The sequence below is a fragment of the Pseudomonas sp. M5A4_2d genome (genome assembly GCF_053345295.1).
This window is the reverse complement of record NZ_JBKEZW010000019.1, coordinates 1-40,622: the sequence shown is the minus strand read 5'-3', so window position 1 is coordinate 40,622 and position 40,622 is coordinate 1. Positions and strand designations below refer to the sequence as shown.

The window sequence follows — 40,622 nt, the reverse complement described above, 5'->3', positions numbered from 1 at the left end:
GCCCAGGCGAGGCACCGAGTGGTGGGGCAAAGCGTTTTTTGGTTACTTTTTTAGGCGCTTTGTAAAAAAGTGACCCGCCGTAAGGGCGGAACCCTAAGCAGCCGTTACCGCAGCAACGGATATGTACCCCCACACAAATCACAAATCACAAATCACAAATCACAAATCACAAATCACAAATCACAAATTCTCATACCGATTCATATCCAACACCCCCGCCTCAACCGGCGTAGTCTCCAGAACATACCGCGACAAGTCGTGGAAATACTGCCAAAACAGCGGATGACTGCGCCGCACACCCCACCGATCAACAATCTTCTCAAACTGCTGAGCATCCCTGGCACTCTCCATCGCCAAAACAAACCCCGGCACCTCCTGCGCCGGAATGTTGAAAATGAAGTTCGGATAACTGCTCAGCACCCCTGGATAAATGGTCACAGTATCCAGCCCCGGCTGATAGCGATAAGCCTCACCCAGCAAAAACGCCACATTACTGTGCGCCCGGTTACGCAACATGCTGTAAACCACCCGCTTGCCGCTGGCGGTCTCGATCCGCAACATAGTGGCCTCAGGCAGTTGCTCAATCACCTTGAGCCCCGCCGCCGGCCTCGACGTGAGGCGACTGAGGGCCTGCTCCGCATCCCGCAACGCCGGATCAATCCCATCGCGCGAGCAATAGGCACCGGCACAACGGTTGAGCGGGTCCGGACTGGCGTTCAAATCGCCATAACGCGTCAATAACTGATTGGCAAAATCGCGCTTCGGGTCCTTCTTATCCAGATGCAACCCACTCGGCGTGTCATCGTCAATCGCCTCGTAGTCCAGCCAGAGCTTGAGTTTCCCGCTGTTCTGGTACCAATCGTCCATAAAGTCGTCGCGTGTATCGGCCGGCATCAGGCGCAGGAAGTTCTGCTCGGCACCATTGCGGATCAGGTCGAAGTAGAGCCGGGTCTGGGCCTGGTGCGAGACATTGCCGAACACGTCAAAGTTGACCACCAGTTGGTAGTAGGTGCGCTCCAGCAACGGGTAATCGAACAACCACATCGTCTGCGGGACTTCACCGATCAGGCCTTTATTGACCGAGGCACTGTCAAAGTGGCGGAAGATGCTCAACAGCGCATTGTCATTGCCGGCCCACAGGGTTGACCAGCTTGGTGCCGGCAGGTCGGCATAACTGTCCCGGCGCAGGGCTTCGTACTGGTTGCGCTTGTCGCGGTACTTGAGCCACAGGCTGAGCACACTGCCCACGTCATCATTCTGCCCCGGCATCGCCAGCAACGGCGTCGCCTGGCCGCGATAGCGGGCATCTGTGATGTACAGATCGTGATCCGGCGCCTGAAACAGCGCCCAGAAGTTGTCGCGGATCACGTCCGTCGCAATCTGCCCGCGGCACACCGGGCCACGAATAAAAGTGCGTACAAAATACTCGGCGTTGTCCAGCATGAACTGGTAACGCGCCTGTGCCGGGATCGCCTCGAAGGTCTCGAATGGGTTGGCACGGCGCCCGGGGCCGTAGCCCGGCGACGCGGTGACCTGCCAATCACCGCTGTAGAACAGGGATTTGACCCGTGCCATTTTCTGCGCACTGAGAGGATAGGTGATGTGGGTTTTATGCACGATCACCCCTTGTACCGGCCACAGGCGGTAGTACACCCGAGTGCCGGGGTCGTCGTTGGGGCGGCGGGTGTTGATCAGGTCAATCGGCTGGCCGCTGGGGGTACGTGAGCGTACCCACTGAAAGAAATGCCCGGGTTCGCCGCCCTCGAAATAAAGATGCGCAATAAACAGGTGTTCGTACAGCCAGCGCGCCACCAGGCTTTGGCGAGCGCCGGGGGCGTTGAGCAGGTTTTCCCATTGCAGCACCTGGGCGGCTTCCTGGGCACTCGGCGCCACGCCTTGCTCATCGATCGGCGCACCGGAGGCCAGCCAGCGTTGCAGGGTCTGGTATTGCTGGTCACTCAAGCCGGTGACGGCCAGCGGCATGCCCTCATTGGGGTGTGCGCCGGCGTAGGCGTCGAATTCACCTGGCGACGGGCACATGTTTTCGCGGTTCAGGCCCAGCACGATGTCTTCAGGCAATTTGCCATTGGGCTGCAAGGGCGCACGACGGTGGCCCAACTCCAACATGCGCGCCATCAGCGCGGCCTGGCTGCCCTGGGCATCAAGTACCGAGCTGAAGCCTTCGCGCTGCCAGGCGGCTTTACCGAAGGCGTCATAGAACAGCCGGACCGGCTTGGTTGCCTGGCTGCGCTCACCGTCGTAGACCGGCACTTTGGTCGCGCCCCGGGCCGCGCCTTCGCCGCTGCCCAGGTTCAACTGGCAGGCCGAGTCATAGCAGGCATGGCACGCCACGCACTTCTCGGTAAAAATCGGTTGAATGTCACGGGTGTAGGAAATCGCCGGGGCGGGATCTTGGGCCTGCGTAGTGGTGCCAATCAGCAAAAGTGCAAGGCTGACGATGATGCGATACGGCATGAGCCTTGTCCCGATATGAAGCCAAAATGATAAATCCCGGGAATTCTACCGACCTGCATCCTGCACCAACATGAACGATATTCATGCAAAACCTGGACATGCTCTAAATCGGCACAGGTTTGCTATGATTCGTCCCCTCCGAAATGCCTGACCAGAGTAGTCCCATGTCCGATCGTAGCGCTCGTCTGCAAGCCCTTCATCAAGCCCTCAAGGAACGTATCCTGATACTCGATGGCGGTATGGGCACGATGATCCAGAGCTACAAGCTTGAGGAACAGGATTATCGTGGCAAGCGCTTCGCCGACTGGCCGAGCGACGTCAAGGGCAACAACGACCTGCTGGTCATCACCCGTCCGGACGTGATCGGCGGCATCGAAAAAGCCTACCTGGATGCCGGCGCCGACATTCTGGAAACCAACACCTTCAACGCCACGCGCATTTCCATGGCCGATTACGGCATGGAAGCCCTGGCCTACGAATTAAACGTAGAAGGCGCACGCCTGGCGCGCAAGGTCGCCGACGCGAAGACCCTGGAAAACCCGGCCAAGCCGCGTTTCGTCGCTGGCGTGCTCGGCCCTACCAGCCGTACGTGCTCGCTGTCGCCTGATGTGAACAACCCCGGCTACCGTAACGTGACCTTTGATGAGCTGGTGGAAAACTACACCGAGGCGACCAAAGGTCTGATCGAGGGCGGCGCCGATCTGATCCTGATCGAAACCATCTTCGACACACTCAACGCCAAAGCCGCGATCTTCGCCGTGCAAGGCGTGTTCGAAGAACTGGGTATCGAGTTGCCGATCATGATTTCCGGCACCATCACCGACGCCTCCGGCCGTACCCTCTCGGGCCAGACCACCGAAGCGTTCTGGAACTCCGTCAGCCACGCCAAGCCGATTTCCGTAGGTCTGAACTGCGCCCTTGGGGCGAGTGAGCTGCGCCCGTACCTGGAAGAACTGTCGAACAAGGCCAGCACCCACGTGTCGGCGCACCCAAACGCCGGCCTGCCCAATGAGTTCGGCGAGTACGACGAGCTGCCGTCGGAAACCGCCAAGGTCATCGAAGAATTCGCCCAGAGCGGCTTCCTCAACATTGTAGGCGGCTGCTGCGGCACCACGCCGGGCCACATCGAAGCCATCGCCAAGGCCGTGGCCGGTTATGCGCCGCGCCCGATCCCGGACATTCCAAAGGCTTGCCGCCTGTCGGGCCTGGAGCCGTTCACCATTGATCGCAGCTCGTTGTTCGTCAACGTCGGCGAGCGCACCAACATTACCGGTTCCGCACGTTTTGCCCGCCTGATCCGTGAAGACAACTACACCGAAGCCCTGGAAGTCGCCCTGCAGCAGGTGGAAGCCGGCGCCCAGGTGATCGACATCAACATGGACGAAGGGATGCTCGATTCGAAGAAGGCCATGGTGACCTTCCTCAATCTGATTGCCGGCGAGCCGGACATCTCCCGTGTACCGATCATGATCGACTCCTCCAAGTGGGAAGTGATCGAGGCCGGCCTCAAGTGCATCCAGGGCAAGGGCATCGTCAACTCCATCAGCATGAAGGAAGGCGTGGAGCAGTTCATTCACCACGCCAAGCTGTGCAAACGCTACGGCGCCGCCGTGGTGGTGATGGCCTTTGACGAAGCCGGCCAGGCCGACACCGAAGCGCGCAAGAAAGAAATCTGCAAACGCTCCTACGACATTTTGGTCAATGACGTCGGCTTCCCGCCGGAAGACATCATCTTCGACCCGAACATCTTCGCGGTCGCCACCGGTATCGAAGAGCACAACAACTACGCCGTCGACTTCATTAACGCCTGCGCCTATATCCGCGATGAGCTGCCGTATGCGCTGACCTCGGGTGGCGTGTCCAACGTGTCGTTCTCGTTCCGCGGTAACAACCCGGTGCGTGAGGCGATCCACTCGGTGTTCCTGCTGTATGCGATCCGCAATGGCCTGACCATGGGTATCGTCAACGCCGGCCAGTTGGAGATCTACGACCAGATCCCGGCCGAGCTGCGCGATGCGGTCGAAGACGTGGTGCTCAACCGCACACCGGAAGGCACCGACGCCCTCCTCGCCATCGCCGACAAATACAAAGGTGACGGCAGCATAAAAGAAGCCGAGACCGAGGAATGGCGTGGCTGGCCGGTGAACCAGCGCCTGGAGCACGCGCTGGTCAAGGGCATCACCACGCATATCGTCGAAGACACCGAGGAATCCCGCCAATCGTTCGCGCGCCCGATCGAGGTGATCGAAGGCCCGTTGATGTCCGGCATGAACATCGTCGGCGACCTGTTTGGCGCCGGCAAAATGTTCCTGCCCCAGGTGGTTAAATCCGCCCGGGTGATGAAGCAGGCCGTGGCCCACTTGATCCCGTTCATCGAACTGGAGAAAGGCGACAAGCCGGAAGCCAAGGGCAAGATCCTGATGGCCACCGTAAAAGGTGACGTGCATGACATCGGCAAGAACATTGTTGGCGTGGTGCTGGGTTGCAACGGCTATGACATTGTCGACCTGGGCGTGATGGTCCCGGCCGAGAAGATCCTGCAGGTGGCCAAGGAACAGAAGTGCGACATCATTGGCCTGTCCGGCCTGATCACGCCGTCCCTAGATGAGATGGTGCATGTGGCCCGCGAGATGCAGCGCCAGGACTTCCACCTGCCGCTGATGATCGGTGGCGCGACCACGTCCAAGGCGCACACTGCGGTGAAGATCGAGCCCAAGTACAGCAACGACGCGGTGATCTATGTAACCGACGCCTCCCGTGCGGTGGGCGTGGCCACGCAGTTGCTGTCCAAGGAATTGAAGCCAGCCTTCGTCGAGAAAACCCGCCTGGAATACATCGACGTGCGCGAGCGCACCTCGAACCGCAGCGCCCGCACCGAGCGTCTGAGCTACCCGGCCGCGATCGCCAAGAAGCCGCAGTTCGACTGGAGCACCTATACCCCGGTGAAACCGACGTTTACTGGCGCCAAGGTGCTGGACAATATCGACCTCAAGGTGCTGGCCGAGTACATCGACTGGACGCCGTTCTTTATCTCCTGGGACCTGGCCGGCAAGTTCCCGCGCATCCTCGAAGACGAGGTGGTGGGTGAAGCGGCTACCGCGCTCTACGCCGATGCCCGGGAAATGCTGAAAAAGCTGATCGACGAAAAACTCATCAGCGCCCGCGCAGTGTTCGGCTTCTGGCCGACCAACCAGGTGCAGGACGATGACCTGGAAGTCTACGGTGACGACGGCCAGCCGATTGCCAGGTTGCATCACCTGCGCCAGCAAATCATCAAGACCGATGGCAAGCCAAACTTCTCCCTGGCCGACTTCGTCGCGCCAAAAGACAGCGGCGTGACCGACTACATCGGTGGCTTCATCACCACCGCGGGTATCGGCGCGGAAGAAGTGGCCAAGGCCTATCAGGACGCAGGCGACGATTACAACTCGATCATGGTCAAGGCCCTGGCCGACCGCCTGGCCGAGGCCTGCGCCGAGTGGCTGCACCAGCAAGTGCGTAAAGAACACTGGGGCTACGCCAAGGACGAACAGCTGGATAACGAGGCGCTGATCAAAGAGCAATACAGCGGCATCCGCCCTGCCCCGGGCTACCCGGCGTGCCCGGACCACACCGAGAAAGCCCAACTGTTCCAACTGCTCGACCCCGAGGCCCGCGAAATGCAGGCGGGCCGTAGCGGCGTGTTCCTGACCGAGCACTACGCGATGTTCCCGGCGGCGGCAGTCAGCGGCTGGTACTTCGCCCATCCGCAGGCGCAATACTTCGCCGTGGGCAAGGTCGACAAGGACCAGGTGCAAAGCTACACCGCGCGTAAGCAACAGGACTTGAGCGTCACCGAACGCTGGCTGGCGCCGAACCTGGGTTACGACAACTAAGACTCTCGGCCCTATTTGCGGTATCCCCCTACCGTACTCGCCACGACGAAATCCGATTTCCTGTAGCGGACCGATCATCGGTCCGCTGACCCGGCAGCCAACCCGCACCGGATTGAAACAGGAAACAGGATTTCGTCATGCCCGACCCAACCTACCCCGTGTTACCCACAGCCCTGGGCCAATTACCCGCCCAGGCTGTCCATGAGCGTTTCGCCACTCGCCCAGCTTTGTTTTCAGTGGTGTTCAACGCCCTGCGCGAGCGCATCCTGCAGCGCTACCCGACCCTGCAACTGGACCTGCTCTCGGTCAAGCTGGCCACCCCGGCCCCCGCTGGCGGTTATACCTACCCGCTGTTGATGAACATCGCTATCGCACATGTCTTGAACCCGCAGCTGCTTGACCTGCAGCCACGCCGTGAACTGCCGTTCTACCTGACGCAAAACGTGCCTACGGTGCTGAAGCCCGCAGCGCTGCCGCTGATCGACATGCAGGTCATCGCGCAACTCATCGACGCGTTACCCTCATCGCTCTACCTGTATTTCCAGCACACCCTGGCTGACTACTGGAGCGCCACCGACAGCCACGGCAGCAGTCGCTGGCAATGGCTGGGCGAATTTCTCAATGGTCAGATGACCGCGGTAGCAGCAGGCCCCTCAGGCCTGACCGAAATACAACGGGACATGCTGGCTGTCACCGCCGCCTGGCCCGGGCGCCTCGAGCGTCTGCCCCGCTCCAGGCCCACCACGTATGCCTATTTCATTGAAACCACTCTTTCCAGCGCCGGGAAAGCAGTACGCCTGCTCACGCCGGACCTGCTGCTGGTGCGCGACCAACAGGTGCTGCTGTGCAGCCTGGCGGGGGCTGTCGAGCCGTTTGACTCGATGGATGCCTTTGGCGAAACCTGGGGGGCCAGGATGCAGAACCAGTTCCAGTGCGACAGCATCACCTGGCGGCGCAATGAGCCTGAAGGCAACGTGTTCGAACAGCAGGCCGGGCTTATTCTCAATCAGCAACTTGAAGACCTGGCGAGTTTGTCATTTCAAGGCCAAAGCGAAGCAGCGCTTAACCAGGCCCTGAATAAACTCACGGACCCAGCCCTACTGTTTACCAAGGTCCCGGTACCTTCTGCTGCGCACCTGCAAAAGGTCGACCGCCAGCTGCCCGCGTGGCTCAAGCACGCCAGTGCCGATGACCGCTTTGCCTACCACCGCCATCTGCAGGACATGGCGCGAGTGATGAAACAGAATCAGGGCCGCTCTTTCAACGAAGGCATTGCAAACATCCACAGTTTCAGCCGCGACGCATTGCGCAAACAGATGCAAACCGACCATGAGGATTACGACCCCGACGAGCTGGTGTTGGATTTCGCCGTGGCCGCCGGCTACCCGGGCGGCGCCGGCATTATCGAGCATGTACGCATGTCGCTGACGGAGCTGGCGCTGAAGAACCTCGCCGGCAAGCCCAAAGGCACGCTGACACTCGCCGCCAAAAGTGCCGAGACACTGCCGGACTGGATGACCACAGACTACTTGCTGGGTAGCCAGGGGTTGATCCAGCGCGTCGACATTGGCACGGCCTATCCACAGAAGATCAAGGACCTGTTGCTCACCGACACGAGCGACGCGCGCCAACGGGAGACCCTGTTTACTCGCGAACTCAAGGTCCACCTGCCGATGCAGGCGCTGGAGTACCGGATCAGGCAGCAGTATGGCGTCACCACCACAGGCTATCGTTATGTGAAGGCGTTGATGGGCGACACCCCCGCCGACAGAATCGTCGACGGCCAGGAGATCGTCCTGCGCCCACTGGCCCTGTGCCGAAAAGCCGGAGCTACGCCCGACACCGTCAATAACATGTTTGTTATCGAGCCTCGGGACGCCAACATCGGCCCGCACCTGCTGTATCGACCGCTGTATACCGACAGCCTGTATCAATACCCCACACGCCAGGCGCTGCTGGATGCGCTTGCCACTCCCAGCGCGGTGCAGACGAGCGTGCTGACCTGGCTAAGCGACAAGGCGCGCCCGATCTACGATCACGGTGGGTTTAAAGAGCCGCACATCATTCGCTTCCTGGCCGGGGATGAATTCGCCCCGCCTCAACAGCCGGCCCCCGCGACGCTGGCAGTCGATGAGGGTGCCGATGAATGGCTTCAATCACAGGTCAACGGCGAGCTGCTTAACCACCTGTTCGGCAGCACGGCACGGGCGATGGTCGACCTGGCTGATCGCGAGTCGGTGTCCAACAGCGAAAGCCGCTGGGCTATCTTGATGGAAGGTGCCGGGTTGCTGTTCAACACCTTGTTGCTGCCATTGGTGCGCGGCCCGGCCATGTTGGCGGGCTGGTTCCTGGTACTGGTCAGCAGCCTGGAACAGGATTTAGTTGGCCTGGACAGCGATGACCCGACCACCCGCGAACTGGCGCTGATTGACCTGTTGCTCAATACCGCGATGGTGCTGTTGCATGCCGCCACACCCTCGGATAGCGCCCGACAGCCATTACCGGAACTCTCCCCGCAAGACAACGCTCTGCACCTGGCGTCCTGGCGCCGCACTGCGGGTTTGCCGCCTCCGGAGAGCACTGCACCGGTCCAACACGGCTCGGTCGCGCTACCGGGTGAGCCTCCGGCGACAGGCCACACCGCACTCGACTTCAGCCGCTCGATAGCCAGCCCCCAGAGCAGCGCGAAGTTGCTCAAGGCGCTGCTCGATGTTCACGTGCCGTGGCCCGAAAGCTTGCCACCCGCCGAGGCAAGCGGCCCGTTCAAGGGGCTGTACAGAATTGACAATACCTGGCACGCCAGCGTCGGCGGGCTGCTGTTTCAAGTCAGCGTGGTAGCCGGTTTCGGCGAGGTCTACCTGGTTGATCCGCAACACCCGCAGCGTCCTGGCTTCAAGTTGGGCAGCGACGGACAAGGGCATTGGCGACTGGAACGAAAGGCTCGGCTGGAAGGCGGTATGCCCAGGGAAAAGCTGGATAAATGGCAGCGACAGCATCGAGATCGGATAGCCGCACTGAAGAGAGACCTGGAAAGTCTCAATGCCGAAATGCTGCCATTGGCGATCACGTTTCTTCCGTTCAAAACAGCGCTGGACACGGCCAGGACCCAACTGGTCGAACATAAAAAAGCGTTGCGAGAGGATTGGATAAGGCTCGGCACCTCGACTGCGCTTCCAGAACTGCACGCCAGAATCACAGAGCGGCATGCCCAAAGACAACTCATGACCGCGCAAGCCAAATTGCATTGGGATATCGCATTCGACAACTACCGGCAAAACGCGGAGGTGATTAACCCGACAATGCAGAAGATCGAAGTCAAGAACGGCGAACTGATGGAAGCCGACAGAACGGACCCGAGACACAAACGATCACGCGACGTCGCAACCCAGTTTGCCTATAACTATTGGGGGTCGATCTTTGAGGTGGTGTCGCAAAAATTTACCGACACCCTGGAAACCGAACGCGGTGAAAATACCGTGGAGCTCGGTAGCCGCGTCAACAGAGAGTTGCGCGACAACGTCACAGACGCCTACGAGGCGTACATCACGACCAAGAAGCTACAGAATGAGGTGCTCGAACAGATGATTGAGCCCGCAGAAAAGATAGAAACCTTCCTCAAGCAAGCAGACCCCGCGCTGCGCAACTTTCTATTGAAAGATAGGCCCACCGATCAAAAGATATCCTCCATTGCCATAAAACAACACGCACTGCTCAACCTTACCGAGCTGGTATTGGACCGAACCCATGATTCACGTGAGCCGGAGGAGTTTCTTTTCATCCAGGAACTCACCGACCCGAAAACCACCGCCAGCGTATTGGCTCACACGGAAATGCGTACGACCAGCGGCTACTCAACAGCCGAGCAAATTGATGTACTCAAGGGCGTCCTTGAACGCTATGAGCGACTGGAGAACGCCGTCAATTCATTGGCTGAAATGGGCTCCGGCTTCGTACGAGAAGAGTATCAAGCCGCGTTCCTGGAGCACCTCCTTGACACCCGTACCAGCCTTGAAGCACAGCTGGCTGATTTGATCCTGACGGACGAAGGGTTTGCCCTCCTGCCAAGCTCCGCCAGCCCGACCCGAGCGAAACCCGCCGCCAGGAAAGTCATCAAGACGCGCAACAACAGCAGCCTGGTGGGTGATTTGCGCGCCCCCCGACCGGAGGACCCCGGCCAATTTGTCGACATCAACGACCCCATCACCGGGCAGATCGTCGCCACCTACCTCGAACACGCCAATGAAGGCGTATGGGTCGAGGTTGTTGCGGCGACGCCAGCCACACAACCGCCTGCGCCGGTGGTTCGCTCATTGGCCGCGATTAAACGTGAGGCAGAAAGCGCGATACCCCAAAGGGCGGAAATCGAACGCAAGATACGCGGCCTGCAGAGAAAGCTTCAGGACCCGACACGCGGCGAAATGCTCAACCCGCTGGACTGGCAAGACATGTTGACCCCGCATGCGAACAAAATGGCCGCCCTGGCCGATGAAATCGAACGTAATCATGCCTCGCATGCAGATGCCAACGCCATGATGAACACCTACCGCGACGAGTCATCCACCACACTCAAGCTGGCACGTGAAGTATGCAGCGAGGGCTACAAGCAACAGCGCCCCAAAGCGTCCAATATTGCGTACCTGTGGCAACACGGTTTTGTCGATATCAACCTGGCCAAAAGCCGAGTTTTATTGAAGGCAGGCGACTATCTCAGCGAATACGTGATACGCGATAAAAGCCAAATAAGACATGGGAAACCGTATGAAGAAACCGTCCTGTGGTACGCGCACTTTCATTACCCGGCGGCCGATACTCCAGCATTAACACCGGCCTTCGGCCATCTAAAGACTAAAGCTGAGCGCCTGTTTACGCGTAAAGAACTGATCGAACGGGCTCGCGCTGACAACCGAGCCGTGGTCAATTTGGATAAAGCCGAGATCAAACCGCCGCTGGATAAGGAGCTGTTCCTTAAGCTGGAACTGCCCAGGCCGTGAGTGAATCGCACTAACTCCACCCATGTGGAAGCTGCCTGAACTTGACAGCTTCCACATCCTCCAAAAAACAGCCCCAATACCGTCAACCGTTATCTCAATCGTACTAACCTGCAGCGGGCTGCCTGGGGCATAACAACGTCTTGTCGACGTCGATTTCCACCTGGAACTGTTCTTTCAACGCCTTGAGCAGTAATGGCTTGGCGAATGCATCAACGTCCTGGAACGTCGACATGGTTTTGTCCAACTGAACCTGAGCGACGGCGCTGGCCTTGACGCTCGCGTTGACGGTCTTGCGCTGTTCGGGCGAGGCGTTTTTGTACCAGTCGGGCAAGACCGGCGCGGTTTCTTTAAGTGCCAACCGGCGGGCTGGCGTCGCGTCGACCAGCCATTGCGGAACGGCCTTTTCGAGGAAGTCGCCGTGAACACTCAGGGTCGCCACTGGCGGCTTGCCAGTGGCGGGACGGCGAGATGAATCGGGCATGGTGTCACTCCTGTGATTGGGAGTGACAGCACATCACCGCTCAGCCTTTGGTCGGTGGTGCATACATACAACGGGCGTGGCCTGACCGAGAGATTGTCTATGCTTTGTAGGGAGATCTACCTGACGAGGGATGTATGAACGGTCCAGTCGACAACAAGCCACCGACCTTCTGGCAAATGCTGCACAGTGTGATGGCCGCCGCCTTCGGTGTGCAGAGCGGCAAGAACCGCGCGCGGGACTTTACCCACGGCAAGCCCAGCCACTTTGTGATCCTGGGCATTCTGTTCACGGCGGTGTTTGCGCTGGCGCTGTTCGGCATCGTCAAGCTGGTGCTGCACCTGGCCGGCGTCTGAGAAGGGTCAAGGCAACACAGCGCGCAGGCTGAACGGGTAACGATAGCTTTCAGGTTTGCCCAAGGCCGATAACGCCTGAAAATCCACGCTGTAATCGCTGCCGGCATTGATTTGCAGCAAGCGGCGCGCCTGCTCCGGCCCAATCAGCTGGAACAGCGCGACCTCACGCTCGCTCCCGCCGTGCCGGGCGATATCCACCCCATGGGCATCGTCATACAGCAGCACCATGGCCCAACCGCCCAGGGTGAAATGCCCCGCCACCAGGACACTCAGTCGACCGTCGAGACGAGCCTCAAGGATGGGCGACGAGCTGTTGATCGCACTGAACAACACATCCTTGCCCGGTACGCGGCCACTGTCCTGCAGAGCCTGCATGGCGCCCAAGGCCATCTCATCATTGGCCGACCACACCAGCGCCGTCTGCGGGTGCCGCTTGAACAGCTGAGTGGCTTGTTCAAGGGCGCGTTGGCGGTTCCATTCGCCGTACACCAATTGGCGCAACCGGACTTCGGGGTGTTCATCCAGCGCCCTGCGCAAGCCCTTCTCACGCAGCAGCGAGACAGGCGTGTTCTTGACCCCGGAGAACGCCAGCAAGTCGAGGGTCTGGCCGGGCGCAATGGGGCCATGTTGACGCAGCAACTCGGTGAGCATCAGGTAGCCCGCCTGCTCGTCATCGGCAACGATGCTGCCGAGCAGGTCAGGCTGATTGGACACGTCCAGGAACTGCACCTGATCCGGGGTCAGGGCGTTGTTGACGAGCAGCAGCTTGACCCCGCTGCCTTGGGCCAGGCGCAGAATCTGCGGGGCAACATACTGTTCGTTGACCAGCACCAGATAATCGGGGCGGTCAGCGCCCTGCAACGCCTCTCGCGCCTGCGTCAGGGTGTTATTGCTGTCGCGCTCGGAATAGCGCACGCGCAAATCCAGGCCGAGGTCCTTGGCAGCGGCCTGCATGAATTGCGAATAGCCGACCCAGAAGGGTTCCGTGGACGTGCCCGGGTTAAGAAAGACCACTGACGTCGCATGGGCAATCGCCCCGTACGCCGATCCCAGTAACCACGCACACGCAATCAGAACCTTCAACATAGTCGTTTGAGCCTTGAATGTTGACCGCCATGATAGTGGCAAACTGGCAGTCAATCGAGGCTCAACCAACCTTCTTTTATTGGTGGCTAACCCAGAACACGGCGGTTCCGACCACCAGAACTATCAGGAACAAAATGGCCCAGGCGTCAACGGTACTGTCAGGTTTACGGGCTTTGGTCGAATTGCTCATCGCATCGCCTCTTGTCGGTTTTATAGGTGATTGCACTAAGACTCGACGACAGTAAAGATCATGATTGCCCGCATGACAAATGTGGGTATCGCGATAACCGTTCTCATTAGTCAATTTGGTTATTTACATATACTCAAACATCACTTTTGCGCATAAACGCAAACTGGTATCGTGCGCCGGCTCCGTTGGGAGTGCGCGGCCGTGCGCGCAGATTTGCCGAGAACAGGACCTATATGTACGTATACGACGAATACGATCAGCGCATCATCGAGGACCGCGTCAAGCAGTTCCGTGATCAGACCCGACGCTACTTGGCAGGTGAGCTGAGCGAGGAAGAGTTCCGCCCTCTGCGCCTGCAAAATGGCCTTTATGTTCAGCGCTTTGCGCCGATGCTGCGGGTGGCCGTGCCCTATGGCCAACTGACCTCGCGCCAGACGCGCATGATGGCCAAGATTGCCCGTGACTTCGACAAAGGCTATGCCCACATCAGTACCCGCCAGAACGTGCAGTTCAACTGGCCGGCGCTGGAGGACGTGCCGGACATCCTGGCTGAACTGGCGACCGTGCAGATGCACGCCATTCAGACCAGCGGTAACTGCCTGCGCAATGTGACCACCGACCAATTCGCCGGCGTAGCCGCCGACGAGCTGATCGACCCGCGCCCCTGGTGTGAAATCGTCCGTCAGTGGACCACCTTTCACCCGGAATTCGCCTACTTGCCGCGCAAGTTCAAGATCGCCATCAATGGCTCGACCTCGGACCGCGCCGCCATCGAAGTGCATGACATTGGCCTTGAGCCGGTGCACAACGCAGCCGGCGAGCTGGGCTTCCGTGTGCTGGTCGGTGGCGGCCTCGGTCGTACACCGGTCGTCGGTGCGTTCATCAATGAATTCCTGCCATGGCAGGACCTGTTGAGCTACCTCGATGCCATTTTGCGGGTCTACAACCGCTACGGCCGTCGTGACAACAAGTACAAGGCCCGGATCAAGATCCTGGTCAAAGCGCTGACCCCTGAGGTGTTTGCCCAGAAAGTCGACGCTGAAATGGAACACCTGCGCGGCGGCCAGACCACCCTGACCGAAGCCGAAGTACACCGCGTCGCCAAGCACTTCGTCGACCCTGAGTACAAAGCCCTGAGCAACCAGGAAGCTGCGCTGGCCGACCTTGAGCAGCAGCACGCAGGTTTCGCCCGCTGGCGTACCCGCAACACCCTGGCGCACAAAAAGCCGGGCTATGTCGCGGTGACCCTGTCGCTGAAACCCACCGGCGTTGCACCGGGCGACATCACCGACAAACAGCTGGACGCCGTCGCCGACCTGGCCGAGCGCTACAGCTTCGGCCAACTGCGCACCTCCCACGAGCAGAACATCATTCTCGCCGACGTTGAACAGAGCCAACTGTTCACCCTGTGGGGCGAGCTGCGCGAAGGCGGTTTCGCCACGCCGAACATCGGCCTGCTGACCGACATCATCTGCTGCCCGGGCGGCGACTTCTGCTCCCTGGCCAACGCCAAATCGATCCCGATCGCCGAATCGATCCAGCGCCGTTTCGACGACCTGGACTACCTGTTCGACATCGGCGAGCTGGACCTGAACATCTCCGGTTGCATGAACGCCTGCGGTCACCACCACGTCGGCCACATCGGCATCCTGGGCGTGGACAAGAAAGGCGAAGAATTCTACCAAGTGTCCCTGGGTGGCAGCGCCAGCCGCGATGCGAGCCTGGGCAAGATCCTCGGCCCGTCCTTCGCCCAGGAAGCCATGCCCGAGGTGATCGGCAAGCTGATCGACGTGTACATCGAACAGCGCACCGAAGATGAGCGTTTCATCGACACCTACCAGCGCATTGGCATCGACCTGTTCAAGGAGCGCGTCTATGCAGCGAATCATTAAGAACAACGAAGTCCTCGACGAAACCTGGCACCTGCTGCCCAAGGACGCGAGCTTCGATGGCATTTCCAACTGCGACGACCTGATCGTACCGTTGGCCCTGTGGCGCGAGCACGCCCATGCGCTCAAGGCCCGCGACGGCGGCCTGGGTGTGTGGCTGGACGCCGATGAAGAAGCCGAAGAAATCGGCGACGACGTGGAACACTTCCAGGTCATCGCCCTGAACTTCCCGGCCTTCACCGACGGTCGCAACTACTCCAACGCACGCCTGCTGCGAGACCGCTACGGTTTCAAAGGCGAGCTGCGCGCGATTGGCGATGTGCTGCGCGACCAGCTGTTTTATCTGCACCGCTGCGGGTTCGATGCCTTCGCGTTGCGCGCCGACAAAGACCCGTACGAAGCGTTGGAAAGCCTCAAGGATTTCTCGGTGACGTATCAAGCCGCAACGGATGAACCGCTGCCCTTGTTCCGTCGTCGCTAAACGTTAGCGCATGAAAAAGCCCTGGCATGCCAGGGCTTTTTTATGAATTGATTTTGATCGACGCCAGCACGTGCTTCTGCCCCATGGAACACGGCACATCTGCCGGCTGGGCCCGCACCGCCTCGATCACGCCCAACAACTGAGCTTTGCTCTGGGCCAACTGCGCCTGCATCGCTTCGATCTGCTGCACCTTACGCTCGAGTGCCTCGATCAATTCATCGCGCTTGTGCTCGCCTGGGGCTGGCATCAGCGCCTTGAGTTCCTGCAAGGTAAACCCGGCCTGCTGCGCGCTCTGAATCAGTTGCAGGGTCTGCAACGCTTGTGCTGAATAGCGTCGATAGCCATTGGCCTGGCGCCCCACCTGGCTGATCAGCCCTTCGGCCTCGTAGAACCTGATACGCGACGCTGCCAGCCCGCTTTGTTTTGCCAGCTCACCAATATTCATTGCCACGCCCTGCTTGACATTAAAGTTAACTTTAAGCTTAGCCTGAGGCCTCCCCCGCCCAGGAGTCAATCCATGTCGCCCTTTGAAGCCTTGCAACTGCCCAACGGCCAAATCCTTACCAACCGCATCGCCAAGGCGGCGATGGAAGAGAATATGGCCGACACCCGGCAAGCGCCCTCGCGCGAATTGAAGCAGTTGTACAAGACCTGGGCGGACGGTGAGCCCGGTTTATTACTGACCGGCAACGTGATGATCGACCGCCACGCCATGACCGGCCCCGGCGGCGTGGCCCTGGAAGATGAGCAGCACCTGGAGAGCTTCCGCGAATGGGCCGATGTTGCCCGCGCCAAGGGCGTGCACTTTTGGGTGCAGCTCAGCCATCCGGGGCGCCAGACCATGGCCAATCTGGGCCAGCAAGCCTTGGCGCCCTCAGCGGTAGCACTCGAGCTGGGAGGTTTTTCGAAGATGTTTGCCAAGCCCAGGGCCATGACCGAGCACGACATTCAAGACGTGATCAAGCGCTTCGCCACCAGCGCGCGCCTGGCCGAGAAAGCCGGGTTTACCGGGGTGCAAATCCACGCAGCGCATGGCTATTTGCTCAGCCAGTTTCTCTCGCCGCTGAGCAACCTGCGTACCGATCGCTGGGGCGGCTCGCTGGAAAACCGTGCGCGCCTGCTGCTGGAGGTGATCAACGCAGTGCGCGCCAACGTCAGCCCGTCCTTTTGTGTGGCGGTAAAGCTCAACTCGGCGGACTTCCAGCGCGGCGGGTTCGAAGAGGCCGATGCGCGCGCGGTGGTCGAGATGCTCAACCCGTTGCCCATCGACCTGCTCGAGTTATCCGGCGGCAGCTATGAGGCCCCGGCGATGCAAGGAGACGCGCGGGACGGCCGCACCCTGGCGCGTGAAGCGTACTTCCTGGAATTTGCCAAAGCGCTTGCAACCCTCGCCAAAATGCCGCTGATGGTCACCGGCGGTATTCGTCGCCTGCCAATCGTGCAGCAGGTGCTGGACAGCGGCATTGCCATGGCCGGCATCGCCACCGCCCTGACGCTGGAACCGCAACTGATCAAACACTGGCGCGAAGGGCGCGATCTAAACCCGCAACTCAAACCCATCAACTGGCAGCGCAAACCCCTGGCCGCCCTCGCCACGCTGGCGGTGGTGCGTTACCAGATGCGCCGCCTGAGCCGCGGCCACCTGCCCAAGCCGAAGGTCGCACCGTGGATGGCGTTGGTCCGCGACCAGTGGTTTATCGCCCGCCGCACCCGCCAATACCGCGCCGCCATGACGCAATCTTCACATTAAGCGCGGAGCATTCGCCGTGATCGAACTGTCCCCTATTGATCAGCAATTTTTTACCTCACTGACGATTGGAGTTCTTCATGGCGAAAATCAACCTGGCCCAGCAATTGGCGACCACCCTTGAACAGGCGGGCATCAAACGCATCTGGGGCCTGACCGGCGACAGCCTCAATGGCCTGACCGACGCCCTGCGCACCATGGACAGCATCGAGTGGATGCACGTGCGCCACGAAGAAGTCGCCGCCTTCGCCGCCGGTGCCGAAGCCGCCGCCACCGGCGAACTGACGGTGTGCGCCGGCAGTTGCGGGCCGGGCAACCTGCATTTGATCAATGGCCTGTTCGACTGCCATCGCAACCATGTCCCGGTGCTGGCCATTGCCGCACAGATTCCCTCCTCGGAAATCGGCCTGAACTACTTTCAGGAAACCCATCCCCAGGAACTGTTCAAAGAGTGCAGCCACTTTATCGAGCTGGTGACCAACCCCGAGCAAATGCCCCAGGTGCTGCACCGCGCCATGCGCTCGGCGATCCTCAACCGTGGCGTGGCGGTGGTGGTGATTCCTGGCGATGTGTCGCTGCTGGAAGTGCAAGACAAGCTCAAGCCGTGGCCGGCCCTGCACGCACCGCGCACCTTGCCGGCGGAGCAGGACCTGCAACGCCTCACCGAGATCCTTGAGGGCAGCCAGAAAGTCACCCTGCTGTGCGGCAGCGGCTGTGCCGGCGCCCACGACCAAGTGGTGGCCCTGGCCGATGCCTTGGGCGCGCCGGTGGTGCATGCCTTGCGCGGCAAAGAGCATGTGGAGTGGGACAACCCGTTTGATGTGGGCATGACCGGCTTGATCGGTTTCAGCTCCGGTTATCACGCCATGCTCAACTGCGAAACGCTGATCATGCTCGGCACCGACTTTCCGTACCGCCAGTTCTACCCGACCGACGCGAAAATCATCCAGGTCGACCGCAACCCGCAGGCGCTGGGGCGCCGGGCCACGCTGGACCTGGGTATCGCTGCCGACGTCAGCGAGACCATCGACGCGCTGTTGCCGCGCCTGACCCGCAAGGCCGACCGCAGCTTCCTCGACACCTCGTTGAAACACTATGAGAAAGCCCGCCAAGGCCTGGATGACCTGGCAGAGCCCTCAAAGCCTGACCGGCCGATCCACCCGCAATACGTGGCGCGCTTACTCAGCGAGTTGGCGGATGACGATGCCATCTTCACCGCCGACGTCGGCTCACCCACCGTCTGGGCTGCGCGCTACTTGAAAATGAACGGCAAACGCCGCCTGATCGGTTCGTTCAACCACGGTTCGATGGCCAATGCCATGCCGCAGGCCATCGGCGCACAAGCGGCTTTCCCCGGGCGCCAGGTCATTTCGATGTCCGGCGACGGTGGGTTTGCCATGTTGATGGGCGATTTCATCTCGTTGGCGCAATTGAAATTGCCGGTCAAAGTCATCGTGTTCGATAACTCGTCACTCGGGTTTGTCGCCATGGAAATGAAAGCCGCTGGCTATCTCGACACCGGCACCGAGTTGAAAAACCCGGATTTCGCGGCCATGTCCAATGCCATGGGCATCCTCGGCATTCGCGTGGAACAATCCGAAGACCTCGAACCGGCCTTGCGCCGCGCCCTGGCGCATGACGGCCCGGTGCTGGTGGACGTCGTTACCGCCACGCAGGAACTGGTGATGCCGCCCAGCATCAAGTTGGAACAGGCCAAGGGTTTCAGCCTGTACATGCTCAAGGCGGTGATGAGCGGGCGCGGTGATGAAGTGATCGAGTTGGCGCGCACCAACTGGTTGCGCTGAGGGTGGTGGGGGGGTTGTGTACATATCCGTTGCTGCGGTAACGGCCGCTATGGGTTCCGCCCTTACGGCGGGTCACTTTTGATAAGAGCCCAAAAGTAACCAAAAGGCTCTTGCCCCACCACTCGGCACCTCGCCTCCGGCTCGGTGTGCCCTCACGCAGGCTTTGGACCGTGGGCCGCCGCCATGGGCCATCCTTGGCCCATCGCGGCTAAACCGGCGTCCTGCCGGTTTACCCACGTTCCAAAGCCTGCGTTCGGCCAGCGTGGTTAACGGGGCGCCTAAGATCAACAGCAGATCAAAATCAAAAGCAGAGCACGGCGGCCTGGTAGCCGACCTGAGTGGTTAGATCAAAAGCAAAACCGAGGCGGCCTGACAGCCGACCTGATCTTGGAAGCTGAACCCAATCAAATGTGGGAGCGGGCTTGTTGGACCGCCGAACAGCTGCAATGGCATCAGCTGGGCGTGCCTGATGTACCGAGGTGCCGGCATCGCAGGCAAGCCAGCTCCCACAAAAAAGCAGTTCTGCTTCTGATCTGCTTCTGCTGTGCTTTTGCCCTGCTTTTGCTTCAACCACTCAGGTCGGCTTTCAGGCCGCCGTGCTCTGCTTTTGATCTTGATCTGACAGGCCCCGTTAACCACGCTGGCCGAACGCAGGCTTGAATCCGTGGGTAACCCGGCAGGACGCCGGGTTAGCCGCACTGGGCCAGGGATGGCCCATTGCGGCGGCCCACGGATTCAAGCCGGAGTGCGGGCATGCCGAGCCCAGGCGAGGCACCGAGTGGTGGGGCAAAGACCTTTTGGTTACTTTTGGCTGGGCCGGCATTCCGGGCGTTTGCCAAAAGTGACCCGCCGTAAGGGCGGAACCCTAAGCCGCCGTTACCGCAGCAACGGATATGTACTCAATCTCCCTAACCCCCTCACAGGCTTAAAGCGAACCAAAGAGTTGCGTAGATACCTATGGCTATCGCAGGCAAGCCAGCCCCCACACTGATCTCACTATGACATTAGTTTGCCGGGGTTTGCAGACCAGCGGCAGCCTCATTCCTCTAAACACTGACCTGCCGCAGCATCTCTGTAACATTCTGCAATGATCATGAATGCCATCCTTCCCACACTGGATGCTCCGGCATGGCCACCCCTTCCCTGACTGCCTCCTCCACCGCCTCACACGCTGACCCCAAACCCAGGCTGGACAAGAAACCCGGCCTGTTGACGGTGATCATATTCTTCGCCGTGCTCGCCATGGGCCTGTTGTTCACCGCCTACAGCCTGATGCACGACATGCACGAACTCGGCACGGTGGTCACCACCTGGACGCCATTCCTGCTGCTCGGCGTAGCGCTACTTATCGCGCTGGGCTTTGAGTTCGTCAATGGCTTCCACGACACCGCCAACGCAGTGGCGACGGTGATCTACACCAACTCGCTGCCGCCGCATTTTGCGGTGGTGTGGTCGGGCTTTTTCAACTTCCTCGGCGTGCTGCTCTCCAGCGGCGCCGTGGCGTTCGGCATCATCGCCCTGCTGCCGGTCGAGCTGATCTTGCAGGTCGGCTCATCCGCCGGTTTCGCGATGATCTTTGCCCTGCTGATTGCCGCCATCCTGTGGAACCTGGGCACTTGGTGGCTGGGCTTGCCGGCCTCGTCGTCGCACACCCTGATCGGTTCGATCATCGGCGTCGGCGTGGCGAATGCCTTGATGCACGGGCGTGACGGCACCAGCGGCGTGGACTGGAGCCAGGCGCTCAAGATCGGTTATGCCCTGCTGCTGTCACCGTTGATCGGCTTCGCCTTTGCCGCCTTGCTGTTGCTGGCCCTGCGCGCCTTTGTGAAAAACCGCTCGCTGTACAAAGCGCCGAAGGGCGACACCCCGCCGCCATGGTGGATTCGCGGCATGCTGATCGTCACCTGCACCGGCGTGTCCTTCGCCCACGGTTCCAACGATGGCCAGAAAGGCATGGGCCTGATCATGCTGATTCTGGTCGGCACCCTGCCGATGGCCTATGCGCTGAACCGCACCATGCCCGCCGAGCAGTCCTTGCAGTTTGCGGCGGTGGCCGAGGTGACCCAGGTCGCCCTGGTAAAAAACGCGCCGCAACTATTGCCGGGCGACCCGCGCCCGATTCTCTCGACCTACGTGCGCACCAAGGAAGCCACGCCGGACCTGGTGCCGGCCCTCGCCGCCCTCGCCGGCCAGATCGGTGATGAAGTAAAAGGCTACGGCTCCCTGGCCAAAGTCCCTGCCGAAGCCGTCGGCAACGTGCGTAACGACATGTACCTGACCAGCGAGACCATTCGCCTGATGGACAAGGACAAGGTCGGCAATTTCGACGCTGACACCCAGGGCAAGCTGCAATTGTTCAAGCAACAGATCGACAATTCCACACGCTTTATTCCGCTGTGGGTGAAGATCGCCGTGGCCATCGCCCTCGGCCTGGGCACTATGGTGGGCTGGAAGCGCATCGTGGTGACCGTGGGTGAGAAGATCGGCAAGACCCACCTGACTTACGCACAAGGTGCGTCGGCCGAGACAGTGGCGATGCTGACGATTGGTGCAGCGGATATGTTCGGGCTACCGGTGTCGACCACCCACGTATTATCGTCGGGTGTGGCCGGGACCATGGTCGCGAATGGCGGCGGGTTGCAGATGAAGACCATCCGCAACCTGCTGATGGCCTGGGTGCTGACCTTGCCGGCAGCGATCTTGTTGTCGGGCAGTTTGTACTGGCTGTTCACCAAACTGTTCTGACACAACCCCGCTTAAAAATGTGGGAGCTGGCTTGCCTGCGATGGTGGCGGGTCAGCTTCCCTATCTGTTGACTGATCCACCGCTATCGCAGGCAAGCCAGCTCCCACAAGAGTTTATGGTGTGTCAGGAGGTGAACAGTCCAGCCATTGCCTTCAGCCGTTTTTTGTACACCCGCCGCGCCTCCAGCGCTTCTTCCAACGTCACCGCCACAAACCCCGCCCGTTGGTTCGGCTGCATCTGCCCGATCAAGTCCAGGTCTGCACTGATCACCGTGCCGATCATCGCGTAGCCACCGCCCGACACCGCATCCCTGTGCAGCACAATCGGTTCCAACCCCGCCGGCACCTGGATCGAGCCTATCGGGTAACAGCTGTCGACGATATTCGACGGGTCGGACCCCGCGCCAAACGGTTGCTCCCGGGGCTGAAAGCTCAACGCACTGCCGCCTTTGAAGCGATAGCCGATGCGGTCCGCCTCGGACCCCACGGTCCACGGCTCGGCAAAAAAACTGCTCTTGGCCGCGTCTGTCAGGCGCTCGTAATACAGGCCCGGCACCACGCGCAACGTCACGTCGCCACCAACTGAACGCCGCAGCGCCATCGGCAAACTGTTGCCCGCACGGCCCTGGCCGCTCGGCTCACCGATCGGCAGTTCATCCCCTTCCTCCAAGCGCCGCCCCTGAAACCCACCGAGTGCACCGAGGGTGTACGTCGAGCGACTGCCGAGCACCCGCGGCACATCAATGCCACCGGCCACTGCCAGATAAGTCCGCGCGCCGGCCTTGGGAAACTCAAAGTGCAAGACCTGCCCGGCGCGCACCTGGAACGCGGTGTCCTGGTGCACCACTTCACCGTCCAGGCGCGGCGACATGAGCGCACCGCTGAGTGCCACCAGCGCGTCCTGTCGGAACTCAAGTTCAGGGCCGATCAAGGTGCATTCCAGGCCCGCCGCGCCACTCGGATTGCCCACCAAATGGTTGGCCGCACTCAACGCGTATTGGTCCAACGCGCCCGACGGCGGAATGCCCAAGTGGTAATAGCCTTCACGGCCGAGGTCCTGCACGGACGTGGCGAGGCCGGGTTTGAGGATTTTGATCATGCCAGCGCCTCCTGCAGGGTTTTCGGATAGCCGACGGGGTCGGCGAGAAAGGCGTCGAGGGAAAATTCCACCGGGCGGATGCGCAAGTCGAAACGCCCAGCATCCACCTCGGCAACCGCCAGGTCATAGGCCTCGCGGTCCATGGGTTTGAACTGCACGATGTCACCGGGCCGAAAGAACACCATGTGTTCCTTGAGGTACGCCAACTGCTGGGCCGGGTCGTAGATGGGTGCCGGGGTCACCCCAAACATCTGGTAACCACCGGCGCCGCGCACCGAGTAGATGCAACCAAAACAGCCACCATGGCCGAGGGTCAATTTGGGCGTGTCGGTGCGCGGGCGCAGGTACTTGGGCACCTGTAATTGCCGTTCACGCTCGACCATCTGGAACATGAACGGCAGGCCCGCGACAAAGCCGACCATCGACACAAACCACGGCGCGCCACTGTGGGCCGCGATAAACGCGTCGACGTCAGCCAAGCCATTGATGCGCGCGGCGTATTCCATATCAGTGCCTGTGGGGTCTTGATGCCGGTCGCGAAAACGCATCAGGGTTTCATGGGTCCACGGGTCGTTATAGAGCACCGGGATTTCGATGATCCGCGTGTGCAAGGTGCGTTCGGCCACCGCCTGGGCTTCAGCGCTCTGCACGGCGTCGAGCAGCACATGCGGCGCGATACGGTCGGGGTCGAAGCGAATCTGGAACGATGCATTGGCCAGGCACACATCCAGCACGCCCTCCAGCGCCAGGCGCTCCACGGCGCGGGTCACGGCCATGCCTTTGAAAAAGGCCTCCAGGGACATGCTGTCGCTGACCTCGGCAAACAGGTGTTCATCACCGCCGAAGCTGTAGCGGATGGGGGACGTTTGAGCCATGTCTGTTCCTCTTGGAATCATTGTAGAAAGGCAGGCAAAAAGTACAGGTTGGACCTTCTTATTGAGGCGTTCTGACGACGATGCCCGCCTGGTCCAGGGCTTCGCGGGTGGCCTCCACCAGTTCGAGGGCGCCGGGGGTGTCGCTGTGCAGGCAGATGGAATCGAATTCGATCAACAGGTCTTCGCCTTCCACGGTGCGTACGCGCCCGGTCTGACAGGCACGCAGGACCCGCGCCGCGACGGTGGCAGGATCAAGCGCGCGCACAGTCCGCGTAAATACAATGGAGCCGCTTAGATCGTACTCACGGTCGGCGTAAAACTCGCGCACCACCGGCTGCCCAAGCTCTTTGGCAACGCGCCAGATGACCGAGTTGGGCATGCAGTACAGCAAGAGGGTCGGCTCAATGATTTGCAGGTTTTGCACCAGCAGCCGGGCAGCTTCTTCGTCGCGGGCCAGGTGCATGTAGAGCGCGCCGTGGGGCTTGATGTGTTGCAGCGTGACGCCTTGGGCGCGGGCGATTTCGCGCAGGGCGCCGAGTTGGTAGAGCATGTCGTCCACCAGCTCCTGGGCCGGTGCATTGATATGCCGGCGGCCAAAACCCACCAGGTCGCGAAAGCCCGGATGCGCGCCGATGGCCACGCCGAGTTGCTTGGCGCGCGCAACGGTACGGCGCATGGTGCCGGGGTCGCCGGCGTGGAAACCGGTGGCGATATTGGCCGAGCTGATATAGGCCATCAGCTCCGCGTCAACGCCATCGCCGATGGTCCAGGGGCCGAAGCCTTCGCCCATGTCTGAATTGAAATCCACTGCCTGCATCGGGAATTGCTCCGCCAAAGGTGACGCCAGGAAAGTAGGCTGGGGCTTGACCCCTTGGGAAGATCTATTATCAGATGGCCTATCTTCTGAAAAACAGATAAAGCCATGTCCCTGACGTTGCGCCAAGTCCGCTACTTTATCGCCACTGCCGAAATCGGCCAGATTTCCCAGGCGGCGATTCATCTGAACATCTCCCAGTCGGCGGTGACCACGGCGATCAAGGAGTTGGAGGCGATGCTCGGCGTGCAGCTGTTTGTGCGCTCGGCCCAGGGCATGAACCTGACCGACGCCGGGCGGCACTTTCTCAACCGCGCCTACGTGATCGTGCGCAGCGTGGATGACGCACTGAACAGCCCGCTGCCGGACTACCGCGCCAGTGGCGTGCTGCGTGTCGCCGCCAGCTACACCGTGCTCGGCTATTTCCTGCCCCACCACTTGCAGCGCATGGAACACTGGCACCCGGACGTGACCATCGAGGTGTTCGAACAGGAACGCCAGGCCATCGAACACGGCCTGCTCGACGGCCAGTTCGACATGGCCGTGGTGCTCACCGCCAACCTCACTCATCCGGATATCGTTTCCGAAATCCTGTTCAATTCGGAACGCCGCCTATGGCTGCCCAGCCACCATCCCTTGTGCGAGCGCGGCGCCGTCAGCCTGGCCGATGTGGCGCAAGAACCTTACATCCTGCTCACCGTCGATGAAGCCGAACACAGCGCCATGCGTTACTGGGAACAGGCCGGGCAAACGCCCAAGGTGCGGCTGCGCACCAGTTCGGTCGAGGCCGTGCGCAGCATGGTTGCCAACGGCAGCGGCGTGGCGATTCTGTCGGACCTGGTGCACAGGCCGTGGTCCCTGGAAGGCAAACGCATCGAAACCCTGACCGTGACCGACCCGGTAGCGCCCATGAGCGTCGGCCTGGCCTGGCACCGCGAACGCGCATTTACCCCCGCCATGCAGGCCTTTCGGGACTACTTCCACGACGCCTTCCTCGCGCCGCAACAATTGTCGGCACGGCGTTAGAGCTGCGATTGCAACGTGGCGGCCAGCCAATCCATAAAAACCCGCACCCGCTGCGGCACATGCCGCTGCCCGGCGTACAGCAACGACACGTCCAGCGCCGGCGCCGGATAGTCCGGCAATACGGCCACCAGTTCGCCGCTGTCGAGTAAATCGCGAATGCCCAGCACGGGAACCTGGGTAATGCCGAAACCGCCCAGGCACGCCGACTTGTACGCATCGGTGCTGTTGACCGTGACCCGCCCGGCCATCGGAACACGGTGCACTTTGTTGCCGTGCTGGTATTCGAAGCCCGCCGAGCGTGCACCCAATGGCCGCACGTAATGCACCAACTGGTGATGCGCCAGATCGGCCAGGGTCTCGGGCATGCCATAGCGCTGAAGGTACCCGGCGCTGACACAGTTGATCATCGGCATGCTGCACAACCAACGCGCCACCACCGACTGATCAGGCTGCGCGCCCACCCGCAACACACAGTCGAAACCTTCGGCGAGCAGATCGACCTGGCGGTCGGTGGTGCTGATTTCCAGCTCGATCAATGGGTGTGCGTGCATAAATTCGGGCAGGCGCGGCAGGATCAAATCCCGCGCCATGACGTTGGGCATGTCCACGCGAATACGCCCGCTCAATTGCGCCTCATCCTGGCGAAACAGGCCTTCGAGCTCCTCCATGTGTGACAGCAAATCTTTGCTGCGCTCATACAACACACGCCCGTCCTGGGTCGCTTGCACCTTGCGCGTGGTGCGCTGCAACAGGCGCGCACCCAGCAGTTCTTCCAGCGCCTGCACATGCTCGGACACGGTGGAGCGCGGCAGGCCGAGGCTCTCGCCCGCCTGGGTGAAACTCGACAACTCGGTGACCCGTACGAAGGTCCGCAAAAGCTCAAGCTTGTTCATTGGATTGTTCGCCTTTTCCGGCCAGTGATTCCGATTAACCTCTATTTATCACGTTATGAGCGGACAAATACACTGGCTCGCACGATCACTCTCAGAGGCACTCACCATGACCCGTAAAATCGCATTGATCACCGGCGCCAGCCGCGGCCTGGGCAAAAGCGCTGCGCTGCATTTGGCGGCACAAGGCGTCGACATCATCGGCACTTACCACAGCGCGGCGGGCGAGGCCCAAGCGGTGAAGGCACAGATCGAAGCCCTGGGTGGCCGCGCCGCCATGCTGCAACTGGATGTGAGCCAGAGCGGTACGTTCAATGACTTCGTCGGCGAAATCGCCACGGTGCTGAAAGATGTGTTCGCACAGGATCACTTCAACTTTCTGGTCAACAACGCCGGGATCGGCGCCCATGCCAGCTTTGCCGAGACCACCGAAGAACAGTTCGACCGCCTGGTGGCCATCCACTTCAAGGCGCCGTTTTTCCTAACGCAAAAACTGCTGCCGCTGATCAGCGATGGTGGGCGCATCATCAATATTTCCAGCGGTCTGGCGCGGTTCAGCCTGCCGGGGTACGCGGCGTATGCCTCGATGAAAGGCGCGGTGGAAGTGCTGTCGCGCTACCAGGCCAAGGAGCTGGGGCCGCGCGGTATCACCGTGAACACTCTGGCACCCGGCGCGATTGCCACCGACTTCAGCGGCGGCGCCGTGCGCGATAACCCGGCGCTGAATGCAATGGTCGCCAACAACACCGCGCTGGGCCGAGCCGGTTTGCCGGACGACATTGGCGGGGCGATTTCGACCCTGTTGGCCGAAGGCAGCAACTGGATCACCGGGCAGCGCATCGAAGCCTCGGGCGGCATGTTTCTGTAGGCATTCTGCGCTAGCATCAATGCCTTCAGATCACCGACAGGCAATCACCGATGAGTTTTGATCCAGGCTTGGCCGGCGGTATGGGCGTATTGGCCGCAGTGGTCGATAGTGGCAGTTTTGCCCGTGCCGCCGACAGCCTGGAGATGACGCCTTCGGGGGTCAGCCGGGCGATTTCCCGCCTGGAAAAACGCTTGGGGATTCGCCTGTTCGACCGCACCACGCGCTCGGTGCAATTGACCGATGAGGGGCGGCGCTTCTACCAGCAAATCGCCCCGTTGCTGGCCGGTCTCGAAGAGGCCGCCAACGCGGCGGCCGACAGTGCGCTCACCGTGCGTGGGCGTTTGCGGGTGAACATCGACCCGTACTTCTCGCGATTGGTTTTGGGCCCGGTGTTGGGCAACTTCATGCGCAGTTATCCGCAACTGCAACTGGACCTGCACACCCGTGACCAACTCGGCGACCTGGTCGCCGATGGCTTTGACCTGGCCATTCGCTTCGGCATCCCGCAATCCTCCTCGCTGATCGCACGCAAACTGATGGAAGTGCGCGTGCTCACCGTCGCCTCCCCCGCCTACCTTGAACACTACGGCCGACCGGCCATTCCCCAAGACCTGGAACACAGGCATATGTGCCTGGATTTTCGCGACTCGCAAACCGGGCGTCCGTTTGCCTGGGAATTCCACCGCCCTGGCGAACAGGTCATCGTGCACACCAATGGCCGCCTGGTGGTCAACGACGCCAGCACGTTGTACAGCGTGTGTGAGCACGGGCACGCGGTGGCGCAAATGCTCGATTTGGGCCTGGCACCGGCGCTCAAGGCCGGCAGCCTGGTGGAGTTGTTTCCAGACTGGCCGGACGAGCGTTTTCCGTTGTACGCCTACTACCCGTCGCGGCATTTGCCCGCCGCGAAGGTGCGGGCATTTCTGGAGTTTGTCGCGTCGCTCAAGCTTGGCTAGGCAAACGTTGCTGGACGATTTTCTCCCGAATCACGTCATAGCCCCAGTGATACACATAGGTGTACGGCAGGAAGAACAGCAGCACGCCGATGTCGAGGATGAAAGCGTCCAACAGGCTGATCTTCAACACGGCGGCAATCAGCGGCACCGCCACGATGATCAGGCCGCCTTCGAACAACAGGGCATGCAGCACCCGGGTCCATCCGCCGTTGGCCAGTTGCAGCCGCGCTTTGAGGCGGTCGAACAGGCTGTTGAAAATGATGTTCCAGGTCAGCGCCAGCACGCTGACACCCAAGGTGACTGCGCCCATTTCCAGGGCCGGTCTGCCGGTGATCCAGACCAGCAGCGGCGTACAGATCAACAAGGCCAACCCCTCAAAGCCCAGGGCCTGGCAAACACGTTCAGTAATCGATTTGGTAGGGTTCATAACCCGGCTCCGTGAATGACTAGGGTTGCCATCATTACCCTGCGAACCGATACTTCATAACCAATAACCATCGATCAGGGCGATAGTAATGGCCTCTAATGAAGTGCTGCAGGCGTTTGTGCAGGCGGCCACCCAAGGTTCGTTTTCGGCGGCGGCGCGCAAACTGGGCAAGAGCCAGTCCACGGTCAGTGCGGCAGTGGCGAGCCTGGAGATTGACCTGGATGTGGTGTTGTTTGATCGCAGCAGCCGCAAACCGACGCTCACCCCCGCCGGCCATGTATTGTTGCAGCGCGCCGAACAGGTGCTGGAGGCCAGCAGTCGTCTGGAGTTGGCGGCCAGCCAGTTGGCTCAGGGCCTGGAGCCGAAGCTGAGTATCGCCATGTCCGATACGTACCAGTCGGAGCGTTTTGAACTGGCCCTCAAAGCCTTTGAACAACGCTACCCGGACCTGGAGCTGGAATGGCTGATCGCCGAGTGCGAAGACCTGATCGCCCTGGTGCAAAGCGGCCGGGCGCAGATTGCGTTGATCGAAGCCCAAGAGGTTTACCCGCCCGACCTGACCCGCGCGCCCGTGGCGGAGCGCACGGAAATCGCCCTGTTCGTCGCCCCAGGCCATCCCTTGGCCAATCTGCAAAACATCGACCAGCACGCCTTGCAGCAACACCGTGAATTGCGTCTGGCGAGCATCATCAGCCCCAATGAAACCAGGCCTGCAGGCCGCGTGTGGTCGGCGCCGAGCTTTCTGATGCTGATGGAAATGGCCCAACTGGGTTTCGGCTGGGCAGCGCTGCCGCGCTGGTTGGTGGAGCGCTTCGGCAATGCCGGGCTGGTTGAACTCAACGTGCGCAGTTGGCCGCGTTCGGTGGCGGTGGATGCACTGTGGTCGCGGCAACACCCGCCGGGGCCGGCGGGGAGCTGGATGTTGGGGCAGATGCTGGAATGATGCTTCCAGACACCCTAAAGGTCTAACTGGGGGAGCGGGCTTGCTTGCGAAAGCGGTGGGTCAGCCACACATGTACTGGCTGGCACACCGCCTTCGCGAGCAAGCCCGCTCCCACAGTTGATCTTCGTGGGTCGGTTATTTGAGTTCGGCCAGGCGTTGCTCTATGAAGCGTTTTTCTGGGGTTTGCTGGGTCAGTGACAGGGCTTTTTCGAGACGCCCCAACTGCCGACAAAACGTGTAAACAACGCTGTTTAATGTGGGAGCTGGCTTGCCTGCGATGGCGGTGGGTCAGCCAACCGATGTAGAGGCTGACCTACCGCCATCGCAGGCAAGCCAGCTCCCACAGTTGATCTTCGTGGGCCGGTTATTTGAGTTCGGCCAGGCGTTGCTCTTTGAAGCGTTTTTCTGGGGTTTGCTGGGTCAGTGATAGGGCCTTTTTGATACGCCCCAACTGCCGCCAAAACGTGTAAACAACGCTGTTTAATGTGGGAGCTGGCTTGCTTGCGAAAGCGGTGGGTCAGCCAACCGATGTAGAGGCTGGCACACCGCTATCGCAGGCAAGCCAGCTCCCACAGTTGATCTTCGTGGGTCGGTTATTTGAGTTCGGCCAGGCGTTGCTCTATGAAGCGTTTTTCTGGGGTTTTCTGGGTCAGTGACAGGGCTTTTTCGAGACGCCCCAACTGCCGCCAAAACGTGTAAACAACGCCGTTTAATGTGGGAGCTGGCTTGCCTGCGATGGCGGTGGGTCAGCCAACCGATGTAGAGGCTGACCTACCGCTATCGCAGGCAAGCCAGCTCCTACAGTTGATCTTCGTTGGCGGGTTATTTGAGTTCGGCCAGGCGTTGCGCTATGAAGCGTTTTTCTGGGGTTTGCTGGGTCAGTGACAGGGCTTTTTCGTACGCCTCACGGGCCTCTTCGATACGCCCCAGCTGCCGACAAAACTCGCCGCGTGCCGAATGCGCCAGGTGGTAATCCAGCAAATCCCCTCGCCGTAAAATGCTGTCCACCCGCTCCAAACCGGCCAATGGCCCTTGCCACATGGCTACCGCCACGGCGCGGTTCAATTCGATTACCGGCGATGGCACAGCCCTGAGCAACACATCGTAAAGCCCGACTATCTGCGGCCAATCGGTCTCGCCGGCGCTCGGGGCTTCGGCATGTACCGCCGCAATCGCCGCTTGCAGGCAATATGGCCCAAAGCGCCTTGTGGTCAGTGCTTGCTCTACCAACGCACAGCCTTCAGCAATAAGGGACGCATCCCACAGGGCGCGGTCCTGTTCATCCAGCAGCACCAACTCACCGCCCGCCGAAGTGCGCGCCGCTCGGCGGGATTCGTGCAGCAGCATCAGCGCCAGCAAGCCCATGACTTCAGGTTCCGGCAGCAACGCCAGCAGCAAGCGACCGAGGCGGATGGCTTCACGCGTCAGCTCTTCCCGGGTGAGGTCCGCGCCCATGGACGCCGAATACCCCTCGTTGAACACCAGGTAAACCACGCGCAGCACACTCTCTAAACGCTCGGGTAACTCGACCAGGGACGGCACTTGATAGGGAATCTTTGCCTCGCGGATCTTGCCCTTGGCGCGAACGATGCGTTGGGCGATGGTGGTGGGCGTGGTGAGAAAGGCGCGGGCGATTTCCTCGGTGGTGAGGTCGCAGATCTCACGCAAGGTCAGCGCCGTCTGGGCGTCGGGCGCCAGTGCCGGGTGGCAGCAGGTGAAGATCAGGCGCAGGCGGTCGTCTTCCACGTCTTCCTCACTCCAGTGCGCCGCTTCCAGCGCGTCGGCCTGCTCCTGCAGCAACGGGGTAAAGCGGGCCTGTCGGCGCAGGCGGTCAATGGCTTTGAAACGGCCGGTCGACACCAACCAAGCCCGAGGATTGCTCGGCACACCGTCCTGCTGCCAGCGCTCGACCGCGACGAAGAACGCCTCGTGCAAGGCTTCTTCGGCGAGGTCGAAATCACCGAGCAGGCGAATCAGCGTGGCCAGCACGCGCCGCGATTCGCTGCGGTAAATCACTTCAAGCTGAGGCGTCAATCGGGCATGCCTTGGGTCACCAACGTCACCAGGCGATCCAGGCTCTGGCCCCAGCCGTCATGAAAGCCCATGGCTTCGTGTGCTTGTTTGTCGGCTTCGCTCCAATGCATGGCGCGCGCGGTATAGAGGGTTTTGCCGTCGACCTCTTCGAAGGTGACTTCGGCGGTCATGAAGGGCTTGCCCGACGGAATCCACCCCGGCGCATACGCATCGGTGAACACCAGCCGGCTCGGCGCCTGGATCTCCAGGAACACGCCCTGGGTCGGGTATTCGGCGCCATCCGGCGCGCGCATCAGCGTGCGGAACACGCCGCCGACCCACAGGTTCATTTCGCACTCGGGGGTGGACATGCCGTGTGGGCCCCACCATTGCTGCAACAGCTCGGGGGTGGTCCAGGCGCGAAACACTTTGCTACGGGGCGCGTCGATCAAACGGCTGATGCGCAGTTCAAATTCGGCGGGTTGGGTGCTCATGGGGTCAACCTCCTCACGTCTTTTGGTTGTTGTCGTCAGAGATTCAATTCGCGCACCGGGCGCACTTCCACACTGCCGACCCTGGCCGCCGGAATGCCGCCGGCCACCTGGATCGCTTCATTCAAGTCCTTGGCCTCGATCAGGTAAAACCCGGCGAGCTGCTCCTTGGTTTCGGCAAACGGCCCGTCGGTGATCGACAGCTTGCCATTGCGCCTGCGCACGGTGGTGGCGGTGCTGACCGACTCCAGCGGCTCGGCGGCAAGCATCCGCCCGCTGACCTGGATAGCCTGGGCATAGGCGAAACATTCCGGGTCTTCGGGGCTGTCCGGCGAGGTGTGCAGCGCCTGTTCGTTGCTGTAAATCAGGCAGAGGTATTTCATGGCTGTCTCCGTTTTCGGCTTATCCACTATAGTTCCCGGCGATCAGGGTTCCAGCGCGAACAGTGCGGTCCCACTTTCCATATCGAAAGGTGCCGACCAATGCTCATGCACCACACGCCATTGGCCGTTGATTCGCTGGTAACCGGCGGTCACGCGCATCCAGCACGCCTTCACGACACCGTCCGGCCCGGCCCCGCCGCAATGCGCCAGCCAGTGGGCAAACGCGCTGTCCGGTGCCTCCACCACATGCAGCTCATGAAACTCGAAAATACCGGGCCCGGGGCAATGCTTCATGCATTCGTCCCAGTGCGCGCGGCAGGCGGCCTTGCCCTTGAATTGCAGCGCGGTAACGGCGTCGAACGAGACGATATCATCGGCGTAAAAGCTGACAATTTTGTCGATATCCCGGGCAAGCACGGCGTGCTTCCATTGATCGATCAGGGTGTTGATTGCGGTGCTCATGGCGATACTCCTGGGGGTTGGAAAATCACAAGGGACACCCTTAGTCGAATGCCTCATTCGCCAATCGACAGCCCATTGAAAAATAATTTCGCCCCCGGCAAAGCCGCTAGAATCCACGCTTCTTTGTAGGATTTCGGATGCGCCCCCGATGGAAACCCGCCTCGTCCCCTATGAGACGCTGAGTCTTGTGCAAAAACAGCAACTCGACACACTGCAAGTGCATCCCGCGCAACTGGCGTTCTCCGGTGATATCTACTGTGCGCTGAACAGCCTGCTGGTCAATCCCAACCCTGCGGCTATCAAAGGCTTCGCCCTGCTCGCCGATGAACTGCCCGTGGCGTTCCTGCTGCTTAAACGCCCGCCTTGCCTGCCCCATTGGGCAAGTGAACACAGCGCCACGCTGCATGCGTTGCAGGTGGATCGACAGCAGCAAGGGCGTGGGTTCGGCAAAGCGTGTTTGCAGGCGCTGCCGGCGGTGGCGAAGCAGGCATGGCCGCAAATCAAGGGATTGGAGTTGTCGGTGGACGCCGACAATGTGGCGGCAATGGGCTTGTATTTGGCCGCCGGTTGGGTGGACAGCGGCGAGGCCTATAAAGGCCGTATCGGCTATGAGCGCAGGTTGAGCTGGGTCTTCAACCCACACGCGCCTGATACCCGCTAAATGTCACGTAAACACGCCGGTTGAAGCCCATTTCATGTTTACGTGACAGGGGTTAATGCTTGAGTGTCGCCAGGGGTTTCAAGAAATACACCACGCGCTCGGTTTCGGCAAAGCCCAGGGCTTCATGCATGGCGTGGCTGACGTGGTTGTCCAACAACGCGTCGGACGCCAGTTCGGCGCAGTTCATGTCCCCGGCCCACTGTTCAACACCCGCGACCAACTGGCGTGCGATGCCTTGGTTACGGCTGCCGGGCGCGACAAACAGCCCTTCAAGAAACGCCACCGGCGAGGTGCTGGTGCCATTCACATAGTCCTCGCGAATCGAGGCTTCGGCGAAACCTTGGGTTTGGCCGTTGGCATCAATGAACGTGAGGACCAAATAACGATGCGGCGCGTTGAGCATCGACAGTGTGTCGCGCTCATTGTCCGCTGCCGAACCCGGCCACAGGGCTTCGCGCAAAGGTAGCCAGCCAGCATGGTCGAGCCAGGTGCAGCGCTTGATCATCGGAGTAACACCCGCAAAGCAATTGGCCGAACAGCATAAAACATCTTCGGACAAGGTTCAGGCCTTGGCCTCGACCGGCAACCAGATTTCCACACTGCCCGTGCCCTTGCGCACATCAAAATCCGCGCTGTAGCGCTCGAAATCCGCCCCGGCGACCTTGTAGGCGGAGTGTGGCAACCACTCGAACATGATCCGCTCGTACGTCTGCTCCAGTGCTTGCACCGGCCCGTAGTGCGGGAACACTGCGTAGTGATGGGGCGGGATTTCTATGGACTCGAAGTTACTCGGCACATCGCCCTTGCTCGGTACTTCAACCCCGGCCATGTAATCGAATTCACCATGACTGGGGTTATGGCAAACCCCGTAGGTCACGCCGCCGACGCGACGCTTGATCTCTTTGAAGCAGGTATCAAACAACTCCCACAATTTGGGAATGTCACCCACGGTGGCCTTCGAATAACGCCCTTTCACGCCCGCGATCACCAGGGCCTTGCCGTCTTCCATGCGTGGCTGCAACGGTTGTGTTGTTTGCTGATCCATCTGAACAGTCTCCTTCTTATAAGGGAACAAACCCGCATCGAGTATAGGGGCATATTCGCGCTGTGCCCCAAGCAGAAATTTTTCCTGCGCCATCTGGACAACTGGCCACTATCGACCGTATTGTCTGCCCCGCAGGCCACCGCAGTGGCCGACGTCGCTCGGACGGTTCCGGGCGCTTACGTACCTCGAGGCAACAATGGCAGACCAAGGTTCGCCGCGCCGCTTTGCGCGCATAGATCGACTCCCCCCTTACGTTTTTAATATCACTGCCGAGCTGAAGATGGCTGCGCGTCGGCGCGGCGAAGACATCATCGACTTGAGCATGGGTAACCCTGACGGCGCCACGCCTCCACACATCGTGGAAAAAATGGTCACCGTCGCCCAGCGTGAAGACACCCACGGCTACTCCACCTCCAAAGGCATTCCGCGCCTGCGCCGGGCGATTTCGCGTTGGTACAAAGACCGTTATGAAGTGGATATCGATCCGGAAACCGAAGCCATCGTGACCATCGGTTCCAAGGAAGGCCTGGCGCATTTGATGCTGGCCACCCTCGACCAGGGCGATACCGTGCTGGTGCCCAACCCGAGCTACCCGATTCACATCTACGGTGCCGTGATTGCCGGCGCCCAGGTGCGCTCGGTGCCGCTGATTCCCGGCGTGGACTTTTTCGCCGAGCTGGAGCGCGCGATTCGCGGCTCGATCCCCAAGCCGAAGATGATGATTCTGGGCTTCCCGTCCAACCCCACCGCGCAGTGCGTGGAGCTGGATTTCTTCGAACGGGTGATCGCCCTCGCCAAGCAATACGACGTGCTGGTGGTGCATGACCTGGCCTACGCCGACATCGTCTACGACGGCTGGAAAGCCCCGTCGATCATGCAAGTACCCGGCGCCAAGGACATTGCGGTGGAGTTTTTCACCCTGTCCAAGAGCTACAACATGGCCGGCTGGCGTATTGGTTTCATGGTCGGCAACCCGGAGCTGGTCAACGCCCTGGCACGGATCAAGAGTTACCACGACTACGGCACCTTCACCCCGCTGCAAGTGGCGGCGATTGCGGCGCTGGAAGGCGATCAGCAGTGCGTGAAAGACATCGCCGAGCAGTACCGCCAACGCCGTAACGTGCTGGTCAAAGGCCTGCATGAGCTGGGCTGGATGGTCGAGAATCCGAAGGCGTCGATGTACGTCTGGGCGAAGATTCCCGAGGCGTATGCCGCCATGGGCTCGCTGGAATTTGCCAAGAAACTGCTGCTGGAGGCGAAGGTGTGTGTGTCGCCGGGGATCGGGTTTGGTGAGTACGGTGACGACCATGTGCGCTTTGCGCTGATCGAGAACCAGGACCGGATTCGCCAGGCGGTGCGCGGTATTCGCGGGATGTTCCGGGCGGATGGCCTAGTGACTAAGGCCTGACCCGAACCAGCAGTAGACATACGCTAAAAAAATGTGGGAGGGGGCTTGCTCCCGATTGCTGAGTGTCAGTCACTGCATCTTGTGACTGACCCACTGCTATCGGGAGCAAGCCCCCTCCCACATTTGGATTGGGTTTTCACCCCAGTTTCAGGGTGTGTCTGTCAGACCACCAACGACAGCAACATAATAAAGATCAACGCCACCACCGACAGGATGGTCTCCATCGCCGTCCAGGTCTTGAACGTCTCGGCCACGGTCATGTTGAAGTACTGCTTCACCAGCCAGAACCCTGCATCGTTGACGTGAGACAACACCAGCGACCCCGCCCCCGTCGCCAACACCAGCAGCTCACGGTTCACGCCCGGAATCATGCCCACCACCGGCACCACAATCCCCGCGCCCGTAATGGTCGCCACGGTCGCAGAACCGGTGGCCACACGAATCACCGCCGCCACCAGCCACGCCAGCAGGATCGGGTTGATCTGCGCGTTCACGGCCATATGGCCAATCACATCACCCACGCCGCTGGTGACCAGCATTTGCTTGAAGCCACCGCCGGCGCCAATGATCAGGATGATCGCCGCAGTCGGTGCCAGGCTCGCGTCGAGCAGCTTGAGAATTTGCTTGGAATGAATGCCCTGGCGATGACCAAAGGTGTACAGCGACAGCAGCAGAGCCAGCAGCAATGCAGTGATCGGGTGGCCGATCATGTCCATCCAGTTACGGATGGCATGGCCGTCCGGCAGCGCGACGTCAGCAAAGGTTTTGAGCAGCATCAGGAACACCGGCAGCAGCACGGTGATCAGGGTGATGCTGAAGCTCGGCAAGGTTTTCGACTCTGGCTCACGGGCCAGTTGGTCGACCAGTTCCTGGGACGGGTTGCCCGGGATGTACTTGGCGATAAACGTGCCGAAGATCGGGCCGGCAATGATGGCGGTCGGCAGCGCGACGATCAGGCCGTACAGGATGGTCTTGCCGATGTCCGCGCCAAACACGCCGATGGCCAGCAGCGGGCCCGGGTGCGGTGGCACCAGGCCGTGCACTGCCGACAGGCCGGCGAGCAGCGGGATGCCGATTTTGATCAGCGACACACCTGTGCGACGGGCGACGATAAACACCAGCGGGATCAACAGCACAAAGCCGATCTCGAAGAACAGCGGGATGCCCACCAGGAACGCGGCGAACATCATGGCCCACTGGACTTTCTCTTTGCCGAAGGCGCGGATCAAGGTCTGCGCGATCTGATCGGCGCCGCCGGATTCAGCCATCATCTTGCCGAGCATCGTGCCCAGCGCAAGGATGATGCCGACAAAACCAAGCACACCGCCGAAGCCGTCCTGGAACGCCTTGATGATCTTGTCCACGGGCATGCCCGAGGTCAGGCCGAGAAAGCCGGCCGCGATGATCAGTGCAATGAACGGGTGCACCTTGAACTTGGTGATCAAAAAGATCAGCCCGATGATAGTGACCACTGCATCTAGCAGCAGGTAGGACTCGTGGGACATGCCAAACATGGGGGGTCTCTCCTGTTTGTTGTTGTTATTAAAGCGGGTATTGAATTTCTCGCCGGGGATAGCGCTATCTTTCCGGCAAAAAATCAGTGGGTTGGTTCAAAGCCGTGTTGCAGCCACCAGGCGTTGGTTTGCTCGGCCAGGTCCTGGATGCTGTCTTCGCTGGCGTTGAGCGCCAGGGTCAGCGGCTCGCCCACGGGCGATTCAAGGGTGGCGAACTGGCTGTCGATGAGGCTTGCCGGCATGAAATGGCCGGGGCGATGGGACACACGGTCGGCGGCGACTTCACGGGTCAACTCCAGAAATACAAAGCCCAAGCCCGGCGCGGCTTCGCGCAGGTGGTCGCGGTATTTCTTCTTGAGGGCCGAACAGGTGAGCACGGGGTGTTCGCCGGCCTTCAGCGCGCGGCGCAGTTCATCGCACAGGATGTCGAGCCAGCCGGCGCGGTCGTCGTCGTTGAGGGGGTGGCCGGCGCTCATCTTTTCGATGTTCGCGGCAGGGTGAAAGCTGTCGCCTTCAATGGCGGTGGCGCCGTTCAGGAGGCACAAGGCTTCGCTGACGCTGGACTTGCCACAGCCGGAAACACCCATGATGACCAGGGCGGTAACAGGTTGACTCATGAAACACCTCAGGACGCAGATAGCGCTACCTTCGCACGCTGTAAGGCTAGTGCAAAAACAGGCTTTTCCCGCGCCGACTTGTCTTTTTTTATGGAGTGACGCGTGCATCCTCGCCAAACGGCCTACACAAGAACAGACCGGATCAGGCAACCCAATGTTCAAGCATTTGCAGCCTTTTGGAGACAGCGCTACCTTAGTGCCTCGATTTTTGTTTGGCAACCGCCTGATGACCTCCAAGAACGATAAAAATACCCGCACTACCGGTCGCCCGACCCTCAATGAAGTGGCGCGCCTGGCCGGCGTCAGCCCGATTACCGCCTCCCGTGCCCTGCGCGGCGTCAGCACAGTGGCCACCGAACTGGTGGAAAAAGTGCAACTGGCCGCCGCCGAACTCAACTACGTGGTCAACCCGGCGGCCCGCGCACTGGCGTCGGCCCAAAGCCACTCGGTGGTGGTCATCGTGCCGTCGCTGTCCAACCTGCTGTTTATCGAAACCCTCGAAGCCATCCACCAAGTGCTGCGGCCCAAGGGCTTTGAAGTGCTGATTGGCAATTCGCACTATTCGCGCGACGAAGAAGAAAACCTGCTGCGCAACTACATGGCCTACCAGCCACGGGGTCTGCTGCTGACCGGGTTTGACCGCACCGAAAGCGCGCGACGGATGGTCGAGGCCAGTAATGTGCCGTGTGTGTACATGATGGACCTGGACCCTAACGCCGGCGTGAACTGCGTGGGGTTTTCGCAACTGAGTGCTGGCGAAACGGCAGCGGCGCATTTGCTGTCCCGAGGGCGCAAGCGCCTGGCCTATATCGGCGCGCAGTTGGACCAACGCACGTTGCTGCGCGGTGAAGGGTTCCGCCGCGCCCTGCAACAGGCTGGCCTGTACGACCCGGCGCTGGAACTGCTGACGCCGCGCCCCTCCTCCGTGGGCCTGGGTGGCGAGCTGTTTTTGCAACTGCTGGCGGCGCACCCGGATGTGGATGCGATCTTCTTTGGCAACGACGACTTGGCCCAGGGCGCACTGCTGGAAGCCATGCGCCACGGCATCAAAGTACCGGAGCGGGTGGCGGTGCTGGGCTTTAACGATTTGCCGGCGTCGTCGTTCATGGTGCCGCGCCTGAGCAGTATCAGCACACCGCGTGAAGCGATTGGGCGGCGTTCGGCGGAGCATTTGCTGACGATCATGGCGGGCAACAGTATTGCCAAGCCGGTGGTGGACATGGGGTTTGAGTTGCAGGTGCGCGAGAGCACCTGATGTTCTAAAGGCCAAACACAATCAAACGGTGGGAGCTGGCTTGCCTGCGGTGGCCATAGGTATCTACCTATCTTTTTTTACGGGTTGAGTGCTGTGGTTGTCGGGGGCGCTGAGTGCATATCCGTTGTTTGGGTCACGGCTGACATGGGTTCCGCCCTTACGGCGGGTCACTTTGGAAAAGCCCCAAAGTAACCAAAGGGCTCTTGCCCCACCACTCGGCACCTCGCTTAGGCTCGGTGTGCCCTCACGCAGGCTTTGGACCGTGGGCCGCCGCCATGGGCCATCCTTGGCCCATCGCGGCTAAACCGGCGTCCTGCCGGTTTACCCACGCTCCAAAGCCTGCGTTCGGCCAGCGTGGTTAACGGGGCGCCCAAGATCAAAATCAACAGCAGATCAAAGTCAAAAGCAAGGCACGGCGGCCTGGTAGCCGACCTGAGTGGTTAGATCAAAAGCACAAGCGAAGCGGTGTGTCAGTTGATGCAGTTGGTGACTGGCACACCGCATTCGCGAGCAAGCCCGCTCCCACATTTGGAACTGGATACATCAGGCAGAGGGTGGCTGCTCTTCAGACTGTATTGGGTCAATCCGGGAGCTGGCATGGGGTCTGCGGCTGGATATGCCTGATGTACCGAGGTGTCTGCATCGCAGCGGTTCGGCGGTCCGACAAGCCAGCTCCCACAGAAAAGCAGAGCACTGCGGTGCTGGCAGCTAAACTCGGTCAAAATTGTGGGAGCGGGCTTGCTCGCGAATGCGGTGGG

32 protein-coding genes are annotated in these 40,622 nt (G+C 60.6%); 15 read left to right on the top strand and 17 right to left on the bottom strand.

Going from position 1 to position 40,622, the window contains the following annotated elements; all coding sequences use genetic code 11:
• Positions 1-180: 180 nt before the first annotated feature.
• The gene (locus ACLBW8_RS27865) at positions 181-2,475 is read right to left on the bottom strand and encodes a fatty acid cis/trans isomerase (RefSeq protein ID WP_447806842.1); all 2,295 of its coding nucleotides are present in this window, start codon (positions 2,473-2,475) and stop codon (positions 181-183) included.
• A gap of 164 nt (positions 2,476-2,639) precedes the next feature.
• On the opposite strand from ACLBW8_RS27865, the gene metH reads away from it, so the two are divergent.
• Both metH and ACLBW8_RS27855 read left to right on the top strand, forming a co-directional pair.
• Complete coding sequence (metH, locus tag ACLBW8_RS27860) at positions 2,640-6,350, top strand: methionine synthase (RefSeq protein ID WP_447806841.1); 3,711 nt, start codon at positions 2,640-2,642, stop codon at positions 6,348-6,350.
• A gap of 137 nt (positions 6,351-6,487) precedes the next feature.
• Entirely contained in the window at positions 6,488-11,341 is a 4,854-nt protein-coding gene (locus ACLBW8_RS27855) for a dermonecrotic toxin domain-containing protein (RefSeq protein WP_447806840.1), read from the top strand.
• A gap of 103 nt (positions 11,342-11,444) precedes the next feature.
• Here the strand turns inward: ACLBW8_RS27855 and ACLBW8_RS27850 are convergent, their stop codons facing one another.
• Positions 11,445-11,822 carry a hypothetical protein gene (locus ACLBW8_RS27850; RefSeq protein ID WP_447806839.1) on the bottom strand — a complete coding sequence of 126 codons (378 nt, stop codon included), beginning with the start codon at positions 11,820-11,822 and terminating at the stop codon, positions 11,445-11,447.
• Positions 11,823-11,956: 134 nt separating this feature from the next.
• Between ACLBW8_RS27850 and ACLBW8_RS27845 the strand changes: the two genes are divergently transcribed.
• Entirely contained in the window at positions 11,957-12,175 is a 219-nt protein-coding gene (locus ACLBW8_RS27845; protein ID WP_064452002.1) for a DUF2970 domain-containing protein, read from the top strand.
• Positions 12,176-12,181: 6 nt separating this feature from the next.
• Here ACLBW8_RS27845 and ACLBW8_RS27840 read toward each other — a convergent pair whose 3' ends face one another.
• Complete coding sequence (locus ACLBW8_RS27840; RefSeq protein ID WP_447806838.1) at positions 12,182-13,261, bottom strand: ABC transporter substrate-binding protein; 1,080 nt, start codon at positions 13,259-13,261, stop codon at positions 12,182-12,184.
• Positions 13,262-13,684: 423 nt separating this feature from the next.
• On the opposite strand from ACLBW8_RS27840, the gene ACLBW8_RS27835 reads away from it, so the two are divergent.
• Positions 13,685-15,343, top strand: coding sequence for a nitrite/sulfite reductase (locus ACLBW8_RS27835; RefSeq protein WP_447806837.1), 1,659 nt, complete (start codon positions 13,685-13,687; stop codon positions 15,341-15,343).
• Entirely contained in the window at positions 15,327-15,821 is a 495-nt protein-coding gene (locus ACLBW8_RS27830; RefSeq protein WP_053255711.1) for a DUF934 domain-containing protein, read from the top strand. Before ACLBW8_RS27835 ends, ACLBW8_RS27830 begins: the two co-directional genes overlap by 17 nt.
• Before the next feature lie 40 nt (positions 15,822-15,861).
• On the opposite strand, the gene ACLBW8_RS27825 is transcribed toward ACLBW8_RS27830, so the two are convergent.
• Entirely contained in the window at positions 15,862-16,266 is a 405-nt protein-coding gene (locus ACLBW8_RS27825) for a MerR family transcriptional regulator (protein ID WP_447806836.1), read from the bottom strand.
• A gap of 72 nt (positions 16,267-16,338) precedes the next feature.
• Between ACLBW8_RS27825 and ACLBW8_RS27820 the strand changes: the two genes are divergently transcribed.
• The 3 genes from ACLBW8_RS27820 to ACLBW8_RS27810 all read left to right on the top strand — a co-directional run bounded on the left by ACLBW8_RS27820 (position 16,339) and on the right by ACLBW8_RS27810 (position 22,118).
• Positions 16,339-17,571 carry an NADH:flavin oxidoreductase/NADH oxidase family protein gene (locus ACLBW8_RS27820; protein ID WP_447806835.1) on the top strand — a complete coding sequence of 411 codons (1,233 nt, stop codon included), beginning with the start codon at positions 16,339-16,341 and terminating at the stop codon, positions 17,569-17,571.
• Between the two features lie 77 nt (positions 17,572-17,648).
• On the top strand, positions 17,649-19,373 hold the full coding sequence (gene poxB, locus ACLBW8_RS27815; RefSeq protein WP_447806834.1) for a ubiquinone-dependent pyruvate dehydrogenase: 1,725 nt from the start codon (positions 17,649-17,651) through the stop codon (positions 19,371-19,373).
• A 1,128-nt stretch (positions 19,374-20,501) separates the two neighbouring features.
• A complete protein-coding gene (locus tag ACLBW8_RS27810; RefSeq protein WP_447806833.1) occupies positions 20,502-22,118 on the top strand; it encodes an inorganic phosphate transporter in 1,617 nt (538 codons plus the stop codon).
• 123 nt (positions 22,119-22,241) lie between these two features.
• On the opposite strand, the gene ACLBW8_RS27805 is transcribed toward ACLBW8_RS27810, so the two are convergent.
• From ACLBW8_RS27805 to ACLBW8_RS27795, 3 genes are read right to left on the bottom strand one after another with little or no spacing between them, the layout of a single operon-like run.
• Positions 22,242-23,216 (bottom strand): 5-oxoprolinase subunit C family protein, encoded by a 975-nt coding sequence (locus ACLBW8_RS27805; RefSeq protein WP_447806832.1) that lies wholly within the window; start codon positions 23,214-23,216, stop codon positions 22,242-22,244.
• A complete protein-coding gene (locus ACLBW8_RS27800; protein WP_447806831.1) occupies positions 23,213-24,091 on the bottom strand; it encodes a 5-oxoprolinase subunit B family protein in 879 nt (292 codons plus the stop codon). Before ACLBW8_RS27800 ends, ACLBW8_RS27805 begins: the two co-directional genes overlap by 4 nt.
• 58 nt (positions 24,092-24,149) lie before the next feature.
• On the bottom strand, positions 24,150-24,908 hold the full coding sequence (locus tag ACLBW8_RS27795) for a 5-oxoprolinase subunit PxpA (RefSeq protein WP_432750967.1): 759 nt from the start codon (positions 24,906-24,908) through the stop codon (positions 24,150-24,152).
• A gap of 105 nt (positions 24,909-25,013) precedes the next feature.
• Between ACLBW8_RS27795 and ACLBW8_RS27790 the strand changes: the two genes are divergently transcribed.
• Positions 25,014-25,931, top strand: coding sequence for a LysR family transcriptional regulator (locus ACLBW8_RS27790; protein WP_053257656.1), 918 nt, complete (start codon positions 25,014-25,016; stop codon positions 25,929-25,931).
• Here ACLBW8_RS27790 and ACLBW8_RS27785 read toward each other — a convergent pair.
• Complete coding sequence (locus ACLBW8_RS27785) at positions 25,928-26,824, bottom strand: LysR family transcriptional regulator (RefSeq protein ID WP_064453831.1); 897 nt, start codon at positions 26,822-26,824, stop codon at positions 25,928-25,930. The two genes, ACLBW8_RS27790 and ACLBW8_RS27785, sit on opposite strands and share 4 nt — an antisense overlap.
• 106 nt (positions 26,825-26,930) lie before the next feature.
• On the opposite strand from ACLBW8_RS27785, the gene ACLBW8_RS27780 reads away from it, so the two are divergent.
• Together ACLBW8_RS27780 and ACLBW8_RS27775 are read left to right on the top strand one after the other, a co-directional pair.
• A complete protein-coding gene (locus tag ACLBW8_RS27780; RefSeq protein ID WP_447806830.1) occupies positions 26,931-27,689 on the top strand; it encodes an SDR family NAD(P)-dependent oxidoreductase in 759 nt (252 codons plus the stop codon).
• Between the two features lie 50 nt (positions 27,690-27,739).
• Positions 27,740-28,645: a LysR family transcriptional regulator gene (locus ACLBW8_RS27775; RefSeq protein ID WP_447806829.1), complete on the top strand. Its 906-nt coding sequence runs from the start codon at positions 27,740-27,742 to the stop codon at positions 28,643-28,645.
• Here the strand turns inward: ACLBW8_RS27775 and ACLBW8_RS27770 are convergent.
• On the bottom strand, positions 28,632-29,072 hold the full coding sequence (locus tag ACLBW8_RS27770; RefSeq protein WP_305438683.1) for a multidrug/biocide efflux PACE transporter: 441 nt from the start codon (positions 29,070-29,072) through the stop codon (positions 28,632-28,634). The genes ACLBW8_RS27775 and ACLBW8_RS27770 overlap by 14 nt on opposite strands.
• 88 nt (positions 29,073-29,160) lie before the next feature.
• Here ACLBW8_RS27770 and ACLBW8_RS27765 point away from each other — a divergent pair, with 88 nt between their 5' ends.
• The gene (locus tag ACLBW8_RS27765) at positions 29,161-30,015 is read left to right on the top strand and encodes a LysR family transcriptional regulator (RefSeq protein ID WP_221295523.1); all 855 of its coding nucleotides are present in this window, start codon (positions 29,161-29,163) and stop codon (positions 30,013-30,015) included.
• An 822-nt stretch (positions 30,016-30,837) separates the two neighbouring features.
• On the opposite strand, the gene ACLBW8_RS27760 is transcribed toward ACLBW8_RS27765, so the two are convergent.
• The 4 genes from ACLBW8_RS27760 to ACLBW8_RS27745 are packed head-to-tail and all read right to left on the bottom strand — an operon-like array spanning position 30,838 to position 33,364.
• A complete protein-coding gene (locus ACLBW8_RS27760) occupies positions 30,838-32,049 on the bottom strand; it encodes an RNA polymerase sigma factor (protein ID WP_447806828.1) in 1,212 nt (403 codons plus the stop codon).
• Positions 32,046-32,522, bottom strand: a complete 477-nt coding sequence (locus tag ACLBW8_RS27755; protein ID WP_447806827.1) for an SRPBCC family protein — start codon at positions 32,520-32,522, stop codon at positions 32,046-32,048. Before ACLBW8_RS27755 ends, ACLBW8_RS27760 begins: the two co-directional genes overlap by 4 nt.
• A 35-nt stretch (positions 32,523-32,557) precedes the next feature.
• Positions 32,558-32,902: a YciI family protein gene (locus ACLBW8_RS27750; protein ID WP_447806826.1), complete on the bottom strand. Its 345-nt coding sequence runs from the start codon at positions 32,900-32,902 to the stop codon at positions 32,558-32,560.
• A gap of 42 nt (positions 32,903-32,944) precedes the next feature.
• Positions 32,945-33,364: a YybH family protein gene (locus tag ACLBW8_RS27745; protein WP_447806825.1), complete on the bottom strand. Its 420-nt coding sequence runs from the start codon at positions 33,362-33,364 to the stop codon at positions 32,945-32,947.
• Positions 33,365-33,512: 148 nt separating this feature from the next.
• Between ACLBW8_RS27745 and ACLBW8_RS27740 the strand changes: the two genes are divergently transcribed.
• Positions 33,513-34,025, top strand: a complete 513-nt coding sequence (locus ACLBW8_RS27740) for a GNAT family N-acetyltransferase (RefSeq protein ID WP_064453840.1) — start codon at positions 33,513-33,515, stop codon at positions 34,023-34,025.
• Between the two features lie 52 nt (positions 34,026-34,077).
• Here the strand turns inward: ACLBW8_RS27740 and aac(6') are convergent, their stop codons facing one another.
• Both aac(6') and ACLBW8_RS27730 read right to left on the bottom strand, forming a co-directional pair.
• Complete coding sequence (aac(6'), locus tag ACLBW8_RS27735) at positions 34,078-34,530, bottom strand: aminoglycoside 6'-N-acetyltransferase (RefSeq protein ID WP_447806824.1); 453 nt, start codon at positions 34,528-34,530, stop codon at positions 34,078-34,080.
• A gap of 57 nt (positions 34,531-34,587) precedes the next feature.
• Entirely contained in the window at positions 34,588-35,070 is a 483-nt protein-coding gene (locus ACLBW8_RS27730; RefSeq protein ID WP_432750973.1) for a GyrI-like domain-containing protein, read from the bottom strand.
• 196 nt (positions 35,071-35,266) lie between these two features.
• On the opposite strand from ACLBW8_RS27730, the gene alaC reads away from it, so the two are divergent.
• Positions 35,267-36,478: an alanine transaminase gene (gene alaC / locus ACLBW8_RS27725; RefSeq protein WP_053139975.1), complete on the top strand. Its 1,212-nt coding sequence runs from the start codon at positions 35,267-35,269 to the stop codon at positions 36,476-36,478.
• A gap of 161 nt (positions 36,479-36,639) precedes the next feature.
• Here the strand turns inward: alaC and ACLBW8_RS27720 are convergent, their stop codons facing one another.
• The gene (locus tag ACLBW8_RS27720) at positions 36,640-37,992 is read right to left on the bottom strand and encodes a GntP family permease (protein ID WP_424488802.1); all 1,353 of its coding nucleotides are present in this window, start codon (positions 37,990-37,992) and stop codon (positions 36,640-36,642) included.
• An 83-nt stretch (positions 37,993-38,075) separates the two neighbouring features.
• Positions 38,076-38,609, bottom strand: coding sequence for a gluconokinase (locus tag ACLBW8_RS27715; RefSeq protein ID WP_064453845.1), 534 nt, complete (start codon positions 38,607-38,609; stop codon positions 38,076-38,078).
• Between the two features lie 223 nt (positions 38,610-38,832).
• Here ACLBW8_RS27715 and gntR point away from each other — a divergent pair, with 223 nt between their 5' ends.
• Positions 38,833-39,864: an HTH-type transcriptional regulator GntR gene (gene gntR, locus ACLBW8_RS27710; RefSeq protein WP_447806843.1), complete on the top strand. Its 1,032-nt coding sequence runs from the start codon at positions 38,833-38,835 to the stop codon at positions 39,862-39,864.
• The last annotated feature ends 758 nt before the right edge of the window (positions 39,865-40,622 follow it).

Coding starts and splice junctions, on each gene's coding strand:
- ACLBW8_RS27730 (WP_432750973.1), bottom strand. CDS start 35,070: ATGGATCAGCAAACAACACAACCGTTGCAGCCACGCATGGAAGACGGC.
- ACLBW8_RS27780 (WP_447806830.1), top strand. CDS start 26,931: ATGACCCGTAAAATCGCATTGATCACCGGCGCCAGCCGCGGCCTGGGC.
- ACLBW8_RS27845 (WP_064452002.1), top strand. CDS start 11,957: ATGAACGGTCCAGTCGACAACAAGCCACCGACCTTCTGGCAAATGCTG.
- ACLBW8_RS27825 (WP_447806836.1), bottom strand. CDS start 16,266: ATGAATATTGGTGAGCTGGCAAAACAAAGCGGGCTGGCAGCGTCGCGT.
- poxB (WP_447806834.1), top strand. CDS start 17,649: ATGGCGAAAATCAACCTGGCCCAGCAATTGGCGACCACCCTTGAACAG.
- metH (WP_447806841.1), top strand. CDS start 2,640: ATGTCCGATCGTAGCGCTCGTCTGCAAGCCCTTCATCAAGCCCTCAAG.
- ACLBW8_RS27840 (WP_447806838.1), bottom strand. CDS start 13,261: ATGTTGAAGGTTCTGATTGCGTGTGCGTGGTTACTGGGATCGGCGTAC.
- ACLBW8_RS27835 (WP_447806837.1), top strand. CDS start 13,685: ATGTACGTATACGACGAATACGATCAGCGCATCATCGAGGACCGCGTC.
- ACLBW8_RS27865 (WP_447806842.1), bottom strand. CDS start 2,475: ATGCCGTATCGCATCATCGTCAGCCTTGCACTTTTGCTGATTGGCACC.
- ACLBW8_RS27850 (WP_447806839.1), bottom strand. CDS start 11,822: ATGCCCGATTCATCTCGCCGTCCCGCCACTGGCAAGCCGCCAGTGGCG.
- ACLBW8_RS27795 (WP_432750967.1), bottom strand. CDS start 24,908: ATGCAGGCAGTGGATTTCAATTCAGACATGGGCGAAGGCTTCGGCCCC.
- ACLBW8_RS27755 (WP_447806827.1), bottom strand. CDS start 32,522: ATGAGCACCCAACCCGCCGAATTTGAACTGCGCATCAGCCGTTTGATC.
- ACLBW8_RS27820 (WP_447806835.1), top strand. CDS start 16,339: ATGTCGCCCTTTGAAGCCTTGCAACTGCCCAACGGCCAAATCCTTACC.
- ACLBW8_RS27720 (WP_424488802.1), bottom strand. CDS start 37,992: ATGTTTGGCATGTCCCACGAGTCCTACCTGCTGCTAGATGCAGTGGTC.
- ACLBW8_RS27805 (WP_447806832.1), bottom strand. CDS start 23,216: ATGATCAAAATCCTCAAACCCGGCCTCGCCACGTCCGTGCAGGACCTC.
- ACLBW8_RS27765 (WP_221295523.1), top strand. CDS start 29,161: ATGGCCTCTAATGAAGTGCTGCAGGCGTTTGTGCAGGCGGCCACCCAA.
- ACLBW8_RS27775 (WP_447806829.1), top strand. CDS start 27,740: ATGAGTTTTGATCCAGGCTTGGCCGGCGGTATGGGCGTATTGGCCGCA.
- ACLBW8_RS27810 (WP_447806833.1), top strand. CDS start 20,502: ATGGCCACCCCTTCCCTGACTGCCTCCTCCACCGCCTCACACGCTGAC.
- ACLBW8_RS27770 (WP_305438683.1), bottom strand. CDS start 29,072: ATGAACCCTACCAAATCGATTACTGAACGTGTTTGCCAGGCCCTGGGC.
- ACLBW8_RS27785 (WP_064453831.1), bottom strand. CDS start 26,824: ATGAACAAGCTTGAGCTTTTGCGGACCTTCGTACGGGTCACCGAGTTG.
- ACLBW8_RS27715 (WP_064453845.1), bottom strand. CDS start 38,609: ATGAGTCAACCTGTTACCGCCCTGGTCATCATGGGTGTTTCCGGCTGT.
- ACLBW8_RS27745 (WP_447806825.1), bottom strand. CDS start 33,364: ATGAGCACCGCAATCAACACCCTGATCGATCAATGGAAGCACGCCGTG.
- ACLBW8_RS27800 (WP_447806831.1), bottom strand. CDS start 24,091: ATGGCTCAAACGTCCCCCATCCGCTACAGCTTCGGCGGTGATGAACAC.
- alaC (WP_053139975.1), top strand. CDS start 35,267: ATGGCAGACCAAGGTTCGCCGCGCCGCTTTGCGCGCATAGATCGACTC.
- ACLBW8_RS27740 (WP_064453840.1), top strand. CDS start 33,513: ATGGAAACCCGCCTCGTCCCCTATGAGACGCTGAGTCTTGTGCAAAAA.
- ACLBW8_RS27855 (WP_447806840.1), top strand. CDS start 6,488: ATGCCCGACCCAACCTACCCCGTGTTACCCACAGCCCTGGGCCAATTA.
- ACLBW8_RS27790 (WP_053257656.1), top strand. CDS start 25,014: ATGTCCCTGACGTTGCGCCAAGTCCGCTACTTTATCGCCACTGCCGAA.
- ACLBW8_RS27830 (WP_053255711.1), top strand. CDS start 15,327: ATGCAGCGAATCATTAAGAACAACGAAGTCCTCGACGAAACCTGGCAC.
- ACLBW8_RS27750 (WP_447806826.1), bottom strand. CDS start 32,902: ATGAAATACCTCTGCCTGATTTACAGCAACGAACAGGCGCTGCACACC.